Raw genomic sequence first — 57042 nt, forward strand, 5'->3', positions numbered from 1 at the left:
CTGCCGCTGATGGCACCGATGTCGATGTCCTCTTCTTCCAGCAGGCGGTCGAGGACGCCCCAGGTGAAGGCACCCTGTGCGCCACCACCTTGCAGTGCCAGATTCAGCTGCACCCGCCCAGGCGCTGCGCGCCGCATTGCTTTTGCCATGGTGGCCCCTTTGTGAAAAGGCCATCGTATGGGGCTGCTGGCGCAGGCGTGTCAGCCAAGGGCGCAATTACGGGTGTCGTGCAGCACCCACTCCACAGGGTTTGCCGCTTACTTGGCCGCCGGGGCCGGGCACCCCTCACCCATGCCCGCCATCCCCGCCAGCCGCTGCAGGCGCGAGCGGTTGTCCATACACGCCTTGTGTTCCGCTTCCCGCACCTTCTCCTGAGCCAGCTGCGCAGCGCGCGCACGTTCGGCCTGCAATTGGGCAATGCGCTCGCGGATCTGCGGCATGGCCGCCAGGGCGGCCTTTTCGCCTTCCAGGATGGCGCTGGCCCGCTGGCCGAAGTCAGCCGGGCCGATGTCCAGCACCTTGGGGCGGATGACCACGTCGGCGCGGGCCAGTTCGGCTTCGCCCAGCTTCTGGCCCATGATGGCAATCGACTGGCCCAGCGCGCCCAGCATGTTGCCCGGCGTCTGGCCCCGGGCCTTGTTGGAAATGTCCACCGCAATCACGATGTCGGCGCCCAGCTGGCGCGCCGCGTCCACCGGCACGGGGCTCACGATGCCGCCGTCCACGAAGTGGTACTTGCCGATGGTGACGGGCTGGAAGACGCCGGGCACGCTGCTCGATGCGCGCACTGCCTGCCCGGTGTTGCCGCGAGCGAACACGGTGCGCTCGCCGTCTTCGAGCCGGGTGGACACCACTGCGAAGGGCTTGGCCATCTGCTCGAGCGGCTTGCGGCCCACCTGTTCGTTCACATAGTCCTCCAGCTTCTGGCCCAGCACCAGCCCGCCTGAGGACAACTGCAGGTCGCGGATCTTGGCTTCGTCCAGCGCCACGGCCTTTTCCTGCATCTCGAACGCGTTCATGCCGCTGGCGTACAGCGCGCCCACCACGCTGCCCGCGCTGGTACCCGAGACAACGGCGGGCGCAAGGCCGTTGGCCTCGAGCATCTTGATCACGCCGATGTGGGCAAAGCCCTTGGCTGCCCCGCCGCCCAGGGCAATGCCGATCTTGATGGGGCCTCCTGCGGGGGCGCCTGCCGTGGTGGTGGATGTGGCCTGCGCAGTGGCTGCGGGCTGGGTCGGCGCTGTGCCGCCGCATGCGGCAAGACTTGCGCAAACCAGGAGCGCCAACGGGCGCAAGAAGACGTTGTCCAACCGCATATGCAGGATCCTGTTCTCAACGGAGGCGGCGAGTGTAGCGGCAGGGGCACGCCATCTGCCCATCCAATCAATCGGAACAAATTGTCACAGGCCCGTTCATCGCCGTTACCTACACTGCCACGTCCTTTTTCGGGCTGCCCTCATAACCCATCCAACATGGTCAAACCTGTCGTAGCTGTCATCCCCGGCACCATCATCGCCGGTGGTCCACTGAGCCAATCCACCATCCTGGCCGTCAACAAAGCGGCCGAAAAAACGCCTGCGCAATGGCGTCGGTTCGTGGCATACGCCTCCTTGGTCAAGGTCGGCGGCTCGCTGGCCTGGCGTGCCAACAACCCGGGCAATTTGCGTGATTCGCCGCTCAAAATCGGCAACGTCTCCGGCGCCGTGGGCGTCTTTGCGGTGTTTGCCAATATGGACGACGGCCATGCCGCGCAGCGCGCGCTGTATGTCAAGAAGTACGGGACCATGAAGGTGCGCGATGCCATCGCCAAGCTCACCCCGCCGAACGAGAACGACACCGAGCGGTATCTGCGGGAGCTGGAGAAGGCGGGCGTGGACCTGGACAAGGACGTCAACTCGCAGATCGACGTGCTGATGCCGGCTGTGGCAGCGAGTGAAGGCGTCATTGCCGGTATCGAGGTGCCACGCTCATGAAGCGCCTGGCACTTGTCGCATGTCTTGTCGCCGTCCCCGCACTGGCGCACGCGGCAGACCAGGTCGCCGTGGGTTGCCAGCGCGTGAAGCTGGTGCTCGACGAGCGGTTCACCCCGAGCGAACGCGACCGTCTGTGGGCCAGCGGCGAGGAGGCCAGCGGCGCGCCGGCTGTGTTGCAGTTGCGAGGTTGCCAAGGCGAATTGCTCGACAGCCTGACGCTGGAAGCACCCCTGGCCAAGCTGGACCGCACTGCCTTGCGCGGCGTAGGCACCCCCACCGTGCTCGTGACGGTGGACTTGACGGCGCCGGCGGGCAGCTACAGCGGACCGCTGACCAAGCCCGTTCAGGTGAAGGGCAACCGCCTGGCCTACGCGCAGGCCCGTGCTGCGGACGGCACGGTGCAGCCCATCGTGCTGGCCCAGACGGGCAAGGCAGCGTGGAAGAAGGTGCGGGTGGTGGCTGCAGACCAGTTGCTCGCGGTGCGCAGCGAGCCGCGCGATGGGGATTTCACGACCAGCTACCGCCGTTATGTCCATGGCAAGCAGGGCTGGACGGTGCGGGTCCGGTCACAGCCTGGCCTGTGGGAGTCGGACGGCGAGTTCCCTGCGCGCCGCTCGTTCCCCTGAGCGGGCGGGGCGGGCGGTGACCGGCGGGCGGTCACGGCGGGGTGGGGCGCGTTGACCGCGCCCCCGAGGCTCACTCGCCCTGCGACCCCCGGTGTGCCCAGCCCGTGGTGCGCTTTTCGACCCAGCTGAACAGCTCGTACATCACCATCGCCATGGCGCCCACCACCATCAGGCCGGCAAATGCCAGGCCCATCTGCATGGATGAGCCTGCCGAGATCAGCAGGTAGCCGATGCCCTCGTTGGCGGCCGTCATTTCCGATACGGTGGTGCCCACGAAGGCCAGCGTGATGGCGACCTTGAGCGAGCCGTAGAAGTACGGCATGGACCGCGGCAGGCCCACCTTGACCAGCACGTCCCACCGCTTGGCGCCCAGCACGCGCAGCACGTCTTCCAGCTCGGGCTCCAGCGTGGCCAGGCCCGTGGCGATGTTCACCATGATCGGGAAGAAGCTGATGAGAAACGCGGTGAGGATGGCCGGCCCCACGCCGATGCCGAACCACACCACCAGGATGGGCACGAAGGCCGCCTTGGGCAGCGCGTTGAACGCGGTCATCAGCGGGTAGACGGCGGCATACGCCAGGCGCGAGCTGCCGATGAGGAAGCCGAGCAGCACGCCCACCACGATGGCAATGCCGAAGCCCGCCATGGTGACCCAGTAGGTGCGCCAGGCATGGGCGGCGATCACGCCTCCGAACTCGACCAGCTGCGTGCCGATGGCCCAGGGGCTGGGGAAGATGAATTCCGAGACGTTGAAGGCCGAGCAGATGATCTGCCACAGCAGGACGATGGCGACGAGCAGGATCCAGGGGGACCAGCGCTCCGCAGTTTTCTTGTGCATGGTGGTGGGGGCCTTGTGGTTTCTTACTGCTGGAGGGGGGCGCCGGTTTTGCGCATTGCACCGATGTGCCCGCGCAGCTCGTGCACGATGTCGGTGAACTCCTTGGTGTAGGTGATCTCCAGGTCGCGCGGGCGGGGCAGCTCGATGTCGCGCTGCACGACGAAGCGGCCGGGGCTTTTGCTCATCACGTACACGGTGTCGGCCAGGAAGACCGACTCGCGCAGGTCGTGCGTCACCAGGATCACGTTGAATTTCTGCTCGGCCTGCAGGTCGCGCAGGATGCACCAGAGCTCCTCGCGGGTGAAGGCATCGAGCGCGCCGAAGGGCTCGTCCAGCAGCAGCATCTTGGGCTCGTGGATCAGCGCGCGGCAGATGCTGGCGCGCTGCTGCATGCCGCCCGACAGCTGCCACGGAAACTTGTCCTCGTAGCCCCCCAGGCCCACCTTCTGCAGCAGGGCGCGGGCGCGGGCCTCGTACTCCTTGCGCTTGGCCTTGAACTGGCTGCGGTGGGGCTCCACGATCTCGAGCGGCAGCAGCACGTTGTCGACCGTGGTGCGCCAGGGCAGCAGCGACGGCGCCTGGAAGGCCATGCCCGATATCTTGAGCGGCCCGGTCACAGGCTGGCCGTCGATGAGGATCTTGCCTATCGACGGCATCTTCAGGCCCGTGGCCAACTTCATGAAGGTGGACTTGCCGCAGCCCGACGGGCCGACGATGGCGATGAACTCGCCCTGCCGGATCTGCAGGTCGATGGCCTCGACGGCGAAGTGGTTCTGCGCGAGCAGCTCGTCGTTGTACGCGAGCCAGACATCGCGGAAGTCCACGAAGTAGGAGTCAGCAGCCTGCATGTGAAGAATCTGAGTAAAAATGGTCGCTACCGCTTGATAGGTAAGCGCTAGCAGCTATTGTTTTGATAGTAAGCCTGTGCCTGGTCTCCGCGCAGGCTTCCGTGGCGCACCGCGCCTTACTTCTTCGGCAGGATGTTCAGGTCGGCGGTGCTAGGGAGGAAGCTCGCGTTCCACACGTCGTCGGCGTTCACCCGGGTCTTGGTGTTGAACGCATCGGACACTTGCGACGCCATCAGCGACAGGCGGCCGGGCACGGCCTTGCCGAAGCCTTCGGCGCGTGCGTCGGGGCTGTTGATGACGGTGTCGATGGCCAGTTGCAGGCGGCGGGTTTCGAGCGGCACGTTCACGATGCCGTCACGTGCCTTCACGTGCTCGATGGAAGCGGCCGGGTTGGCGATGACTTCCTTGGCGCCCTTTGTGAAGGCGGCCAGGAAGGCCTTGATCGCGGCCGGGTTCTCCTTGATGAGCTTCGGCGACGCGATGATCACGTTGCCGTACAGCTTCACGCCGAAGTCGGCATAGGGGAGCACCACCACGTCGGCGGCCTTGGCGCCGCGGGCTTCCAGGTTCAGCAGCGAGGTGAAGGTGAAGCCGGTGATGGCGTCCACGTCGCCGCGCACCAGCATGGTCTCGCGCAGCGGTGGGTCCATGGCGGTCCACTGCACGCTGCCCACGCCGTTGGCCTTCTGGAAGATCGGGAACGCGCGGCGGCCGGCGTCGAATACCGGAGCGCCCAGCTTCTTGCCCGCCAAGTCGGCCGGCTTGGTGATGCCGCTCTTCTTGAGCGCCATGACCGAGGCGGGCGTGTTGTTGTAGACCATCATCACCGCCACGGGCTTGTTCTGCGCGTCGGGGTTGTTGGCGTGGAACTCCATCACGGCCGCCAGGTCGGCAAAGCCCATGTCGTAGGTGCCCGATGCCACGCGCTGCACGGCGCCGCCCGAGCCGTTGCCCGCGTCCACCATCACATCCAGGCCCGCGGCCTTGAAGTAGCCCTTGGCCACCGGCTGCAGGAACAGGGCTGAAGGTCCCTCGAAGCGCCAGTCGAGCTGGAACTTGATCGGCGTGGTGGCCTGTGCGTGGGCGGTGGAGAAGGTACTGGCCGTGGCCAGCAGCAGGGCGGCTTGCAGGAGGGTGCGTTTGTTCATGGAAAAGGTTCCTGTCAGAAGTCGTCGAAGGGAAGGCATGCCGGACATGCGCCGCGTGCGGGGCCGAGGGCTCGCAGCATGCCATGCTGTTTCAGTCAGCAAAAACGATGCCCGGTTTCACCGGAGCGGGGAGGGGGTGCGGGCTATTGTTCGCCAGTTTGGTGCATGCGGCTCTAGATGCTTTCCCGAAATGGTGCATGGCCGGTGGTTGCACCGCGTCGGGGCACGGCACCGTGTGCGGCACGGCACATTGGGGCAAACGCGCAGGCAGCCTGTGCGCGCCGGTGGTACAACAAAAGTCCTCATCACCAGCACAGTCCTTGGGAGGGCTTTTCATGGCGGACATCCAGGCATTCTTCGAAAACGTGCAACTACCCACCATCCCCGATGTGGCGCGCGAGCTCATCGCCACCATGAAGGACGATGACATCCCCTTTGAAAAAGTGCGCAGCGCCATCTCCAAGGACCCGGCGCTCACCGCCAAGCTGATCCGCCTGGCCAACAGTGCCCGCTTCGGCCTGCCGCGCCAGGTGGCCTCGCTGGACGACGCCATCACCATGGTCGGCCTGAACCAGGTGCGCACGCTGGCGCTGGCTTCGTGCATGTCTGGGGTGTTCAAGGACGCGCCGGGCGTGGACGCCGAGGCCTTCTGGAAGGAGAGCATGGCGATTGCGGGCTATTCGCAGTGGCTGGCGCGCACGCTGGGCTCCAACGTGCAGGAGTCGTGGCTGGCGGGCTTTCTGGTGCGGCTGGGCGAACTGATCATTGCGCAGAAGGCACCCGAGCAGATCCCGGCCATCGAGCAACTGCCCCACCATGCCGGCGGCCGCTGGGAGCGCGAGCGCACGCTGCTCGGGTTTACCGAGGCGCAGGTCACGGCCGAGCTGGCCCGGCGCTGGCGCTTTCCGGACACCATCGTGCAGGCGCTGGAGACGGCCGAGGACCCCGTCGCCACCACCCCGTTCTGCCGGCTGGGCGGCATCCTGCACGTGGCCACGCTGCTGGCCGAGATCGGGCTGGAAGAGCCCATGTCGCCGGCCGACACCATCGCCAGCCTGCCTGCCGAGATCAAGCAGGCGCTGCAGCTGGATTCGGCCTGGCTGGCAGAGCACCTGCCACCGGTGGCGGACTATGTGGATGTGTCTGTGCGCTAGAGGCTGAGAGCACCCCCTGAGTCGCTTCGCGCCTCGGTGCCACCGCCAGAGGCGGTGGCTCTTCGGGCACGTCCAAGCTTGCGCAGGCAGGCTTGGAGCCGCGGCCCTCAGCCCCTCTCTCGACTCGCTGCGCGCGTCGGGAGGGGGATGCCCCCGGTGCACGCAAGCGAAGCGCCGCCTCCGCGCCTAGGCGGCCCTTGCACGGGGGGCCTGGCTGGGGCCGCGCCAGTTTCGTGCGATGTGGGTGGCGCGCAGTGCTATGAATGACTGAAACGACAAAGGGGGCCGAAGCCCCCCTTTGTCGTTGGTGCGCTGCTGGCAGTCAGCTCTTGCGCGATGCCGCGCTGGCCACCGCCAGGGCCGTCATGTTGAACACCCGGCGCACCGTGGCCGCGGGGGTCAGGATGTAGGCGGTGGCGGCGCCGCCCATCAGGATGGGGCCCACCGTCACGCCGCCGCTGGTCGTGGTCTTGAGCACGTTGTACAGGATGTTGGCGGCATCCAGGTTGGGGCAGATCAGCAGGTTGGCCGAGTCGCTGAGCGTGGATTCCGCCATGTACACATTGCGGATGTTCGGGTCCAGCGCGGCGTCGCCGTGCAGTTCGCCGTCGCACTCGATCTCGGGGTGGGCCGCCACGAACAGGTCGCGGGCTTCGCGCATCTTGCGGGCCGAGGGGCGCTTGGACGAGCCGTAGCTCGAATGCGAGAGGAACGCCACCTTGGCGGGCAGGCCGAAGTGCTGCACCTCCTGCACCGACATCCAGGCGATGTCCGCCAGCTGCTGGGCCGTGGGGTTCTCGTTCACATAGGTATCGGCGATGAACAGCGTGCCGCGGTCGGTCATCAGCGCGTTCAGCGCCGCGTAGTCGTTCACGCCTGCCTGGCGGCCCAGGATGCTGTGGATGCGCTCCAGGTGCGTCTCGTAAGTGCCCACCAGGCCGCAGATCATCGCGTCGGCATCGCCCAGCGACACCATCAGCGAGGCGATGATGGTGTTGGAGCGGCGCACCGCAGCCTTGGCCACCTCGGGCGTCGCGCCGTTGCGCTGGTTGAGCTGGTGGTAGTGCTCCCAGTACTGGCGAAAGCGCGGGTCATCCTCGGGGTTGCAGACCTCGACGTCCTTGCCCAGCCGCATGCGCAGGCCGGCTTTCTCGATGCGCGCCGCAATGACGGCAGGGCGGCCGATGAGGATGGGGTGGGCGATCTTGTCGTCGATGGCCATTTGCGCGGCGCGCAGTGCGCGCTCGTCTTCACCGTCGGCGTAGGCCACGCGCTTTTGGCCCTCAGGCAGGGCCTTGGCCGCCGTGATCACGGGGCGCATCAGCATGCCGGTTTGATACACGAAGCGCGACAGGGCTTCCTTGTACGCTTCCATGTCTTCGATGGGGCGTGTGGCCACGCCGGACTCTGCAGCGGCCTTGGCCACGGCCGGCGCGATCTTCAAAATCAGGCGCGAGTCGAACGGCGTGGGGATCAGGTAGTCGGGGCCGAAGGTGAGTTCCTTGCCCGCATAGGCGCTGGCCACTTCCTCGCTGATGTCGGCCTTGGCCAGGTCGGCGATCTGGCGCACGCAGGCGAGCTTCATCGCCTCGGTGATCTTGGTCGCGCCGCAGTCCAGCGCGCCGCGGAAGATGTACGGGAAGCACAGGACGTTGTTGACCTGGTTCGGGTAGTCCGAGCGGCCCGTGGCGATGATGCAGTCCGGGCGGATGGCCTTGGCCAGTTCGGGGCGGATCTCCGGCTCGGGGTTGGCCAGCGCCAGGATGATGGGCTTGGGAGCCATGGTCTTGACCATCTCGGCCGTGAGCACGCCGGGTGCCGAGCAGCCCAGGAACACGTCGGCGCCGTCGACCACGTCGGCCAGCGTGCGGGCCTCGGTCTTTTGCGCATAGCGCTGCTTGGAGGCGTCGAGCCCGCCGGGGCGGCCATCCCAGATCACGCCCTTGGAGTCCACCATGAAGATGTGCTCGCGCTTGACGCCCAGGCCCACCATCACGTCCACGCAGGCAATGGCTGCGGCGCCAGCGCCGGACACGGCGATTTTGACCGCGCCGATCTCCTTGCCCACCAGCTCCAGGCCGTTGAGCAGCGCAGCGCTGGAGATGATGGCCGTGCCGTGCTGGTCGTCATGGAACACCGGGATGTTCATGCGCGCACTGAGCTGCTGCTCGATGTAGAAGCACTCGGGCGCCTTGATGTCTTCCAGGTTGATGCCGCCCAGCGTGGGCTCCATCGCCGCGATGATCTCGACCAGCTTGTCCGGGTCGCGCTCGGCCAGCTCGATGTCGAACACGTCCACGCCGGCGAACTTCTTGAACAGGCAGCCCTTGCCTTCCATCACCGGCTTGCCGGCCAGCGGGCCGATGTCGCCCAGGCCCAGCACGGCCGTGCCGTTGGTGATCACACCCACCAGGTTCCCGCGCGAGGTGTAGTCGAACGCCTTGGACGGGTCGGCCTGGATATCCAGACACGGGTAGGCCACGCCGGGCGAATACGCCAGCGACAGGTCGCGCTGGTTGGACAGGGGCTTGGTGGGGGTCACCGCAATCTTGCCCCGGGTGGGGTTGCGGTGGTATTCACGCGCGGCGTCGCGCAGCGCCTCTTCGGCGGCGGAAAGTTTCTGGGTCATACGGAAATCCTGGAAGTCTTCGGCGGAATGCAAAACAAGGGTACCCGATGGCACGGGTGGCTGGCATGGCGGTTTATGCGTATGCAGCATGAAGCCAAAACCCCCTGGCAGCCCGGCTGCAAGGGGGTCATCACGGTGCGGGCGGCAGCGCTTTCTGGCAGCGGGCGGCGGGACGCTAGTGGGCGTCGGCCTGGCGTGCGGCGTTCACAGCGGCGGAGGTGTCGCGGCTGGCGCCATTGAAGAAAACGTTCAGGGCCACGGCCGTGATCGAGGCCAGCAGGATACCGGATTCGATCAGCGGGTGGATCGCATGCGGCATCCACTGGCGAAAGCTCGGCGCGATCAGCGGGATCATGCCCACGCCGATGGACACGGCCACGATCATCGCGTTGAAACGGTTGTGCTTGAAGTCCACCCCGCCCAGAATGCGGATGCCCGTGGCCGCCACCATGCCGAACATCACCAGGCCCGCGCCGCCCAGCACCATGGTGGGCAGCGATTCGACCAGCGCCGCCATCTTGGGCAGCACGCCCAGCACGATCAGGATCACGCCGCCCGCCACGCAGACGAAGCGGCTCTTGACGCCGGTCACGGCCACCAGGCCCACGTTCTGCGAGAAGCTGGTGTACGGAAAGGTGTTGAAGATGCCGCCCAGCAGCGTGCCCAGGCCGTCGGTGCGCAGGCCGCGCGTGAGGTCGGCCTGCTCGATCTTGCGGTCCGTCATCTCGCCCAGCGCGAGGAACATGCCGGTCGACTCGATCATCACCACGATCATCACGAGCGTCATGGTCAGGATCAATATGGGGTCGAACACCGGCCCCGCGATCTCGAACGGCAGCACGAAGTCGAACCACTGCGCCTTGGCCACCTTCTCGAACGACATCAGGCCCATGGCCACCGCGATCACGGCGCCGATCACGATGCCCAGCAGCACCGAGATGTTGGCGATGAAGCCGCGTGCGAACTTGGCGATGAGCAAAATGGACACCAGCACCACCGCCGAGATGCCCACGCCCGTGAGGTCCGCGTAGCGGGGGTTGGGCACCGTGGGCACCACGGCAAAGCCCTTGGGCACGGGCGGCAGCGACGAGCCCGGCGCACCGGCGGCCGACTGCATCTCGGTCAGCCACTTGAGGTGCTCGGGGTTCACCACGCTGGGCGCGGTGGGTCCCACGGGGTTGCCGAAGATCCAGTTGATGCCCACGCGCATCAGGCTGATGCCGATGACCGCGATGATGGTGCCGGTGACCACCGGCGGAAAGAACCGCAGCATGCGGCTGACCAGTGGCGCGATCAGGATGGACACCACCCCCGCGCCGATCACCGAGCCGAAGATCAGCCCTGCGCCCGCCGTGCCGCTGGTGCTCTGCGCCATCGACACCATCGGCGCCACCGAGGCGAAGGTCACGCCCATCATCACCGGCAGGCGGATGCCGAACCATTGCGTGGCGCCCAGCGCCTGGATCAGCGTGACCAGCCCGCACACGAAGAGGTCGGCCGAGATCAGCTTGGCCACCTGGTCGGGCGTGAGGTTGAGCGCGCGCCCGACGATGAGCGGCACGGCCACCGCGCCGGCATACATCACCAGCACATGCTGCAACCCCAGCGCGGTCAGGCGCCCCAGGGGCAGGTGTTCGTCCACGGGGTGCACAGACGGTTGCATGGGAAATCTCCTTGAGGTGGGGCGCGGTGTGGGGATCTGCGTGCATGTGCGTGGCACCCATCTTTGGTGCACAACGATCCATACAAAAAGTGTATACACATTGCCGGATCCGTTGGCTACGGTAAACCCTAGGTGCGGGCGCCCGACCGGGGCCGGTGCGCAGGCAAAAGGCCGCGGCGAGGCAGGGGTTTCGGGTGGTGGAGGCAGGCGCTTTTTTACAATCGCAGCTCGCCGCTGCGCCGTGACTGCGCCACCGCTGTGGCGTCGCACCTGCTGCGCAGCCGCCGCAGCGACTGCTCCTCCCCACACGCCCGCTCCATGAACCTGCCCCCGCTCCGAACCTCCCTTGCCGCTGATGCCGCTGATGCCCGTCCACCCGCGGGCGCGCTGGCCCGCTGGCGCCTGGCGCTGGCCGTGGGCATGGTGGTGGTGGGTGCGGCCTGCATGGACGGCTATCCCCAGCAAGACGCCCCCGCGCTCGACCCGTTCACGATGACGCAGGGCCAGCGGCTGGCGCACATGAACGTGTTGGGTGGTGAAGCGCACGCCGAGCGCCGCTGGAGCTACGAGCTGTTGCCCGGCTGCGTGCTGCGCATCGACGTGGACGGCAAGGCCGGGCCGCGCCCCTCCTTCGATATCCCGCTGCTGGGGGCTGCCGTCACGCTGGCCAACGACCGGGCGGATGCCACCTTCGACGTGAACGTGGCCACGGCGCTCGCGCACAGGCAGGAAGCCGCCGTGTCGGTGCTGGAAGCGCAGAACTGGGTGCACGCCAGCGGCATGCAGCTGCTGCTGCGTGTGCTGCAAAAAGGCTGCGTGGATGCGCAGAATGCGCACCACGCGGCGCGGTCCTGACGGGGTTCTCCGGGCCTGAAAAGGCTCAGGCCAGCAAGGCCTTGACCAAATCCGTCTGGCGGTCGGGCCGCCCGGTGTCGAGCTCCAGGTTGGCTTCAATGCGCCGCAGGTGCTCCATCATGCTGGCCACGGCGGCCTCGGCATCGCCGGCGCGGCACAGCTGCAGGAAGTCTGCGTGTTCTTCCGACGAGCAGTGCGGGTCGTTGGACGAGTGGTACAGCATGGCTATCAAGGAACTGCGGGCCACCAGCTCGCGCACCAGCTCGGCCAGCGTGCGGTTGCCCGTGGCTTCGGCCAGCACCACGTGGAAGTCGCCCAGCAGCTTCTCGCGCACGCGGCCGGTGGTGGTGCTGCCCCGCAGCGCCGCGCGTTCGAAGCGGATGTGCTGCTCCAGCAACTGGTAGTCGGCGTCGCCCGCCGTGGCCACGAACAGGCGCACGACCTCGCTCTCCAGCACACGCCGCACGGCGAACACTTCGCGCGCGTCCTGCACGCTCGGGCGGCTCACGAAGGCGCCCTTGTCGGGGATGATCTCGATCAACTTGTCCTTGGACAGCATCACCAGCGCCGCGCGGATCTTGGTGCGGCTCACGGAGTAGACGCGGCCCAGCGCTTCCTCGCGCAGCCAGGTGCCGGGCGGCAGGCGCTTCTCGACGATGGCGGTGGCCAGGTCTTGTGCAATGCTTTCGGTGGATGCCAGTCGATCGTCCGCCGGGGCCAGCATGCCCTCCACGGGCTCAGGCGCGGTGTCCGGAGGGGCGGCAGTACGGGTGCTGGATCGGGCGCGGGGCATGCCCGATTGTGGCCTGGATGGGCGGTGCGGCCCATCCTCGCAGACCCCCATTCAAGCCGCGCGCGGCAGGCGCACCGCCGTGGCAGGCTGCAGCGCAAAACCCGCCAGCGCGCCCGCCATGGCCTTCGGCAGGGGCCGCGCCAGCTCGCCGTGCTTGCTGGTGGACAGGCCCAGCAGCACCAGCGATTCGACCATGGACGTGGCGGCTGCCACGCCGTCGATCACCGGCACGCCGAGCGCTTGCGAAATGTGCTCGCACAGGTCAGCCATGCCCGCGCAGCCCAGCACCAGCGTGTCGCAGCCGTCTTCGGCCAGCGCGCGGCGGCATTCGTCGGTGATGCGCTCGCGCGCGTTCGAGCCGGGCACTTCAAGCTCCAGCACCGGCAGCTCGCAGGCCCGCACGTTGGCGCAAAAGCGCTGCATGCCGTAGATCTCGGCCAGGTGCCATGCCTGGCCCATGGTGCGGGAGAGTGTGGTCACCACCGAGAACTTCGAGCCCACCATGCTGGCCATGTGCATGGCCGCCTCGGCGATGCCCACCACCGGGCCGCGCGCCAGCTCGCGTGCGGGTTTGAGGCCCGGGTCGCCGAAGCAGGCGATCACATAGCCGTCCATTCCGTCGCGCTCGCCGGCCGCGATCTCTTGCAGCAGGCCGGGCACGGCCAGTGCCTCGTCGTAGTGGCTCTCGATGGAGGCCGGGCCCATGGCAGGGCTCACCGCCAGCACCTCGGTGCCGGGCCGCGCCACGGCGCGTGCGCAGGCACCGATCTTCTCGGTCATGCTCCAGGTGGTGTTGGGGTTGATGATCTTGATGCGCACGGATTCGCTCTTTCTTTTTTTTAGTTCTTGCGGTTCAACGCCAGGTAGATGACGAAGCCCAGGCCCATGCCGATGAACCAGGCGTAGTTGGCGGCCGGCCGCAGCACGGGCACGAACACGCACAGGATGGGCACCAGGGCCGCGGGGATCAGCGTCCAGATGGCGCGCGGGTTGTAGCCCTTGCTGTACCAGTAGGCGCCGCGGCTGTTCATGGTGTAGAGGTCGTCCACCAGCACCTGTTGGCGGCGCACGTAGTAGTAGTCGGCGATCAGGATGCCGAACAGCGGGCCGATGAAGGAGCCCAGCACGTCCAGGGTGTAGTGGATCACCTCGGGGTTGTTGTACAGGTTCCAGGGGGTGATGAAGATCGAGCACACGGCGGCGATCATGCCGCCCGTGCGCCAGCTGATGTGCTGCGGCGCCACGTTGGAGAAGTCGAACGCGGGCGACACGAAGTTGGCCACGATGTTGATGCCCACGGTGGCGATCATGAAGGTCAGCGCGCCCAGCACCACCGCGGTAGTGCTGTCGATCTTGCCCACGGTGTGCACCGGGTCGGTGATCAGCTCGCCGAACACCGGCAGCGTGGCCGCCGTGGTCACCACCGTGAGCAGCGAGAAGAACACGAAGTTGACCGGCAGGCCCCAGAAGTTGCCTTTCTTCACCGCGTCAAAACTCTTGCCGTAGCGCGAGAAGTCGCCGAAGTTCAGCATCGGTCCGCTGAAGTAGCTCACCACCAGCGCAATGGCCGACAGCATCACGGGCACCGCGTCCCAACCCTGGAACTTGATGCCGCCCAGGTTCAGGTCGATGTTCTTCCAGCCCGCCTTCCACACCAGCCAGCCGCACAGCACCGCCATCACCACGTACACCGCGGGGCCCGCCCAGTCGATGAACTTGCGGATCGCCTCCATGCCGTGCCAGAACACCAGCGCCTGCAGCACCCACATCACCATGAAGGCCAGCCAGCCCAGGCTGGACAGGCCTGCAAAGCCGTGCTGCGTGACGTCCGCATACGGCGCAAGGCCCGGAAAGAAATGCAGCGTCAGCAGCAAAAACGCGCCGGACGCCAGGTAGGTCTGGATGCCGTACCACGCCACTGCGATCAGCCCGCGGATGATGGCCGGGATGTTGGCGCCCAGCACCCCGAAGGACGCACGGCAGATCACGGGGTAGGGCGTGCCGGTGACCTGGCTGGGCTTGGCCACCAGGTTGCAGAAGAACTGCACGATGACGATGCCCACCAGCAGCGCCACCAGCACCTGCCAGCTCGACAGGCCCAGTGCGAACAGGCTGCCCGCCGTGATGTAGCCGCCCACGCTGTGCACGTCGGACATCCAGAACGCGAAGATGTTGTACTGGCCCCAGGTCTGGCGTTTGAGCGGCGCCAGGTCCTCGTTGGTCAGGCGCGGGTCGTAGCCCGGCTTGATCAGGGCGTTGCCATGGTGCGGGCCGGCGGGCTCGGTGCCCGCCGTCAAGGGTGTGCTGCTGACGGCTGTGTTCACGGGTGTCTCCTCGTGTGGAAAAGGACGGGTTCCGGGCATCTGCGGCCTGGATTATTTTGTACCCTATATTTGTATACAAAAAATGGGTGCAATAAAACGCCGTTGGAGCACGAATTGACAGGGGTTTACCCGCATGCGCACGAACGCGTGCAATAAACAAAAACCGCCCGAGCCGTGGAGGCCGGGGCGGTTGCTGGGTGGGAATGGAATGGGAGGGAGAAGGAGACGCAGAGAGAGGCAGGTCAGCCGTCGGTGCTGGCCCGCGCACCGGGCAGCGGCGTGAGCGAGTCGCGCAGCCGGTCGCGCACCATGGGCTGGTCGTGGTTCAGCGCATCTTCCACATGGCCGATGTGGGCCAGCAGGCGTTCGCGCGCCAGTGCGGTGTCGCCGGCTTCCAGCGCCTCGACGATGGCTTCGTGCTCGGCGCACGACTGGCTGGCCTCGTGCCGGGATTGATAGAGCGACGCTGCCAGCGTGGTGCGTGCCGTCAGGTCGCGCAGGATGTCGCTCAGGCTGCGGTGGCCCATGCTCTCGGCCAGGCACACATGGAAGTCCGCCAGCAGGAAGGCGCGCGTGGCCGCGTCCGCACCGTCAATGGCCTGCTGCTCTTCGGCGATGTGCGCGCGCAGCCGCGGCGTGACCGACTGCAGGGGCCGCCCGGCGTCGGCCAGGATGCCCGATTCGATGATGCGCCGGGCCGAGAACGCATCGCGCGCATCGTCCACCGACGGCTCCACCACATACCAGCCGCGGCGCGGGCGCACCTCGACGAAGCCGCGCGCCTGCAGTTGCATCAGCGCTTCGCGCACCAGGGTGCGGCTCACGCCGAACAGATCGGCCAGCTCCTGTTCGCCCAGACGCTCGCCGGGGGACAGCTTCTGGGCCAGTATGGACTCGACCACCTGCTGTGCGATCTGGTTCGGGCTGATGCTCATGGATAGTGGTGGTGGTGATATGTGGCGGGCAGCGCCAGTCTAGGGGTAGGGCAGGGTAAAGGCAGCGTCAGCGCGGGAGCGCCAGGCGGGACGTCGCAGAAGATGCGGCGCGGTCGCCGTCGAGCTTGAAGCCTGCCACGGTGCGCGCCAGGTGGTGGGCCTGCTCGTTCAGCACGGACGACGCTGCGGTGGATTGTTCCACCAATGCCGCATTTTGCTGTGTCGAGCGGTCCATCTCGGCCACGGCCTGGTTGATCTGGCCGATGCCGGCGCTTTGTTCGTTCATCGATCCGTTGATCTCGCCGATGATCTGCGCCACCTGCTGGATGTCTTTGACGATCTCGCCCATGGTCTTGCCCGCGGCCTGCACGCGCTGCGTGCCGGTGGCCACGCTGGCGCCCGAGGCATCGATCAGCGTCTTGATCTCCTTGGCGGCGTGGCACTGCGGTGGGCCAGGCTGCGCACCTCGCTGGCCACCACGGCGAAGCCGCGGCCGTTCTCGCCCGCGCGGGCTGCCTCCACCGCCGCGTTCAGCGCCAGGATGTTGGTCTGGAATGCGATGGAGTCGATCACGCCGATGATCTCGCCGATCTTGGCCGAGGCGGCCGAGATCTCGTCCATCGTGCTCACCGCGCCGGCCACCACATCACCACCCCGCATCGCCGTGGCGCTGGCCGAGTCGGCCAGGCGTGTGGCCTGGGCGGCCGCCTCGGCCGACTGCTTGAGGGTGACCGTCAGTTGCGAAAGCGAGGCCGAGGTTTCCTGCAGCGCGCTGGCCGAGCCTTCGGTGCGGTTGGACAAATCCTGGTTGCCGGCCTTGATCTCGTCGGTGGCCGTCTTCATCGACTCCACGCCCTGGCGCACGTCCTGCAGGACGGTGCCGATCTTGTCCACGAAGCTGTTGAACGACATGGCGATCTGCGCCACCTCGTCGCGCCCCTGCACGGGCAGGCGGTGCGTGAGGTCGCCGCTGCCCGAGCCCACTTCATCCATCGCATCGCGCACCTGCGACAGGCGGCGGAACGACTGCGCGGTGAGCAACGCGGTGACGCCAGCCGCCGTCAGTACCAGCAGCACGATGGCGATGGCCGAGGTGCGCACCACGCTGGCGAGGCCTGCCGTGGCTTCGGCCTTGTCCAGCGCCACCACCAGCAGCCAGTCGGTGCCCTGCACGGGCAGTGCGCGCAGCAGCTTGGGCGCGCCGTTGAGTTCGGCTTCGAGCGAGTGGCTCGCGCCCTGCAGCGACGACACCACGGTGGGCGTGAGCGCGGCAGACAGCTCTGCCACCGGCTTGAGCATGCGCTTGGCGTCCGGGTGGGCCAGCACCAAGCCGTCCTTGTCGATCACGAAGCCCAGGCTGCTGGGCGTGGGGTGCACGGCGGACACCACCTCTTGCACGCCCTTGAGCGGCACCGCGCCGCTGATCGCGCCCTGCGCCGTGCCGTCCCGCAGGATGGGCGCGGCGAACGACACGAAGGGCTCGCCGGTGGAGGCATCGCCATACGGCTTGGTCACCACCAGCTTGCCGGCCTGCAGCGCGCTCTTGTACCAAGGGCGGGCGGTGGGGTCGTAGGTGGGCGGCGTGGTGCTGCTGCTCGACACCCAGGTCTTGTCCTGCCAGCCGCCCGTTGTCACCGGGAAACCGCCGGACTTGTTCATGTGCAGCACCAGGCCCTTGGGGTCGCCGGGTTCGACCACGGCGGCCGTCGCCGTCACGGCGGTGGCCTTGGCGGCGACCCATTTCTCGATGGCCAGCGTGTTGCCCGAGGCGATGGCGGCCAGGTTTTCTTCAATCGTCTGCAGTGTGGCCGACCGCACGATGGTGTAGGTGGCAGCGCCCGTGAGTGCCAAGGCTACGGTGACGGCTGCGGTGGTGATGAGCAGGATGCGGGTGCGAAGCGAGGTGATCATGGGAGTACGGCCTTTGCCGGGGTGGCGCAAAGCGGCGGTGCGGCGGTGGGGCGCTGCACGCCGCGTTCTTGGGGGCGGTGGTGCGTTTGCGGGGCTCAGCCCTTGGTGTCCTTGAACATCTCTGGCGAGACGCTGTGCTTGAACCAGTGCATGGCGTTGACCATCAGCGCCTGCGATGACCGGGCATGGGCCAGGAACTCGTCGACCCGCGCCAGCAGCCGGGGCTCGCGCTTGCGCACGCCGATGTAGCAGGGGCTTTGGCGCAGCACGGCCACCCGTTTGATGCGCTCGCGCATCGCGGCATCGGGGATGGATTCGGCCACCACGTTGCCCGCCGCAAAGGCGTCGATGCTGCGGCGCACGTACGCATCGAGCATGGGGGCGGAGCTGTCGAATGCCACGGCCGTGGCCTGCGGCGCCTGGGCCTTGAGTTCGGTTTCCTCCAGGCTGCCGCGCACCACGCCCACGCGGCGGCCCTTGAGGGCGGCGAGGTCCGCCGGGCCCGCGCTGGCATCGCCGAAGATGCCCATGTAGGTGGGCGCGTAGGCAGTAGAAAAGTCGATCTCGCGCTCGCGCTCCGCGGTCTTGCCCAGGCTGGCGATGATCAGGTCCACCCGGTCTTCGAGCAGCGCGGCCAGGCGGTCGCCGCTGGCCACGGGCTGGATCTTGAGCGTCACCCGCAGGTCGCCGGCCAGCATGCGCGCCACCGCAATGTCAAAGCCATCGACCACGCCGTTGCGCGTGAAGCCGAACGGCGGGAACTCCTGCGGTACCGCCACGCGCAGCACCCGGCTGCGCAGGATGCGGTCCAACTGGTCGGGCTCGCCCTTGCCCTGGGCGGCGGCGGGGCCCCAGCCGAAGGGAAGGGCGTACAGCCCCGCAGCGCCTGCGATAGCGCGGCGGCGGGTCAGAACGGTAGAAGAGTGCATGGGGTGGGCCGTGGTGTTGTGGGTTGTTATGGCTTGGCTTGTCGCATGCGGTCACTGCTGCTGCGGCGGCACGGCCTGGCCGTCCAGCACGGCGTGGGCGCGCTCGCGGTCGATGTCGCCTTCCCACGCGGCGATGGCCACGGTGGCCACGCAGTTGCCGATCAGGTTGCCCAGCGCACGGGCAATGCCCATGAACCAGTCCACCGACAGCACCAGCACCAGCCCGATGGCCGGAATGGCCGGAATGGCGTGCAGCGTGGCCGCCAGCACCACGATGGCCGAGCCCGGCACGCCGTGCGCGCCCTTGGAGGTGACCAGCGATATCGCCAGGATGGTCAGCAAGTCGGTCATGGTGATGGGCGTATTCGTGGCCTGGGCGATGAACACGGCCGCCAGCGTGATGTAGATCGAGAACGCGTCCAGGTTGAACGAGTAGCCCGTGGGGATCACCAGGCCCACGGTCGAGTCGCGGATGCCCATGTGCTTGAGCTTGGCCATGATCTGGGGCAGCACGCTGTCGGACGACGTGGTGGCGAACACCACGGCCAGTTCTTCGCGCAGGTAGCGCAGCAGCTTGAACAGGCTGAAGCCCGAGACCCGCATGATGAGGCCCAGCACCACCACCACGAAGATGAACACGGCCGCATAGAACAGCACCACCAGCATGCCCAGCTGCTTGAGCGAGCCGATGCCGTACTTGCCCACAGTGAACGCGATGGCACCCAGCACGCCCAGTGGCGCCAGCTTGATGATCAGGCCCATGGTCTTGAACAGCACGTGCGACAGGTCTTCGATGAGGCTGGTGATGCGCGCGCCGCGCTCGCCCAGCAGCGCCAGCGCGCAGCCGAAGATGATGGAGAACAGAAGCACCTGCAGCACGTCGCCGGTGGCGAACGCGCTCACGGCGGTGGTGGGGATGAGCTTGAGCAGAAAGTCGCTGAAGCCGCCGCCCGTGAGCTTGCTGGCGTTTTCCGCATAGGCGCCCATGGCCTTGGGGTCCAGCGCGCTCGGGTCCACATTCATGCCGACACCGGGCTCGAACCAGAACGCAAGCGCCAGGCCCAGCACCAGCGCGATGGAGGTGACCACCTCGAAGTAGATGAGCGACTTGATGCCCACCCGGCCCACCCGCTTCAAGTCACCCGTGCCGGCAATGCCATGCACCACCACGCAGAAGACGATGAGCGGAATCAGCATCTTGATGAGCTTGATGAAGCCGTCGCCCAGCGGCTTGAGCTGCACGGCCGTGTCGGGCCAGAGCAGCCCGACGGCCACACCGGCAATCAAGGCCAGGATCACCCGGCCGAACAAGGAGTTGAGGAAGCGGAGCATGGGAACCCTTTGCGGAAAAAAGGAGAAAGTGGCACTGCGATCAATCTTGCATACAAGAAATGTAGGCAAGTGTTGCGCACCAGAACATAGGGTTATCCCCCGATGGCCACGCAGCAACGGCCCTGCACCCGGGGGTGGACGGTTGAAGTTCTTTTGACTTGCACGCAGGGTATCGGCCGGCCGGGTGCCGCACAATCGCCCGCGGAGACCACCATGACCGCTGACCACAACGTGCCCGACCCCCTTCGCCAAAGCGGCGAATTCCTCGAATACCTGTACCGCGTGGCCGTGCGCCGCGCGCTGCCGCTGCACAACACCGCGGCCTTCCTGCCCGCCCCGCCCAGCCCGGAGAGCGGCGGGCGCACCCTGGTGGTGGGCGCTGGCAAGGCCGGAGGCGCCATGGCCCAGGCGGTAGAGGCGCTGTGGCCGGCCGATGCGCCCTTGTCGGGCCTGGTGGTCACGCGCTACCACCACACGCCGCCCCGGCCGGAAGGCCTGCCGCAGCGCATCGAGGTGGTCGAGGCCGCGCACCCGGTGCCCGATGCGGCGGGGCTTGAGGCCGCGCAGCGCATCCTGGCGCTCACTCAGGGTTTGACGGAAAACGACCTGGTCCTGTGCCTGATCTCGGGCGGCGGCTCGGCCCTGCTCACGCTGCCGGCTGACGGACTCACGCTCGAAGACAAGCAGCGCATCAACAAGGCGCTGCTCGAGAGCGGCGCCGCCATCGACGAGATGAACTGCGTGCGCAAGCACCTCTCGCGCATCAAGGGCGGGCGCCTGGCGGCGGCCTGCGCACCCGCGCGCGTGGTCACGCTCACCATCAGCGACGTGCCGGGCGACGACCCCTCGGTCATCGCCAGCGGCCCCACCGTGCCCGACGCCACCACCTGCGCCGACGCGCTGGCCATCCTGGCGCGCTATCACATCGACATCCCCACCAGCGTGCGTGCTGCGCTGGAGGCGGGTGACCTCGAAACCCCCAAGCCCGGCGATGCCGTGTTCGCAGGCCACGCCGTGCACATGACCGCCACGCCCCAGCAGTCGCTGGAGGCTGCTGCCGAGGCCGCGCGGGCGGCGGGCGTGCCGGCGTACATCCTGTCCGACGAGATCGAGGGCGAATCGCGCGAAGTGGGCAAGGTGCACGCTGCGCTGGCACGGGCCGTGGCCCGGCACGGTCAGCCGTTTGCGCGGCCCTGCGTGATCCTCTCGGGCGGTGAGACCACGGTCACGGTCCGCCCGCGCGCACCGGGCGCCCCCAAGGGCCGGGGCGGTCGTGCGGGCGAGTTCTGCATGGGGCTCGCGCAGGCGCTGCAGGGCCAGCCGGGCGTGTGGGCGCTGGCTGCGGACACCGACGGCATCGACGGCGTGGAAGACAACGCTGGTGCACGCGTAGCGCCCGACACCCTGGCGCGTGCCGGGGCGCAGGGCCTGCGCATTGCGGACCACCTGGACCGCAACGATGCGTATGGCTACTTCGATGCGCTGGGCGATCTGGTCATCACGGGGCCCACGCACACGAACGTGAATGACTTTCGGGCGATCCTGATTTTGTAGTGGCTGGCGCTGGCTGCGCCTGGGCTGCGGGGCGATAAGGTCCAGGGTTTGGGCTGGCGCTGTGCCTGATCATTACCCCTCTCCCCAGCCCTCTCCCGCAAGGGGAGAGGGAGCTTGAGGGGCGCCACGACGGTAAGGATGTTTGCGACCGCCGCGCCCGCCGCGATGCGCGAAGGCCGCAGCAACGACGGCTCATGGGGCCAACACCGTGCCACCACCACCGGCGTCCCTGCCTTCACCCCCTCTCCCCTCGCGGGAGAGGGCCGGGGAGAGGGGGCCTCCCCCAGGGCGCAACCTCGTCATCTCCCAGCCCTCCTTTACTTCCTCGCAGCCCCCTCACGCGGCAAAGCGTCAACCCAGTCCTTGCCAAACCGCCCCTGCAAAAAAGCGACGAACGCCTGCACCTTCTGCGGCACCAGCCGCGGTGACGGGTACACCGCATGGATCTCCTGCTCGGGCAGGCGGCAGGTCTTGAGCACCTCCACCACGCGTCCTGCCGCCAGCGACTCCACCGCCACGTAATGCGGCAGCGCCGCAATGCCCATGTGCGCGCGCGCCGCCGCCAGCAGCGCAGAGAGGTTGTTGGACCGCAGCCGCCCCGTGACAGGCACCGACACCGCCTCGCCGCTCGCATTGCGCAGCCGCCACAGGTCGTTGCCCTGCACGCTGCTGTAGATCAGCGTGGCGTGGTCCTTCAGGTCCGACGGCCGGCGCGGCGTGCCGTGGCGGCGCAGGTAGGTGGGCGATGCCACCAGCACCCAGGGGTTCATGCCCAGCGTGCGCGCACCCAGGGCCGAGTCGGCCAGCTTGCCCAGGCGGATCGCCACATCGATGCCGTGGGCCACCAGGTCGGTGTAGCGGTCCTCGAAGCTCAGGTCCAGCTGCACCTGCGGGTTCTGCGCCATGAACTCCAGCGCCAGCGGCACCACCACGCGCCGCCCGAACGCCACCGAGCTGCCCACGCGCAGTTGGCCCTGCACCTGCGTCTGGCGCACGCGCACCACGCTCTCGGCCTCGGCCACCTCGGTCACGATGGCCTTGCACTTCTCGTAGTACAGCGCGCCGGGCTCGGTCAGGCTCACGCCGCGCGTGTTGCGGTTGAGCAGCCGCACCTTGAGGTGTGCCTCCATGGCCGCCACCTGCTTGGTCACCGTGGGCTGCGTGGTGGCGAACTCGCGGGCCACCTTGGTAAAGCTGCCGGTCTCCACCACCCGCACGAACATTTGCATGGCATCGAGCCGGTCCATCGTGGTTGCCTCCTTGAAGCCTGCATGGTGCGGCATGCGCACGCCGAGGTTTATTCCTGTGTGGAATAAATTTTATGGTCTGCCGCCACCTTCCGCCGCAAAGGGTGCTTGCCTAGAGTTGCCCCATCAACCGACCACCTACCCAAGGAGATGTGCAATGCCAAGAATGAAGGCCATCGAGGCCGCCGTGAAGGTGATGGAGAAAGAGGGCGTGAGCGTCGCGTTCGGCGTGCCGGGCGCGGCCATCAACCCGCTGTATGCGGCGCTCAAGGCACATGGCGGCATCGGCCACATCCTCGCGCGCCATGTGGAGGGGGCCAGCCACATGGCCGAGGGCTACACCCGCGCCGTCGCCGGCAACATCGGCGTGTGCATCGGCACCAGCGGCCCCGCCGGCACCGACATGATCACGGGGCTGTACTCGGCCAGCGCGGACTCCATCCCCATCCTGTGCATCACCGGCCAGGCACCGCGCGCCCGCCTGCACAAGGAAGATTTCCAGGCCGTGGACATCGCCACCATTGCCAAGAGCGTGACCAAGTGGGCCACCACGGTGCTGGAGCCCGCGCAGGTGCCGCAGGCGTTCCAGCAGGCATTCCACCTCATGCGCTCGGGCCGGCCCGGGCCGGTGCTGATCGATTTGCCCATCGACGTGCAGCTGGCCGAGATCGAGTTCGACCCCGACACGTACGAACCCCTGGTGCCCTACAAGCCTGCCGCCACGCGTGCGCAGATCGAGAAGGCACTGGGCATGCTGAACGACGCAGAGCGCCCGCTGATTGTCGCGGGCGGCGGCATCATCAATGCCGATGCGTCGGACCTGCTGGTGCAGTTGGCCGAGCTGCTGGGCGTGCCGGTGATCCCCACGCTCATGGGCTGGGGCAGCATCCCCGACGACCATCCGCTCATGGCCGGCATGTGCGGCCTGCAGACCAGCCAGCGCTACGGCAATGCCAGCATGCTCGCCAGCGACTTCGTGCTGGGCATCGGCAACCGCTGGGCCAACCGGCACACGGGGTCCGTCGATGTCTACACCCGGGGCCGCAAGTTCGTGCACGTGGACATCGAGCCCACGCAGATCGGCCGCGTGTTCGCGCCGGACTTCGGCATCGTCTCCGATGCGGGCGCCGCGCTCCGGCTCTTCGTCGAGGTGGCGCGCGAATGGCAGGCCGCGGGGCGCCTGAAGGACCGCAGCGGCTGGGCCGCCGAATGCCTGGGCCGCAAGCACAGCGTGGACTACCTGCGCAAGACCCACTTCGACAGCGTGCCCATGAAGCCGCAGCGTGTGTACCAGTGCATGAACCGCGCGCTGGGCAAGGACGTGTGCTATGTCTCCACCATCGGTCTGTCGCAGATCGCGGGCGCGCAGTTTTTACACGTGTACCAGCCGCGCCACTGGATCAACTGCGGCCAGGCCGGCCCGCTGGGCTGGACGGTGCCCGCCGCCCTGGGCGTGCGCGTGGCCGACCCGGCGCGCAAGATCGTGGCGCTGTCGGGCGACTACGACTTCCAATTCATGATCGAGGAGCTGGCCGTGGGCGCGCAGTTCAAGCTGCCCTACATCCACGTGCTGGTCAACAACAGCTACCTGGGCCTGATCCGCCAGGCGCAGCGCAGCTTCAGCATCGACTACTGCGTGCAGCTCGCGTTCGACAACGTGAACATGGCCGAGGACGAAGTGGCGCGCGGCTACGGCGTGGACCACGTGAAGGTGGTCGAAGGCCTGGGCTGCAAGGCCATCCGCGTGCACCGGCCCGAGGAGTTCGCGCCCGCTCTTGCCCAGGCCGAGGCCTGGATGGCCGAGCACGCAACGCCCGTGGTCATCGAGGTGATCCTGGAGCGCGTGACCAACATCGCCATGGGCACGGAGATCGACAACGTCGTCGAGTTCGAGGAACTGGCCACGCAGGCGGCGGACGTGCCGAGTGCGCTGGCGGTGCTGGACTGACGAGGAGCCTGGTTGGCCCGCCTGTTCATCCCTCCAACCGTTCAGCCTGAGCCTGTCGAAGGCCACCCCCAAGCCCTGGCTTCGACAGGCTCAGCCCGAACGGTATGGGGTGGCGCCCCAGCTCAAAGTAATCCGCATTTTTTACCCACCTTCACGGGAGACTTCCCCATGCCCCGCTTTGCTGCCAACCTCAGCATGCTGTTCACCGAAGTGCCTTTCCTCGACCGCTTCGAGCGCGCTGCCCGCGCCGGATTCGGAGCCGTGGAATTCCTCTTCCCCTACGCCCACACTCCTGAGGAACTGCGCGCACAGATTGACGCACACCACCTGCAGATCGTGCTGCACAACCTGCCCGCCGGCGACTGGGATGCGGGCGAGCGCGGCATTGCCTGCCACCCGGACCGCATTGCCGAGTTCCGTGCGGGAGTGGCTCGCGCCATCACCTATGCGAAGGCGCTGGGCGTGCCACAACTCAACTGCCTGGCCGGCAAGGCGCCAGCGGGTGTGGACGCCGCCGTGCTGCACCGCACCCTGGTTGAAAACCTGCGCTTTGCCGCCACCGAGCTCAAAGCGGCCGGCCTGCGCCTGCTGGTCGAGCCTATCAACCCGTTCGACATCCCGGGCTTCTACCTCACCCGCACGGACCAGGCGGTGGCCATCCTGGACGAGGTGGGCGCCGACAACGCCCTCGTGCAGTACGACATCTACCACGCGCAGCGCACCGAAGGCGAGCTGGCCGCCACGCTGCAAAAGCATCTGCCGCGCATCGGCCACGTGCAGGTGGCCGACAACCCCGGCCGCCATGAGCCGGGCACGGGCGAGATCAACTACCGCTACCTGTTCGCGCACCTGGACCGTATCGGATACGAAGGCTGGGTGGGCTGCGAATACCGGCCTGCACGCACCACGGATATAGGCCTGGGGTGGCGCACGGCGCTTACCGCATGAGCCACCACCCACGGATGTACGCATCAACACAACACAAGGAGAACAAGAGCATGACCGACACCCCCCTCAAACTCGGTTTCATCGGCCTGGGCATCATGGGCGCACCCCTATGCGGCCACCTCATCGCCGCCGGCCACCAGCTGTACGTGCACACGCGCGGCCGCGTGGCGCCGCAGATCGCGGAGAGCAGCGCCACGCAGTGCACCACGGCGCGCGGCGTGGCCGAGCGGGCCGACATCATCTTTCTGATGCTGCCCGACACGCCGGATGTGGAGAAGGTGCTGTTCGGCGCCGACGGCGTGGCCCAAGGTTTGAAGGGCAGTGTGGGCAAGGTGGTGGTGGACATGAGCTCCATCTCGCCCGTGGCCACCAAGGACTTCGCGGCGCGCATCGAGGCCGTGGGCGCGCAGTACCTGGATGCCCCCGTGTCGGGCGGAGAGCTGGGCGCAAAGAACGCCACCCTGTCCATCATGGTCGGCGGCCCCGAAGCTGTGTTCGACCGCATCCGGCCGCTGTTCGAGCGCCTCGGCAAGAACATCACCCTGGTGGGCGGCAACGGCGACGGCCAGACCGCCAAGGTGGCCAACCAGATCATCGTCGCCCTGAACATCGAAGCCGTGGCCGAAGCGCTGCTCTTCGCCGCCCGCGCGGGCGCCGACCCGGCCCGCGTGCGCCAGGCGCTGCTGGGCGGCTTCGCATCGTCCAAGATTTTGGAGGTGCATGCCGAGCGCATGATCCAGCGCAGGTTCGAGCCGGGCTTTCGCATCGGGCTGCACCAGAAGGACCTGAACCTTGCGTTGTCGAGCGCTCGCACGCTGGGGGTGCCGCTGCCCAATACGGCCATGGCGCAGGAGCTGTTCAACGCCTGCGTGGCGCATGGCGGTCAGGGGTGGGACCACTCGGCGATGGTGCGGGCGTTGGAGAAGATGGCGAATTTTGAGATCGGGCAGGCATCGCCAACCTGACGCAGACGGGCATGAAAAATCCCGCCGGCCTTTCGGCGAGCGGGATTTTTCATTGAAATGGCCGCTACCGCTTGTCTATCAAGCGCTAGCAGCTATCAAATGAGTAGCAATCAATACCCCAGCGTCTTCCCATCCGGATTGCGCGGGTCCGAGTAGCCGTACAGCGCGCCGCCGCGAATCTGGATGGTCTGCGTGCGACCCATCGACGGCTTGACTGCGATGTTGTGGCCACGTTGCTTGAGCAGGGCCAGGGTGTCGGGCGAGAGGCCCTTTTCCACGCGCAGTTCATCGGGCGTCCACTGGTGGTGCACGCGGGGTGCGGCAGCGGCTTCGGCGGGGTTCATGCCGAAGTCGATGGTGTTGACCACCGTCTGCAGTACCGTGGTGATGATGCGCGCGCCGCCGGGGCTGCCGGTCACCAGGGTGGGCTTGCCGTCCTTCAGGACCAGGGTGGGCGTCATCGACGACAGGGGGCGCTTCTTGGCGGCCACGGCGTTGGCGTCGCCGCCGACCAGGCCGTAGGCGTTGGCCACGCCGGGCTTGGCCGAGAAATCGTCCATCTCGTTGTTGAGCAAAATGCCCGTGCCCTTGGCGACGATGCCGCTGCCGAAGTTGGTGTTCAGCGTGTACGTCACGGCCACAGCGTTGCCGGCCTTGTCCACCACGGAGTAGTGGGTGGTCTGGTCGCTCTCGTACGGCTGGGGCTGGCCGGGCTTGATGCTCTTGCCACTGCGTGCGGTGTTGGCGTCGATGCCCTTGGCCAGGGATTCGGCATAGCGCTTGGAGGTCAGGCCCTTCAAAGGAATCTTCACGAAGTCCGGGTCGCCCAGGTACTCGGCGCGGTCGGCGTACGCGAGCTTCATGCTCTCGGCCATGTAGTGGATGGTCTGCGCGCTGTTGGGGCCCCACTGGGCCAGGGGCAGGGGCTCCAGCATGTTCAGGATCTGCACCAGGTGCGGGCCGCCGGAGGAGGGTGGCGGCATGGTCACGATCTCATAGCCGCGGTAGGTGCCGCGCGTGGGCACGCGCTCGGCCACCTTGTATTCGCGCAGGTCCTGCAGCGTGAGGGCACCGGCGTGCGGTGCCATTTCGGCGGCGATCTTCTGGGCGATCTCGCCTTCATAGAAAGCCCGGGCGCCTTGCTGGCCGATGAGGCGCATGGACTGGGCCAGGTCTTTCTGCACCAGTGGGTCGCCCACCTTCAGCGGTTCGCCGTTCTTCCAGAAGATGGCCTGGGTGGCGGGCCAGTTGCCCATGTTCTTCTTTTCCTGCTGCAGGATCTTGGCCAGTGTTTCGCTGACCGGGAAGCCCTTGTCGGCCAGCTCGATGGCGGGCGCGATCACGCGCGACAGGGGCAGGGTGCCCCAGGTCTTGAGCGCGTGCTCCATGCCGGCCACGGTGCCGGGCACGCCCACTGCGTAGTGGGTGTACAGCGACTTGCCGTCCACCACGTTGCCCTTGGCATCGAGGTACATGTCGCGCGTGGCCTTGATGGGCGCCACTTCACGGAAGTCCAGGGCCACGCTCTTGCCGGTCTTGGCGTCGTGCACCACCATGAACCCGCCGCCGCCCAGGTTGCCCGCATTGGGCAGGGCCACGGCGAGTGCAAAGCCGATGCCTACGGCGGCATCCACTGCGTTGCCACCGGCCTTCAGGATGTCGAGGCCGATCTGCGAGGCCAGTTCCTGTTCGGTGGCGACCATGCCGTTGCGTGCCACCACGGGGTGGAACACGTCCATGTCGAAGTCGTACGCGGCGCTGGCGGCCTGGGCCGAGGCCGTTTGCTGTACGGCGGGGGCGGGTGCTGCGGTGGCAGCGGGCGGCGTGCTGCCGCAGGCGGTGAGGCTGGCCAGGGCCAGCGCGACGCTGCCGGCCAGCAGCGTTTGGCGAATGTTCATTGCAGATCTCCTTGTGTTGTTGATGGGGGGGCGCGACGAAAAACGCAAACCGGTTCAAAACAAAACGGGCGCCTCCATCGTGTGGACGCGCCCGCGACAGTGTAGGCCGGTCAACGCGCCGCCAGAAGCGATTGCGCCATGACTTTGCAGCGCGGCAATGATGCGCGTGCGGCATGACCGGGGCTTATGGATCGCTTCCCTTCACTTCAAATAAGCGAGAACCGTTCACGCTGAGCTTGTCGAAGCGCTGCGAAAGGCTTCGAAAGGCTCAGCCCGAATGGCGTGGGATGGATGAAAGGTTGGACGCACATTCGTGTCAAACCGCCAAAGCGTTCCAAACTCGGAAAGAAGAAAAACCGTTCACGCTGAGCCTGTCGAAGCGCTGCGCAAGGCTTCGACAAGCTCAGCCCGAACGGTATGGGGTGTTGAACGACGGAGCGCGAACCCGTGTGAAATCGCCAAAGCGCTCCAAGCTCGGAAAGAAGAAAAACCGTTCACGCTGAACTCGTCGAAGCGCTGCGCGAGGCTTCGACAGGCTCAGCCCGAACGGTGTGCGGTACTGAGTGATGGACGGCGAATCAGCGTGGGATCGACAAAGCGTCCCAGGCTCAGGCGAGCAGATCGCTCAGCGTGCGCGCGATGACCTTGGTGGCGCGGCGCAGGTCTTCGAGTTGCAGGCGCTCGTCGGCGCGCTTGGCGTGCGACTCGAGCACGGTGCGCGGGCCGGCGCCGTAGATCACGCCGGGGATGCCGCGCTCCACATACAGGCGCACGTCGGTGTACAGCGGCGTGCCCACGGCAGGCACGGGCTCGCCGATCACGACCTGCGCGTGCTTCTGGATGGCGTCCACCAGGGGCTGGTTGCCGGCCAGCGGCGTCATCGCGTTGGCCAGCAGCAGCCGCTTGATGTCCACGCTGATGCCGGCACGCTCGCCCGCAGCCTGCTCGATGATGCGGCGGATGGCGGCTTCCACTTCCACCGGGTTCTCTTCGGGGATCATGCGGCGGTCGAGCTTGAACATGACCTTGCCGGGCACGACGTTGGTGTTGGTGCCGCCCTCGATGCGGCCGACGTTCAGGTACGGGTGCTTGATGCCTTCGACCTTGGACGTGACCTTCTTGTACTCGTCGTTCTGCGCATACAGCGCGTTCAGGATGTGCACCGCGCCCTGCAGTGCGTCCACGCCGGTGTGGGGCACGGCGGCGTGGGCCATCTTGCCGTGCACGGTCACTTCCATCTGCAGGCAGCCGTTGTGGGCGGTGACCACTTCGTAGCTGAAACCGGCTGCGATCATCAGGTCGGGCTTCGTCAAGCCCTTCTGCAGCAGCCAGCCGGGACCGAGTTCGCCGCCGAATTCCTCGTCGTAGGTGAAATGCAGTTCCACCGCGCCCCGGGTGGGCTTGGCGACGGCTTCCAGCGCGCGCACCGCGAAGGTGAAGCTTGCAAAGTCGCTCTTGCTCACAGCGGTGGCGCGCCCGTACATGGCGCCATGAACGATCTCGGCGCCGTAGGGGTCGTGCGTCCAGCCTTCGCCAGGGGGCACCACGTCGCCGTGGGCGTTCAGGGCGATGGTCTTGCCGCCGTCGCCGTAAGGTCTGCGCACGATGAGGTTGGTGATGGACTCCATGCCATAGGCCACCACGTCGGCGGCCGGAACGGCGTGCTTTTCAGCGGCGTAGCCGAACTCGGTCAACAACTCCGCAGTGCGTTCGGCGTGGGGGGCGTTGTTGCCGGGCGGGGTGTCGGTGGGCACGCGCACCAGCGCCTGCAGGAAGCGCACTTCCTCGTCGAAGTGCTGGTCGATCCAGGCGTCCAGCGCGGCGTAGTTCTGTGGGGTGTTCGTCGTCATGGTTGTTGTTCCTCGGCAAGTTGGCGCAGGACCTGGGTGAAGGCGTCCACGGCCAGCTGGATGTCGTTGTTGGTGGTGGATTCGAGCGGGTTGTGGCTGATGCCGGAGTTCAGTCCGCGCACGAAGAGCATGGCCTGGGGCATGATTTCGTGCAGCTTCATCGCGTCGTGTCCCGCCCCGCTGGGCATGTGGAACACGGGCACGCCCAGCGTGTCCACGGCGCGCTCCCAGTGGTGCTGCCAGGCGGGTGCGCTGGGCGCGGCGGCGGCGCGCATGGATTCTTCCAGTGTGTAGCGCAGGCCGCGGCGGGCGGCGATCTTGGCAAGCTGCTCCTTCACGTCGCTCACCAGCGCGTCGCGCTGGGCGTCGGTGGGTGCGCGCAGGTCCAGGCTGAATTGGCAGCGGCCGGGCACCACGTTGATGGAGCCTGCAGGCACCTGCAGCTGGCCGATGGTGCCCACCGAGTCGCCGTCCTGTGCAGCGCGCTGCTCCACGTACAGCGCCAGTTCCGCCACGGCCACGGCCGCGTCGCGGCGGCGGTCCATGGGGGTGGTGCCCGCGTGGCTGGCGGTGCCGATCATCTCGCACAGGAAGCGCACGCTGCCGTTGATGGAAGTGACCACGCCCAGGGGCAGGTCCAACTCGTTGAGCACGGGGCCCTGCTCGATGTGCACTTCGATGAAGCCCAGGTAGTGCGCGGGGTCGCGCTGGAGCTTGGGGATGTCGTCGATGCACAGGCCAGCGTGCTGCATGGCCGCGCGCATGGTCACGCCGTCCACATCCTTCTGGTCCAGCCAGGCGGGGTTGAAGTCGCCGATGAGCGCGCCCGAGCCGAGGAAGGTGGCCTTGTAGCGCTGGCCTTCTTCTTCGGCAAAGCCCACCACCTCGATGCCGAAGGGCAGCCGCCGGCCGGCGCGGTGCAGTTCGCGCACGCAGGCCATGGGCACGAAGATGCCCAGGCGGCCATCGTACTTGCCGCCGTTGCGCACGGTGTCGTAGTGCGATCCCGTGATGAGGTAGCGCGCACCCTCGGTGGCCGGATGGTAGCGCCCCACCACGTTGCCCACGGCGTCAATCTCCACTTCGTCGAAGCCGCAGTCGCGCATCCAGTGGCTGATGCGCTGGGCGCAGGCGCGGTGCGCGTCGGTCAGATACGTGACGGTGAGCTGGCCCTTTTCTGCGAAGCCGGGGTCGGAGTGTTCGGCCAGCTTTTCCTGCCAGTCCCACACGTCGTTGCCCAGCAGGGGCTCGGCAGCGAACTTGTCGTTCAGGCGAATCTCGGCGATGCGGTGGATATTGCGCAGGGCCTCGGCCAGTTCGAACTCGGGGTGGTTGTCCAGGCGGCGCGCAAACGTGTCGATGATCTCCCGCTTGGGCAGGCCGGTGCCGCGCGGCCCGCGCACCGCCAGGATGAACGGAAAGCCGAAGCGCTGGTTGTACGCGGTGTTGAGCGCCTGGATGCGGTCAAACTCTTCGGGCGTGCACTGCGTGAGGCCCGCCTTGCTCTGCTCGTTGGTGGACTCGGCCGTGAGGTTCTGCGCCACCATGGCCTTGCCCGCCAGTTCGGGGTGGGCGCGGATGAGGGCCAACTGCGCCTCGGTGCCAGCGGTGCGCACGGCCTGGGCCATGGCGTGCTGCAGGTGGGCCAGCGAGCGGAACGGCCGCTGCGCCAGCGCCTGCTCGGCGATCCAGGGTGAGTGCTCGTACAGGCCGTCCAGCAGTTGCAGGGCCTCGGCACTGCTGGCGGCGTTGAGTTGTTCCAGGGTCAGTGCCATGCTCAGCCTGCTTTCTGTGATGGATAGGGGTGCGCCTGTTTCCAGTGGCGCGCGATGTCGATGCGGCGGCACACCCACACGTCGCTGTGCTGCTGGATGTGGTCCAGGAATCGCTGCAGCGCCGTGATGCGGCCGGGGCGGCCGAGCAGGCGGCAGTGCATGCCGATGCTCATCATCTTGGGCGCGTTGTCGCCGGCCGGGTCGCCTTCGGCGTACAGCGCGTCGAACGTGTCCTTCATGTACTGGTAGAAAGGGTCCGCGTGCGAGTAGCCCTGCGGCAGCGCAAAGCGCATGTCGTTGCAGTCCAGTGTGTACGGCACGATGAGCTGGGGCACGGTGGCTCCATTGCTCTTTTTCACGTCCATCCAGAACGGCAGGTCGTCGCCGTAGTAGTCGCTGTCGTACTCGAAGCCACCGAAGTCGGCCACGAGGCGACGGGTGTTGGGGCTGTCGCGGCCGGTGTACCAGCCCAGGGCCCTGTGTCCGGTCATGCGCTGGATGATTTCCATGGCCTCGGCCATGTGGGCACGCTCGACTTCTTCAGGGATGTGCTGGTAGTGGATCCACTTGAGGCCGTGGCAGGCGATCTCGTGACCCAGTTGCACGAAGGCCTGGGTCAGCTCGGGGTGGCGCTGCAGCGCGCTGGAGACGCCGAACACGGTGAGCGGCAGCTTGCGCTTTTCGAACTCGCGCAGGATGCGCCACACGCCGGCCCGCGAGCCGTATTCGTAGATGCCTTCCATGCTCATGTGCCGCTCGGGGTAGCTCGCGGGGTTGAACATTTCGGACAGGAACTGCTCGCTGCCCGCATCGCCGTGCAGCACGGCGTTCTCGCCGCCTTCTTCGTAGTTGAGCACGAACTGCACGGCGATGCGCGCACCGCCCGGCCACTGCGCGTGGGGCGGGGTCTTGCCGTAGCCGATGAGGTCGCGGGGGTAGGGCTGGGTGGAGTCGTAGATCATGGGCGTCGGGGATTCAAGGGGTCATGTCACGGACGGGAATGTCACGCGCTGAGCGCGGCGGCCAGGTCGCTGGCCGGGCGCTTGCGGTCGAAAGTGAGGCTGGCTTCCACATGTTCCAGGTGGGCCTGCATGAGGGAGACGGCCAGGGCTTCGTCGCGCGCGGCCAGGGCCGCCACGATGTCGCCATGCTCCTCGTGGGAATGCTCGGCGGCGCTGGCCGACTGGTACATCAGCGTGATGAGCGCGCAGCGCGAGATCAGGTCGCCCAGCATCTGCGCCAGCACCTCGTTGCCCATGAGCTCGGCCATGCGCACGTGGAAGTCGCCCAGCAGCTCGGTGCGGCTGCTCGCATCGGCCGTGCCCATGACAGCCTTCTCGCTGGCGACGTGGGCGCGCAGCGCCTTGATCTTGGCGGGGGTCACGCTCTGCACGAAGGCGCGCGTCATCTCGGTCTCGAGCATGCGGCGCACGGCGAACACCTGGCGGGCTTCTTCCACCGACGGGGTGGACACGAACGCGCCGCGCGCGGGCTCCAGCGTGACCAGCCGGTTCTGCGCCAGCTGGAACAGCGCCTGGCGCACCAGCGTGCGCGACACGCCGAAGTGGTCGGCCAGTTTCTGCTCGGCCAGCTTGGTGCCCGGCTGCAGGCGGTGCTCCACGATGGCGCGGGTCAGCGCCTCGACAATCGCACTGGTGGATGAGGATTCCATGGCTGCATGATAGGTGGATTGGATAAAAGTGTATACACTTTTGGTCTACAGGTCGCGCTGTTCCGGCCTGCTTTCTTCAGGAGAATCCCCAATGGGCTTGAGCACACACGTTCTGGACACGATGCACGGCTGCCCCGCCGCCGGCATGGAAGTGGCGCTGTACTCCACGGACGGCGACGACAACGCCACGCTGATCAAGCGCCTGGTGCTGAACCACGACGGCCGCACCGATGCGCCGCTGTTCGACAACGCCAGCCTGCGCACCGGCACCTACCGGCTGCGTTTCGACGTGGCGGGGTACTTCAAGGCGCAGGGCGTGCAGCTGCCCGAGCCCAATTTTCTGAACCAGGTGAGCCTGGACTTCGGCATTGCGCACACCGACCAGCACTACCACGTGCCGCTGCTGGTAAGCCCGTGGAGCTATTCGACGTACCGAGGATCTTGAGTGCTATGAGATAGATAGCGAGTGGCGCTTGTCATATGCGGGCTTCAGGCCAAAATAACCTGAAACCCAATACAGTCAAGCGCGAGACGCTATCTTTTTAAAGCTGTCCTTCGGTCAGGGTGTCCAGCTGGAACTTGCCGCTCTTGTCCCACAGCCAGGTCTCGGTGTAGGTGACCTTGCCCAGGCGGGTGGGCGCCGGGAAGGGCGCTGCGGCGCGCACGGTGCGCTCGATCTCCTTGATCACCTCGGGCGCGTGGCGCGGGGCGCGCAGCCAGTTCAGGCGGTTGACCTTGCCGGTGCGGTCGATGTCCACTTCCAGCACGCCGATGGCATACAGCTGCGGTGGCAGCTTGCCCTTGAAGATGCGTTCGCTGTTGAGTCCGTACAGGTGGGTGGCGCCGTCCTGGCGGTAGGCTTTGGGCGTGGCGGCAGCCGATGCGCGGGCCGAGCCTGCGGCGGCGGGCACGGGGCCTTTCACGGCCGGGGTTTCCGGGGCTGCCGGCGAGCGGCTTTCCGGCTCGGGCGTCGGGGTGGGCTCGGGGCCTGAACGGCAGGCTGCGACCAGGGCCGCGCCGGCGGCCATGATGCCTGCCAGCAGCCAGTGGCTGCGCTTGCCGTTGGGGCCTGGGGGCGGGGTGTTGGACATGGTGGGGTGGCTCGTGGTGGGTGGCCGAAGGCGCTCGCCGTTCAGGCGGCGCCGCCGGGCCTGATGTAAGTACGAAAAGGACGATGGCGGTGGAACACTTGCGTTTGTTGCTGGAAGGCCTTGCGGCCGCGCCTGCCTGCCTGGTCAGGGTGGAGTCTACCCAAGGGTCCGTGCCGCGTGAACCCGGCGCCTGGATGGCCGTGTTCGCCGATGGGATCGTGGGCACCATCGGCGGCGGGCACCTGGAGCACCAGGCCATGGCCGAGGCGCGCCGACGCCTGGCGGGGGTACCGTCGCCGCCGGGTGACGGTCCGATGCGCTTTGCGCTCGGCCCGGCCCTGGGCCAGTGCTGCGGCGGGGTGGTGCACCTGGCGTTCGAGCTGCTGACCGCAGGCGACGCGCCCACGCTCGCCGAGCGCCTGGCGCCCCGGCTACATCCGGTGGCGCTGTTCGGCGGCGGGCACGTGGGCCACGCGCTGGCGCGGGTGCTGGCGCCGCTGCCGTTTGCACTCACCTGGATCGACAGCCGCGACGGAATCTTTCCGCAGCCCGCACCCGACGGCGTGGCCTGCGAGCATTCGGACCCGGTGCAGATGGCGGTGCCGGGGCTGGCGCCGGGCACGCGCGTGCTGATCATGAGCTTCAGCCACGCCGAAGACCTGGACGTGGTGGCCGCCTGCCTGCGCCGCCAGCGGGAGCGGCAGGATCTGCCGTTCATCGGCCTCATCGGCAGCAAGACCAAGTGGGCGACATTCTCCAACCGCCTGCATGGACGCGGCTTTGCGCAGGAGGAGCTGGCGCAGGTGACCTGCCCGATCGGCGTGCCGGGCATTGGGGGCAAGGAGCCCGAGGTGATTGCGGTGGCGGTGGCTGCGCAGTTGCTGCAGACGCTGGGTTGAATTTTCCGGAAGACGGAGCGGCGTTAGTGCGGCCCTTCGACAAGCTCAGGGTGAACGGTTTGGGGGGGTGATGAGGCTCCGTATTTCATGCTCAGCACTCCACTCCCCGCATTCCCCTGGTCTGTGTCCCAAACTCCGTTCGGACGGAGCTTGTCGAAGTCGGTGCACGGTCTGAGTGCAGCCCTTCGACAGGCTGAGCGCGAACGGTTTTGGGGCGTTGAGAACAGGGGTTCGCGCATCTGCACTCTCACCGTTCGGACTAAGCTTGTCGAAGTCAGGGCGCTGCGTGGGCGAGCAGTCCGCCGCCACGTGATCTCGCCTTCACCCCTTCTCCATCACTCCGCTGTCGCCCCCGACTTCTTCACCAGTGCCGCCCAGCGCGGTATCTCCTTGGCCATGTGGTCGCGCAGTTCTTCGGGCGTGCTGCCCACGATCTCCATCGCCAACTGGTCGGTCAGCTTGGCTTTCACGTCGGGCTGCTTCAGGGCCTTGACGATCTCGGCATGCAGCCGCTGGATGATGGGCCGCGGCGTTCCCTTCGGGACGTAAATCGCCTGCCAGGACGACATCTCGAAGCCCGCGATGCCCGACTCGATCATGGTCGGCAGCTCGGGCGCCAGGGTGATGCGCTGGCCCGTGGTCACGGCCAGCAGCTTGAGCTTGCCAGCCTTGACCAGCGGCAGCGCGGCGGTGAGCTGGTCGAACATGAAGGGCACCTCGCCCGCGGCCACGTCCGTCATGGCGGGGGGCGTGCCCTTGTAGGGCACGTGGGTGAGCGGCACGCCGATCAGGTCGGCCAGCATCTCGCCCGCCAGGTGGGTCGATGTGCCCGCGCCGGACGACGCGAACATGCGCTTGCTCGGGTCCTTCTTGAGCAGCGCGATCAGGTCGGCCACCGAGTTCACGCCCAGCTGGGCGTTGACGATGAGCACGTTGGGCAGGCGCGCGACCAGCGTCACGGGCTCGAAGTCCTTCAGGGGGTCGTACGGCAGCTTCTTGTACAGGCTGGCGTTGATGGCGTGCGTGCTGATAGTGCCGCCGAACAGCGTGTAGCCGTCGGGCGCGGCCTTGGCCACGTAGGCCGCGCCGATGCCGCCGGCCTGGCCGGGCTTGTTCTCGACCACAACGGATTGCTTCAGGCTCTCCTGCAGCTTGTGGGCCACAGTGCGGCCCACGATGTCGGTGGAGCCGCCTGCAGTGAACGGCACCACGTAGGTGATGGGCTTGGCGGCGGGCCAGTCCTGGGCGTGGGCGTGCGGCGTGCCCAGCAGGGCGAACAGGGAGAAAAGGGCCAGCAGCGGTGCTGTGGCGCGGTGGATGGATGGCATGGTTTTGTCTCCGGGTGGTGGTGTTGAAGGCCGGGCGCCCTGGCGTTTTTCGCTCTGGGTGGGCTGCCTGGGTGGCTCAGACGGTGAACAAGTTTTCAGCGCCCTTGTGCGGCGCGCCAGGTGGCGAAGTCGGTGCGCGCCTGTTCGTCGGTGGGCGGGTACAGGCCGATGATGGAGCGGCCACCCAGCACCTGCTCCTGCACGAAGTCCTCGAACACGGTCATCTCGGTGGCCTCGGCGGCGACCTCGTCGGCCAGGTGGGCGGGGATCACGATCACGCCTTCGGCGTCGCCCACGATCACGTCACCGGGGAACACCGGGGCATCGCCGCAGCCGATGGGGCCGTTGATCTCGATGGCCTCGTGCAGCGTGAGGTTGGTGGGCGCGCTCGGGCGTGCGTGGTAGGCGGGCATGCTGTATTGGGCGATGTCCGGGCTGTCGCGAAAGCCGCCGTCGGTGACCACGCCCGCCACGCCGCGCTGCATGAGCCGCGCCACCAGGATGCCGCCGGCCGATGCCGCCCGTGCGTCCTTGCGGCTGTCGATGACCAGCACCGCGCCCACGGGGCATTGCTCCACGGCCACGCGCTGCGGGTGGTCGCGGTTCTGGAACACGCCAATGGGGTTGCGGTCCTCCCGCGCCGGCATGTAGCGCAGGGTGAAGGCCTCGCCCACCATGTTGGGCAGGCCCGGGTTCAGGGGCAGCACGCCCTGGATGAACTGGTTGCGCAGGCCGCGCTTGAAGAGTGCGGTGCACAGCGTGGCGGTGCTGACCTTCATCAGCAGCGCGCGGGTGGCGGGGGTCATGGGCATCAGCTCCGTTCAGAAAATGTCGGGTTCGGGAACCGCCTTGCCGAAGGTGGTCTCCAGGAAGTCGAAGTCGCAACCTTCGTCGGCCTGCAGGATGTGCCGGCCGAACATCCAGCCGTAGCCGCGCTCGTAGCGCGGGGGCGGCGGCGTCCAGGCGCTGCGGCGTGTGGCGAGTTCGTCGTCGGTGATCTCCAGGTGGATGGTGCGGGCGGGCACGTCCACCGTGATGCGGTCGCCGGTGCGCACCAGCGCCAGCGGGCCGCCCACGGCCGCCTCGGGCGAGCAGTGCAGCAGGCAGCCGCCATAGCTGGTGCCGCTCATGCGGGCGTCGGACAGGCGCAGCATGTCCGTCACGCCTTGCTTGAGCAGCTTGGTGGGGATGGGCAGCATGCCCCATTCCGGCATGCCGGCCCCGCGCGGGCCGGCGTTGCGCAGCACCAGGATGTCGTCGCCCGTGACGTCGAGGTCCGGGTCGTCCACCGCCTTCTTGAGCGAGGGGTAGTCGTCGAACACCAGCGCCCGGCCCGTGTGGCGCAGCAGGTGCGGCGCGCAGGCGCTGGGCTTGATGACCACGCCGTCGGGCGCCAGGTTGCCGCGCAGCACGGCCAGCGCGCCTTCGGCGTAGATGGGGTTGTCGATGGGGCGGATCACATCGTCGTGGTAGACCTCGGCGCCCGCGATGTTCTCGCCCAGGGTCTTGCCGTTGACGGTGAGCGCATCGGTGTGCAGGTGGCCGCGGATGCGCTCCAGCAGGCCGCGCAGGCCGCCTGCGTAGAAGAAGTCTTCCATCAGGTAGGCGTCGCCGCTCGGGCGGATGTTGGCGATCACCGGCACGCGCCGGCTGGCCGCGTCGAAGTCGGACAGGTCCACCGGGTGCCCCGCGCGGCGCGACATGGCGATGAGGTGGATGATGGCGTTGGTCGAGCAGCCCATGGCCATCGCGCAGGCGATGCCGTTCTCGAAGTGGGCGCGGGTGAGCATCTTCGCGGGCGTGAGGTCGTCCCACACCATCTCGACGATGCGGCGGCCGCACTCGGCGCTCATGCGCACATGGTTGGCGTCGGCCGCTGGAATGCTGGACGCGCCGGGCAGCGCCAGGCCCACGGCCTCGGCAATGCCCATCATGGTGGCGGCCGTGCCCATGGTCATGCAGGTGCCGTGGCTGCGTGCGATGCCGGCTTCCATCTCGCTCCAGGCCTGATCGGACAGGCGGCCTGCGCGGCGCTCGTCCCAGTACTTGAAGGCGTCCGAGCCCGAGCCCAGCACCTTGCCGCGCCAGTTGCCGCGCAGCATGGGGCCGGCCGGCAGGTAGATGAAGGGCAGGCCCATGCTGAGCGCGCCCATGGTCAGGCCCGGCGTGGTCTTGTCGCAGCCGCCCATCAGCACGGCGCCATCGACCGGGTGGCTGCGCAGCAGCTCTTCGGTTTCCATCGCCAGGAAGTTGCGGTACAGCATGGTGGTGGGCTTGACCATGCTCTCGCTCAGCGAGATGGCCGGCAGCTCCAGCGGAAAGCCACCCGCCTGCAGGATGCCGCGCTTGACGTCGTCCACCCGCTGCTTGAAGTGCGAGTGGCACTGGTTGGCGTCGCTCCAGGTGTTGATGATGGCGATGACGGGCTTGCCCATCCAGTCGTCGTACCCGTAGCCCATCTGCAAGACGCGCGAGCGGTGGCCGAAGGAGCGGAAGTCGTCAGCAGCGAACCAGCGGGCGCTGCGCAAGGAATCTGGGGTGCGTCGGGTCATCGTGGTGCATTAAAACACTAATATATCACTCGCGCAATGCGAGAATCTTCCGATGTCTTTGACCCGCAAAATCAAGCTGGACCGCTCGCGCCTGGCCGCCCCCCAGGTGCTGGAAACGCTGCGCCATGCCATCCTGTCGCTGGAGCTTGCGCCGGGCGCGGTGCTGGTGCGCAGCGAGCTGGCCCAGCAGTTCGGCGTGAGCCAGACGCCCGTGCGCGAAGCGCTCTTGCGGTTGGAGGAAGAAGGGCTGGTGGACGTGTTCCCCCAGCACGCCACGCTGGTCTCGCGCATCGACGTGGCGGCGGCGCGCGAGGCGCATTTCCTGCGGCGCTCCATCGAACTGGAAATCCTGCACCAGCTGGCCAGCGACGCGCCGCCGGGCCTGCTGGCGCAGCTGGAGGCGCAGATCGCGCTGCAGGCGTCGCTGGCTGCGGCGCAACGCTACGGCGACTTTGTCGATGCCGACCGGCGCTTTCACCAGCTCATGTACGAGGCCGCGGCGGTGCCGGGGCTGTGGGTACTGGTGGAGAGGTCGTCCGGTCATGTGGATCGCCTCCGCCGCCTGCACCTGCCCACGGCGGGCAAGACCGAGGCCATTCTGGCGGACCACCGTGCCATCGTCGCGGCATTGGGCCAGGGCGACGCTGCGCGCGCCCAGCAGGCCGCGCGGTACCACCTGTCGGGCACGTTGAGTGCGGTCGAGGCCATCTGCGCACAGTACCCGGACTACATTGCGGTAGACCGCTGACCTGCCACCTGCCGCTATCCTCGGGACAACCCGGGGGTTTGCATGCTGGCTTCCAAGGCGGAAAGTGCATACACTTCGTGTCCACAAACAGTGGTCGCAGCGGTGCCCCGGCATGCCAATTGCATGCCAAGGTGCGCGACCTCCTGGAACGTGTTGGCGATCTATCCATTGTGGAAGATCACCAGCCCGTTCTATCTTGCTCAGAGCGCCCGCAGTGGTGAGCAGGTTGCACACAGGCGGCGCGCCCTGCGCCGCCAAAGTTGATTGAGAGATTTCCATGGAAAGCTACTTTCTCGACTGGGCCAACCTGCTGCTGCGCTGGGTCCATGTCATCACCGCCATCGCCTGGATCGGCTCGTCGTTCTACTTCGTCTTTCTGGACAGCAGCCTCACGCCGCCCGAGGATGAAGACCTTAAGAAGCAGGGCGTCTCCGGCGAGCTCTGGGCCGTGCACGGCGGCGGGTTCTACCACCCGGTCAAGTTCGCCGTCTCGCCGCCCAAGCTGCCCGGCCACCTGCACTGGTTCTTCTGGGAAAGCTACAGCACCTGGATCAGCGGTTTTGCGCTGTTCACGGTGTCATACCTGTACAGCGCCAGCACCTACCTCATCGACAAGTCGCGCATGGACTGGGCCCCCGCCACGGCCATCGTGGTGGCGCTGGCGTTCTTCGTCGTGTTCTGGCTCCTGTACGACGCGATCTGCCGCATCTTCGGCCAGAAGAAGAACGGCGACGCCATCGTGGGCGCGCTGGTGTTCGGGCTGGTGTGCATCGCATCGTGGCTGGCGTGCCACTGGTTTGCAGGGCGCGCCGCCTTCCTGCTGGTGGGCGCGATGATCGCCACCGCGATGAGCGCCAACGTGTTCTTCTGGATCATCCCCGGCCAGCGCACCGTCATCCGCCAGATCCGCACCGGCCAGGACGTGGACCCCATCCACGGCAAGCGCGGCAAGCAGCGCAGCGTGCACAACACGTACTTCACGCTGCCGGTGCTGTTTGCGATGCTGAGCAACCACTACAGCTTTACCTGGAGCCACCCGCAGAACTGGCTGGTGCTGATCCTGATGATGTTTGCCGGCGCCGCCATCCGCCAGTTCTTCGTGGCACGCCACGGCTACAAGCTGGGGCGCAACGGCAACCCGCTGCCGTACGCGCTGGTGGGGGTGGTGGTCATCCTGGGCGTGATCGCGTGGATGCGGCCTGCGCCGGTGGTGGCGACTGCGGCGCCTGCAGCGTCGACAGCGCCTGCTGCCGGGGCTGCTACTGCAGCGGGATCTGCTCCTGTTTCAGTAGCTGCTGGCGCAAGCACAGCAAGCGGTATCGGCCAAAATGACTATGCAACGCTGCAACCCGTGCTGGCCCAGCGCTGCTACATGTGCCACGGCGAGCAGGTGCAGATGAAGAACCTGCGGCTGGACGCGCCTGCGAGCGTCAAGCAGCACGCCCAAGCGATCTACCAGCAGGTGGTGGTGCAGAAGTTGATGCCGATGAACAATGCGACCGGCATGACGGATGCGGAGCGGGCGCTGGTCAAGCGGTGGTTCGAGGCTGGGGCGGTGACGGGGCCATGAATTCAGTGGGGTACGTGGGCCCACTTGCAAGAGCCGGCCATGACCAATTAGTCGCCGCAACCACCGAAGACACCTGCAGATTGTTTGGTCGCAGGAAGACAGCTGTATGTCCGAACTGACCTTGTTCGATCCTTACCTTCAGCGCTGGAAGGCGGAGCCAGACGGCCAACCATTCGCGACCCATGCGGGTCACCTGATGCCGGTTCGCCTCGCGGAGCACCCGGACGGCCGCCTCGCGATGATCAAGATCGCCCGGCATATCGATGAGCGGATTGGCGCGCTGGTGATGTGTTGGTGGGACGGCCATGGCGCGGCGCGTGTCTATGCATGCGATGAGCAGGCGGGCGCGCTGCTGATGGAGCGCGCTGCCGGCCCGGGTCATCTTTTGACAATGGCTGCCAATGGCCAGGATGACGCCGCCACAAAAATTGTTTGCGACACCATCGGCCAGCTGCATGCAAAGCGCCCCTCGCCGCCGCCTGAGGAACTACTGTCTCTCTCCTGTTTCTTCGAATCGCTGGCGCCGATGGCGCAGCGCGAAGGCGGCCTGATGGCCGAATGTGCGGTAGTCGCCAACAGGTTGCTGGACTCACAGCACGAGCAGGTGGTGCTGCATGGTGATGCGCATCACAGCAACATCCTCGATTTCGGTGAGCGCGGCTGGCTTGCCATCGATCCCAAGCGCGTGACTGGCGAGCGCTCCTATGACTATGTGAACGTACTGTGCAACCCTGACTTGAAGACCTGCACCGACCCCACGCGTTTTGCGCGGCAGCTCGACATCGTGCTCAATACAGCTAGTCTGGACAGGCGCCGCTTGCTGCAATGGGTCATGGCGCATGCGGCGTTGTCGGCCGCCTGGTTTTTGGAGGACGGAGAGCGCGACGAGGCCGACAAGGAGCTGGCTGTAGCGGATCTGGCTCGCCACGCCTTGGGTTGATCTTTGCCAAGTCGGCCCGGGCCTAAACCAGGACCTGTGCTCGTAGAAGGCCTTTCAGGGGCCTTGCAATCGATGGGCTCGCTGCTGGATGCCGTCTCGCGCCACTGGCGAACTTTCTCATATCCGGGGTCTGGCTCAACCCGCTTCGTTACGCTGCCAACACATCCTGTAGCGCGCGGCCCAAGGCTGAGTTAGCTGTTGTGCCGTGCAGCACCACACCGCTGGCTGACTGCTTCGCCTCATGCTTGGCTACAGCCGCCAGATTAGCCACCTCTTCCGCATGCCGAAACCGCCCCGGCATGATCCGCACCGCGCCGATCGACAGCGTGGTGCACGGAAAGAACCGCTGCACCCCATGCCGGTCCTCGGCCCCGATGCCGCCCGCCTTGCGCGCCGCGTCGTCGAACAGCGTGAGTGCCTCGCGCGCAAATTCATCCACGATGTTCTTGCAGCGCTGCAGCCAGTTGCTGCTCTGGAACACCAGCATGAAATCGTCCCCGCCCACATGCCCCACGAAGTCGCGCCGTGCGTCGCAGTGGGCCGTGGCCAGGCGGGCGACCAGTCGGATCATCTGGTCGCCGCGCCAGTAGCCGTAGTGGTCGTTGAAGGGCTTGAAGTTGTTCAGGTCCGCGTAGCAGGCGACGAACTCGGTGCCCGCGTCCAGCAGGCGCTGCATGTGCAGGCTGATGGGGATGTTGCCGGGCAGGAAGGTCAGCGGGTTGGCGTGGCGTGCGGCTTCGATGCGGGTCTCGGTCACGGCGCGCACCAGCTGGTCGCCGGTGCCCAGGCCCAGATACCGGCCGTTGTCGGTCACGATGTAGCCGTCGCTCAGGTAACGCTGGTCCTGCGATGTGAGGATGCCCACCAGCTGGTCCACGTCGCAGTCTAGCTCCACCACGCGGGGCGATGGGTTGGCGAAGGCCAGGCACGACTTGCGCCCGTGCACCTCGCGGAAGTACAGCGTGGCGTAGTGGTTCATGAACTGCTGGCGGTTGATGAGTGCCACCGGCCGTGTCCCGTCCACCACCGCCAGCGCATGCAGTTCGGTGCGTTCGTGGAACAGGGCCGCCACCGCGTCGTTGCTGGTCGCGGGCGATGCCGTGGGCGCCTGCACCACCAGCAGGCTGCGCAGCACGCCGGGGCGCGCGGTCTGCCCCAGGTGCGGCAGCACGGCCACGCGCCGGTCCTGCATCACCTCCAGCGCGGGGCCTTCCACGGCAACGCGCGGGGCGGGGGCCGGACGTCCCAGCAGCCAGCCCTGGCCGTAGGGGATGTCCAGGTCGCGCAGCGCGCGCAGGTCGTCGCGGGTCTCGATGCCTTCGGCGATCAACGTGGTGCCGAACACGTCCGCAATGCCCTTGATGGCCTGCAGCATCTGCAGGTTCTCGGGGTGGTCGCTGATGTCGTGGATGAAGTACTTGTCGATCTTCACGAAGTCGGGTTTGACCTCGGACCACAGGCGCAGGCTGGAGCGGCCGTCGCCGAAGTCATCGAGCGCCATGCGGGCGCCGCAGGCGTGCACGGCCTTGATGGCCTGGCGCAGCTGCGGCATGTCGCTCACGCGTTCGTGCTCGGTGATCTCCAGCACCAGCATGCGGGCGCTCATGCCGAAGCTGCGTACCACCTCGCCCAGCCGCTCGGCACCCAACAGCGCCACGCCGTGCACCAGCGCATCGGCGCTGATGTTGACGAACAAACGCCCGGGTGCACCCAAGGCGCCCCATTGTTCGAGCGCCGTGAAGACGCACAGCAGCTCGAAGTCGCGCAGGATGCCTTCGCGCTGGGCCTGTGCCAGCAGCGCGTCGGGCGTGTGCAGCGGCGTGCCCTCGGGGCCGCGGATCAGTGCCTCGTGGGCATACACGGCGCCTTCGCGCAGGTCGGCCAGCGGCTGGAAGACACAGTGCAGGTGGCCGCCTTGCTGCATGAGCGCGGCCACGGGCCCGGTGCCGTCGCGCAAAGTGCACGAGAGCAGCCCCTTCATTGCCGCCAGCCGGCCCTCCTTCATGTTCTGCATCGCGTTGGTTACCTTGAGCTAAGTGCGAAAGATACCGGCGGTGTGTGACAGGTTAGTTACAAGCTGTCACGAATCTGCTGCAAGCTGTCCGTAGGGGCGGGCGCGCGTTGGCGCGGCGCTGCGGTGTGTGTTGCAGTGTGTGGGTTTGCAGCCACCACGGCCCGGCGCGGGCCGCGGCGTGGTGTGGCTTTGATCTGTCTCAATGCCGGCAGCCTGCCCGCGCGGCACAGTCGGTTCCATGCTGCCCTCTACCTATTTCTCACTGCCCGCCGCCACCGAGGTGATTGCCGCCGGTGAGGTGCTGCGCAGGCGCAACGAGGTGCTGACGTCGGTGATGCACCTTGAAAGCGGCCGTGTGCTGCGCGGTGTGCTCGACGACGGATTTTTGCGCCACCAGTTGGGAGCGGTGGAGGGGCCGTTCTGGCTGGACGCTGCGTCTGCGCTGCTGGGGATGCCGTTCCCGGTGGACATGGTGGCCGACACCCGCCTGCAGGTGCGTCGTCTGCCCATCGAGGAGTTCCAGCGCAGCCTGTCCGACATGCCTGCAGGCGCGCGCGGCCTGCTGCTGGACATGGCCCAGGGCTACCGCCAGCAGTCCGAGCTGGCCGTGAGCCGCCTGGCGCAGGACGCCGAATCGCGCTGCGCGCAGTGGCTGCTGAAACATGCGCAGCCTGACCATAGCGGCGCGATGCAGGTCACGCTGCACCTGCGCAAGCGCCTGATCGCCGCGCAACTGGGTATTGCCCCCGAAACCTTCTCGCGCGTACTGCGCCACCTGCGCGAGCTGGGCCTGGTGCACGGCACCGGCAACGTGCTCAACCTGCCGCATCCGCGGGCTCTTCAAACGATGGCCGGGTGCTGACCGGGCGCCAGTGCAAGTTTGCAGGGCGGCTTGCTGATGCGCGCGCCGTAACGTCCGCCCCCCGTCGCACAGGCACGCCCCAGGCCAGCGCACCCGTGGATCTGGCTCCGCCAGTCCACCGGGTGCGTCCCCCTCCGGGGGAAGCCGCGCAGCGGCTCAGGGGGGCTTCAAAGTCAGGGTTTTTCCCCGGCCTGACTGAGGGTTCCACCCAAGCCCGCAGGGGCAGGGGCTGCGTATATTCGTTGGCAAAAGTCCGGTTTCACCCGACACGCCCATGCCCAACGCTACCCATCTGCGTCGCGCTCCCTCCTCGGAGTGTCCATGACGCCCCCGGACCACCCCGCGCTCCCACCAGATGCGCCGGGCTGGTTCGTGCCCGGTTCGCTGGTGCTGCGGCTGGTGCTGGTGGCGGTGCTGGCGGTCGCGCTGTCCGGCGCGGTGGCGGCCTGGCTGGTTACCCGTGCCTCGGGGCAAGAGGCCATGCGCCGCGTGGTGGCCCAGCAGACCGACGAGGTGGAAGTCGTGGCGCGCCTGCTGGCCAGCAAGATCGAGCAAAGCCAGAAGGTGCTGCGCACCGTGTCGGCAGGCATCACGCCCGGCATGCTCGAATCGCCATCCACCCTGGAATGGCTGCTGCAGCAGGGGCTGCCCGCGGTGCAGTTTTTCGACGCCATGCAGGTTGCCCGCGCCAACGGCGAGCTGCGCATGAACCTGCGCGGGGGGCGGCTTGAGAAGGCCGCCGACCTGGACCCTGCCGAGCGCGATGCCCTGCGCCGCACGCTGGTCGACGGCAAACCTCTGGTTTCTGAACTCATCGCGGCCCGCACCAGCGATGCGCGGGTGATGTTCACCATGCCGCTGCACCGCGAGGACGGTTCTGTGCTGGGCGTGGTGGCGGGAGCGCTGCGCCTGCAATCCCAAGGCCTGCTGCCGCCGTCGATGACACTGCCGGCGCGCGACGGCTCGCGGCTCATCGTCTTCACACGCGACGGCACCATCCTGTCGCACACCGATCCCGCGCGCATCCTGGGCAAGGTGCAGGACGAGACCGGCCTGGCGCCTGTATACACCCGCTGGCTGAACCAGGCGCAACCCGTGGCGGGGCGCGGGGCCACGCACCAGGAGTCCGGGCACATCGTCAGCATGGCGGGCATGCCCTTGCCGCAGTGGATCGTGGCGCGGGTGAGCCCGTCACAGTCGCTGCTGGCCCCATTGCAAGGCGCGCAGCGCGAAGCCTGGTGGCTGGCGGCAGCCAGCATGGCGCTGTGCATGCTGCTCGTGGCCATTGCCATGGTCTGGATGGCCCAGCCCCTGGCCCACCTTCGGCACAGCGCACGCCAGATGCTGCGCCGCGACGTGCGGCAGCCGCTGCCCCAGGCGCCCGACATCGACTGGCCGCGCGCGGGCGGCGAGGTGGGCGAGCTGGTGCAGGTGTTCCAGGGTCTGGCCCAGCAGGGCAGCCGCGAGCAGATCCACAAAGCCACGCTCGATGGGCAGTTCCAGGCAGTGCTGGACAACGCATCGGTGGGCATCGTCATCTCGCGCCACGGCATCCTCGAGGTGGTGGGGCGCCAGGCCTGCGTGATGCTGGGCTACAGCGCCGGCGAACTGCAGGGCCGTCCCGCGCGCGCGCTGTATGCGAGCGACGCCGAGTACAGCCGCATCGGTGACCGTGTGCAGGCCGAATTTGCGTCGCATGGGGTGTTCGACGGCGACGTGTGTTTCATGCGCAAGGACGGCAGCCCCGTGTGGGCGCGCGTGCAGGGCCGCGGCGTGCAGCCCGACGAAATGGCCGGCGGCACGGTGTGGATTCTGGAAGACATCACCGCCGCACGCGAGGCCCAGGCCCAGCACGCGTGGGAGCGCACCCACGACGGGCTCACGCAGCTGTACAACCGCACCGCGTTCGACGAGCGCCTGGGCCTGCTGCTGGCCGAGCGCTCCGCACGCCCGCGCGAGCCGCAGGCCAGCGGCGGCGAGGCCCCGGGCGATGGCGTGGTGCTGTTCCTGGACCTGGATCATTTCACCGTGGTGAACGACATCGCCGGCCACGACGCCGGCGACGACGTGCTGCGCCACGTGGCCCGCCTGCTGGAGTCGCAAGTGCGCCAGGTGGGCTGGGCTGCGCGCCTGGGTGGCGACGAGTTCGCCGTGGTTCTGCCCGGCTGCGCCCTGGCCCGCGGCCAGGCCGTGGCAGAGCAGTTGCGCGCGTCCGTGCAGGCCTGGGAGCCCGCCTACCAGGGCCGGAGCTTCACGCTCGGGGTGAGCATCGGGCTGGTGGTGCTCGATGCCAGCCTGCAGGACGTGCCATCGGTGCTGTACGCCGCCGACATGGCCTGCTACGACGCCAAGCGCGCAGGACGCAATAGGGTGGAGATCCGGCACGCAAACGAGGCAACGGCGTCGTCGAGGATGGCGCTGGGGCCGGCCTGAGCTTTGGGCTGGGAGCATTTACCCAGCGCCCGGGCTCGGTTCATGAACAAGGTTGCACGCGCATGCTTTTGGCAGACGCCGCGCCACGACGTGCTGCGGAGAGTCTCACTGGCATTGACCGAGGCGCGCGGGGCGCAAGCAGTTATTTTCAGGAGTATTCAGGGTCGAGTCGCACCGAGCCGCTGTACGCCTTCCTCGATCACGGCCAGCCCCAGTGTGCGGTTTGTGAGCGTGTAGGCGAAGGTGTAGCGGTGGTTCGCAGCGAGTGTGCTGTGTCCACCAGGGTAGGCGCCATCGTTCACGTGGATGATCTGGCGCCGGGCCAGCTGGATGCGCGTCTTGCGATAGTGCGCGGCAGGCTGTGCCGGCAAGGCGTGCCAGCGGCTTGTCTGGCCCGGGGCCAGGGGGCCCAGTTCCACGGCGGTACCGTGGGTGGGCAGGCCTTGCCAGACTTGCTGGAAGGGCTCACGGGAGTCGTTGCGGATGCGCACCCACACGCGTGCGCCGCCCTGGGCGCGGCCTGGGTCGGCCAGCAGTGCTCGGCGCGCAGTAGGCCGCTCATTCATTCTTCAGGCTTTGCAGGTCGTTGCTCAGGTCGCACACGCGGGCGCGGCGGCGCTCCAGGGCGGCCCCGCCAATGTTCAGTGCGGCCGAACTGCCTTGGTCGGCATGCATCGCGACGTCCCATTGGCCCTGGGCGGTGTCAAAAGCCAGCCATGCCCGCTGCGCCGCACGCAGCGCATCACGCCGGGCAGGGCCTGCGGCTTTGAGTGTCTGGGTGTAGATGCGGTTGAGCTCCTTGTCCCACGCCGCATAGGCGGCGGACTGGGCGTCGTGCAGGTCGACGGTAACGCCACCGCTGCGCGCGGAGGCAGCACCAAGTGCCTTGTCGATGGGGTGGGCGGTGGGCTGGCCGCAGAAGTGCTCGGCTGCGTGGGCGGCGCCGGAGGTGATGAGTAGGGCGAGGGTGATGGTGTGCAGGGTGCGGAGCATGGTGGGTTGGGAAAGGTTGTCGCTTTTCATATAGCCCAGGCGTTGGTGCCCGCATTGCGGGATGCGGCGGCACTCGTTCATGCACCCACCCACAGCAGCACCATGAACGTGGCCAGCACGGCCATGACGGTATAGACCGCTACGGCGCCCGTGCCGGCTGCAGCGATGCTGGCCAGGTCCGACCAGCCGCGCTCCAGCCCCCACTGCGCCATGTGCCGGGCCAGGAACAGGCCCGCGATCCAGATGAGCGCCAGCAACAGTGCCATCGTGCCCAGCAGGCGGGCGCCCTGTGTTGAGTTGAGGCCGTTGCTGCCCAGCAGCACGGTGAACATGAAGAACAGCGCGGGCAGCAGGTTGGCGGCGCCGGTGAGCACCATGGCCAGGGTGGTGGTGCGCATGCCGGTTGTCACTCCGTGACCGCGTAGCTCAGCAGGTCCAGCGACTGCGTGTCCTTGGGGTTCCACGACAGGCCGGCCGCGCGCGCGATCACGGTGTAGGTCTTGCCCTGCTCGAGTTTGCCGCCCGGCATCAGCGCCTCGGTGCGTGGATCGATGTAGAGCATGGTGGTCAGGCCTTCGGCGCTGCGCATGAGCACGGCTTTTGCGCCGGACTTCAACTTTGCCTCGTTCACCCAGGCGCTTTTGACGCCCGTGGGCGGTGCCAGGTTTTCCACAGTGCCCGACAGGCGGGTGATCTTGCGCCAGGTCTTGCTTTGCTTGGGGTCCGTCACCTTGCCGTTCTCGGCGGCATCGGTTTTTTGCAGGTCACCCAGCGAGCTGTAGGCGATGGTCCAGTCCGAATGGCTGGTGTCGCGGCGGATGTGGTCGGCCGCGAGCATCAGGTTTTCCGTCCAGTTGCCGCACGCGTTCTTCTTTTTGCACAGGGTCCAGGCAGTCTTGATCCAGCGGTCGAGCTGGGCAGCCTTGTCCTGGCTGCCCATGTCCAGTGCCACGCCCGCGCCCAGCACGGCCGCGGCCTGGCCCTGCTCCGGGGCGACCACCAGCACGGCGCCGTTGCCCACGTCGAGCTTGCCCACGCGCAGCTGGCGCATCATGGCCTGGGCGTATTCCTCGGCGGTCTTGCCGTTCAGGTCCTTCACCAGCAGGGTGACGATCTCCACGCCGGTCTTCTGTGCATGGTCGTGCATCTGCTTTTCGAACTGTGCGCGGATCGCAGGGTCGAGGATGCCGAACTCGTCGTAGATGAACTGGACCCCCTTGGAGGGCAGGGCGTTGGCGTCTGCCTTGGGCAGGACCTGGGCCACGGCTGCCGTGGCGGCGGGTGCCGGTGCGGGCGCTGCCGTAATGGCAAGGGCATTGGCGGATGCAGGGGCGGGCTTGGCGACTGGCGTCTGTGCTGGGGTGGCTGCGGTCGCTGCAGGCGCAGGAGTGGCCGCTGGCGCGGGCGCCTGGGCCACGGCGACCGACTTGCCGCCTTGGGTGCCGCCGTGGCATGCGGCGCCACCGCCCTGCAGCTCGCAGGCTTCCGTCCAGCCTGCGGCAATGGCGGCCAGGCGCTTGCGGCGGCCGGGGTGAGTCTCGCCGTCCTTCTCGGGGATCAGCGTGGCGATGGCGTTCTGAGCGTCCTTGAGCGGTGCGCCCATCTTGTACAGCACGAAGCCGCTGAACTTGTCCGATTCCAGCTCGATGGGCGGCTGGCTGCCGCCGGGCACGATCGTGTGCCCCGACAGGTGGTGTCCGATCTCGTGCGCCATGATGCTCACGGGCGCCCAGTTGTTGGCCTTGGTGGCACGGATCACGTCGCCCATGAAGGACGGGTTGTAGGCGATCACGCGGCGCGGCACCTTGTCGGGGCCCTGCATGATGACGGCTGCCGCGTTGGGCACCTGGCCTTCCACCACCACGAAGTTGGCGGGCAGACCGGTGTATTTCATGATCTCGGCCACCACCTGCTTGCCGGTGCCGCCCCCCTTGGACAGGTCGGGCGGCGAAAACGCCACCGGGCTGCCGTCGTACGAGCAGGCCTGCAGCGTGGCGGCCAGCTCCGCTACGAGCTGTGCCTTGGTGGGCTTGGGGCCTGCGGTGGCGGCGGCCTTTTGCGCCAGCGCGACGCCCGCGCAGGCCAGTCCCAGCAAGGCGGCGCAGGCGATGGCGACGGGGCGGATGTTGGCGGTGGGGATGTGATTCATGCGGTCAGGCTCCTGGGTCTGGGATATGTATGGATAAGGAGAGGGATGGAAATTCAGGGCTGGACGAGGGCCGCCACGCGCAGCACGCGCTGGGCCAGTTCGGTCTGGCCGCGGGTGCCGGTCTTGGCATACAGGCTGGCCAGCTGGGTGCGCACCGTGGGCATCTTCACGCCCTGGTTGTCGGCCATCTCGCGCGGGGTCATGCCCTGGAGCAGCAGCGGCAGCAGGGCGCCTTCAGCGGGCGTGAGGCCGTAGAGCGCGCTGCACACGGGCATCGCGGCCTGGGTGTCCTGCACGGTCTCCGGCACCAGAACGAACTGCACCAGCGGGTCTTGCAGTGCCGCTCCGGGCTGGCCGCGCAGGGGCGTGGCCAGGGCCACCTGCGCGTGGTGGTGTGGGGTCTGCAGGCGTGCGGACACCGGTGTGCGTGTGCTCAGGCACGCCGAGAGCAGCGGCGGCAAGGCCGCGTGGACCTGGGCGAGCTGCAGTGGCTGGCGCGCATGCCAGCCCGTGGCATGGCGCAGCAGCACGCGGCAGTCGTCCTGCACGCCCATCCAGCGGCGAGCGTGGTCGTTCAGGTAGCGCACCGTGCCGTGGGGGTTCACGTGCAGCAGGCCCAGCGGCAACTGGTCCAGCGTGCGCTCCAGCGCGGCGGTGTGGCGCTCGGCCAGCCGCAGGCGGCGCTGGGCGCGCATGAGGCTGCGCACCCAGGGCGTGACGGCGCGCAGCTGGGCGAACTGGGCGGGGGTGAACTCGGGTTGGCCCAGTTCGTTGTACAGCGCCAGCACGTGCATGCCGCACTCGGGCGAGGCTTCGACGATGCTGTTGACCATGGCGTCGATGCCCAGGGGCCGCAGATAGTCGGCGTAGAACGCGCTTTTCTTCAGCGCGCTGGTGGCCACCAGCTGCTGGCTGAGGGAGCCGCCGCGTGCCAGCGCCTGCTCGTGCTGTCGCTCCAGCGCGTCGCTCCAGGCGTCCTTCACCTGGATGAGGTCGGCGTAGCGCTGCAGAAAGTCGTCGGGCATGCCCCACTGGCTGGCCGCGAGCGGGTCGCCCTCGCCGGGCAGCGGGCAAAACAGCACGAGCTTGTGGCTGCCCAGGGCTTCGCCCAGGTGGCGCAGCAGGCGCGGCGCCATGTCGGGCTCGCCCAGGGCTTCCAGGCTCTCGGCCATCAGGGTCTCGAACCCTGCAATCCCGAGCTGTTGCCCATGCCAATCCTTGCTGCTCAATGCGCGCTCCCCGGTTGTGTCGATGAATGCGCCGGATGGTAGGAGCGGCAGGCTCGCAGTCACATCATTCAGGTGAATGATGTGGCGGACTTTTCACACATTTCGTGGAATTTTGAGGCGCGTTGTGGCGGAGGTGTGTGCCGAACCTCAACCGCCGGCGCGACCGCGCACGCTCCAGGGACCCTCTGCACGAATCATCGCGCCGTGGGCATCAGCGGTCTCGGGCGGCCTGCGGCGTTGCCAATACTCGCAATAGCTACGGCTATTGCTGCGTTTTGCGCCTTGCACGCCATCCCGATCCGCAGCGCACACTTGGCAGCTCGATTCGTGCAGAGGATCCCTAGAGCCCCATCTGCCACAGCACGACCTCGACCACGCCGCGGGCATACAGCGCCGTCGCCTGCCACTTGAGCACGGCGAACAGCGCGCCGGCCAGCAGCAGACGCACCGCGTCGCGCCGCACATCGAGCAGGTAGAACTGCCGCAGGGCCAGCATGAACGCCAAAGCCTGCAGTGCGGTCATGTACCAGGGAGACCACTGCTTGTGCCACTTGAGCAGGGCCGGGGAATGCGCCAGCACCAGGGGCAACTGGTTGGCCATCTGCAGCGCGATGAACACCGACTGGCAGTACAGCGCCAGGGTCAGCAGTTCGGTGGCGTTATAGCCCAGCCGGCGTCGAAAGAGCAACCAGGCGCTTGCGAATGCGGCCACCGCGCCCAGCGAGAACGACCACTTCGAGTAGGCGCTCACCAGCGCATACATGCTGGCGGCGGCCTCGCTCGGGAATTCGGGCTTGAGGTAATCGGTATGGCCCAGCACGATCAGCAGCAGGCCGATGGCCAGGCACAGCAGCGTGAGCGGGTGCGGGTGGTCCTTGCGCTGCCCGAGCACGTATTCGCGCGCCAGCGTGCCTGGCTGCGGCAGCACGCGCAGGGCGTGGCGGATCACCTCCCATTCAAACCACCGAAACCGGGCCCATGCCTCCTTGCGCACTGTCGCCGCTCCCATGCGGCCGGCCTTCTTTTGCCCGCACTGCGCGCAGTAGGGGCCGGTGAGGAGGGCGGTGCAGTTCAGGCACTGCGGGGTGTCGAAAATCGCGTCGGTGGTGGGGGAGGTCACGGGTGGTGCATCAAGGCAAGGGCTGCGCATCGTAGGGCGGCGAGCCCGTGCTTGGCATCGTTCAGGTGAATGATGTGAAAGGCCCCGACGCTTACCCGTGTGCCCGTCGCATCGATGTCTTGATGCCCGCCGGCAGAACCATGGAATGCTCCTTTTTTGATAGCTGCTGGCGCCTGCTGGGTGCGCGCCGGCAGGTGGGAATGACCTTAAATTCTCTTGTGGCGCAGCGCTCCCAGGCCCAGGGCTGCGGCCACCAGCGCCATGAGGATCAGCGCCCATTCGCTCAGCGTGGGGATGGACGCCGCGCCAGCGGTGGGCGCTGCGGTGACCCGCAGATTGCAGTTGGCAGTGGGTGGGTTGGCCGGCCGAGGCCCTACCTGGTAGAGCCAGGTATTGGGCTGGAGCGGGTCGTCGGGCAGGCGCAACTGCCCGCCACAGTTGCCGCTGACGGTGTCCCCCGCTGCGGAAGGCGGCGGCGTGACCGCGCAGACTTGCTGGCTGGAGGGGATCGGATAGTCGGTGCAGGAGATGGTGAACTGGCCTGCTGGCTGGCTGATCGGGTTGATGACGGCCCATTGCGCTTGCGCGGCAAGGGGCGCTGCCAGCGCAAGGCTGGCAAGGGCGAGGCGGAACAATGGGCGATGGAAGTTCATGAGGCGGCTGGATGAAAAGTAACGGTCACACACGGCCGCAGCCCGGTTTGACTGCAGCGTGGCGGGACTGTAAAACGCCTGTGTCCGCCGCCCATCCGCCAGGTGAAGGAGTCGGTGCTGCGCCGCAACATCATTCACATGGACGATGACGCCCGCAGCGGATGTGCCTAGCATCCGCCCCTTTTCACAAGGACTTCCCCTTGCACCCTGCCTTGGGCAATCTGATGGGTTCGGTGGCCGACGGCGAGCGTTTCAGCGAGGCGCTCTCGGGCTACGCCGCGAGCTTTCGTGCCGACCTGCTGGGCGGTGCCTTCCTGGCCAGCGGGCTGGACCAACTGGCGCAATGGGGCGCGCAGTTTGCCGTGCATCCCGAGGTGGACTACTGGCTGCAGTCGCCGTCGAGCGACGGCGCTCCCGCGCTGCTGGCCATGGGCGTCACGCCCGAAGCCGCACAGCGCTACGCCACGCACTACCGGCTGAGCGACCCGCTTTGGGACGACGCCATGGCGCGGCGTGCGCGCATGGGGCTGTCGGGTGTCTGGGTGGCCACCGATGCACCGCTGGAGGCCACGCGGGGCTTTCGCCGCACCGAGATCTACAACGACTTCTTGCGCGAGTACGGCATCGGCACGCGCATGTTCGGGGGCAGCCAGGGCGCGTCGAGTCCGGTGGGCAATCTGTTCATGTCGATGTTCCGCCAGGGCGACGACGAGGGCTTCTCGCGCGAGGAGGTGGCCCGCTTCGAGGCGGAATTCGCCACCGTGCAGCGCGCTGCCTACCTGCACCGAGAGATGGTGGCGCTGCGTGCACGCACGCGCGGCATGGAGGCGCTGATGGAGCAGATGCCGATGGGCATCCTGTTCTTCGACACCGCAGGCCGGCTGCTGCACGCCAATGCCCGGGTGCGCGCGCTCTGGGCTGGGGCAGGGCAAGGCGGCTTGCTGCAAACGCTGCAGCGCGGCCCGCTCTTGGCAAGCACGGCCGACCCGACCCTGCGCGCCCTGTTCGTGCAGTCGCTGCAGGGGCACAGCGGCTGTGTGGAGCTCGACGGCGGTCTGTTGCTGGTCGCGTTGTCGATCAGCGACCTGGCATCGCTCGGCATGCTGCAGCAGGCGCCGGGCGTGGCCTGGGTGGTGATGCAGCGCAGCCTGGGCTGCGAGGCAGCGGTAGCGCTGGCGCGCCAGGCGTATCGCCTGAGCCCGGCAGAGGCGGACCTGCTGCAGGCGCTGATGCGCGGGCAGACGCCGCAGGACTTTGCCGATGCACGCGGAGTGCGCATCACCACCGTGCGCACGCAGCTCAGTGCGCTTTTGTTCAAGACCCGCACGGTGCGCCAACAGGACCTGGTGGCGCTGGTGGCGCGCCTGATGCTGCTGGCGCCGGGTGGGCAGCCGCTGGCCTGAAGTGGCCTGACGTCACTGAGGCGCCGTCCTGTGGCGGTGGACAGAGGTGGCGGACCACAGATCACCCGCCCCGTTTCATGTTGCACTGCACTGCATAATGCGCGCACGCGGCCCGGCAGGCCCCGGGAGCCCTGGCTTCCAGAGGCCGGGGCCAACGTCATTCGCCAGACAGGAGACAACCAGCCATGGCCCAGAACGTGCTCGCCGTATACCCCGGAACCTTCGACCCCATCACCCTGGGGCATGAAGACGTGGTGCGCAGGGCCACCCAGTTGTTCGAGCGCGTGATCGTCGCCGTGGCGGCGGGACACCACAAGAAGACCCTGTTCTCGCTGGAAGAGCGCATCGACATGGTCCAGGAAGCCGTCAAGAACTACCCGCAGGTGCAGGTGGAAGCCTTCTCGGGCCTGCTGCGCGACTTCGTGGTGGCGCGCGGCGGCAAGGCCATGGTGCGCGGCCTGCGGGCGGTGACCGACTTCGACTACGAGTTCCAGCTCGCCGGCATGAACCGCAGCCTGATGCCCCAGGTCGAGACCGTGTTCCTCACGCCGAGCGACAAGTACCAGTTCATCAGCAGCACCTTCGTGCGCGAGATCGCGGTGCTGGGTGGTGAGGTGGTCAAGTTCGTGTCGCCGTCCGTGCAGGAGCGCCTGGCGGTGAAGGTGCGCAGCCTGACGCCGCCCTGATCGCTGGCCACAATCGCCTCTGCCGCTTGCCTGTGGAAGACCTTTTGCTATCTAAACCGTAGCAATCGGATTTGGCCAGGCGCCAGGTCTGATCTGTCCATGGGGCTCTATGTACGGCCTTGCATCCCGGTTGCTGGATTGCTGTGGTGCCGTGCTCAGTCCATGCCCTAGGCGATCTGCGTCAGCTGCTTCGCAAGCACTTTGGACTGGTGCCGCAGGGCGTCGAGCATGGGCTCGAGCTCGGGCTGCGGTGGCCGGTACAGCGGGCGCAGCGCCGTCACGCTGAACGGGATCGAGAACCCGAGCCGTCGCACCACCAGTCGGTCGCTGGCTTCGGCCAGGGCCGTCAGCGGGTTCACGATGGCCATGCCCAGGCCGTGCTGCACCATGGCGCAGACGGCGGCAGCGCTGTGGGTTTCCACGCGCTGGCTGCGGGTGATGCCTGCTTCGGCAAAGCGCGCGTCGATCTGGCGGCGGTAGGGGTCGTCGGGTGAAAGGCTCACGAACGGCTGGCCGGCGAAGTCCTCCAGCTGCAGGACCGCCTGGTGCGCCAGCGC

The 57042-nt window shown here is 67.4% G+C and carries 49 protein-coding genes and 1 pseudogene (2 of these 50 running past the window's edge); 17 read left to right on the plus strand and 33 right to left on the minus strand.

The features are described 5' to 3' along the window. Positions 1-149 carry the beginning of a patatin-like phospholipase family protein gene (locus tag ACSQ3N_RS06475; protein WP_082516673.1) on the minus strand. 910 nt of this gene lie to the left of the window's left edge, so only the first 149 of its 1059 coding nucleotides appear in the window; its start codon is at positions 147-149; its stop codon lies beyond the left edge, outside the window. Positions 150-257: 108 nt separating this feature from the next. Further along, positions 258-1316, minus strand: a complete 1059-nt coding sequence (locus ACSQ3N_RS06480; protein ID WP_056161513.1) for a patatin-like phospholipase family protein — start codon at positions 1314-1316, stop codon at positions 258-260. Between the two features lie 156 nt (positions 1317-1472). Here ACSQ3N_RS06480 and ACSQ3N_RS06485 point away from each other — a divergent pair, with 156 nt between their 5' ends. Beyond that, positions 1473-1973, plus strand: a complete 501-nt coding sequence (locus ACSQ3N_RS06485) for a hypothetical protein (RefSeq protein ID WP_056161514.1) — start codon at positions 1473-1475, stop codon at positions 1971-1973. After that, positions 1970-2599 carry a hypothetical protein gene (locus ACSQ3N_RS06490; RefSeq protein WP_056161516.1) on the plus strand — a complete coding sequence of 210 codons (630 nt, stop codon included), beginning with the start codon at positions 1970-1972 and terminating at the stop codon, positions 2597-2599. The genes ACSQ3N_RS06485 and ACSQ3N_RS06490 overlap by 4 nt, the downstream gene beginning before the upstream one ends. A 70-nt stretch (positions 2600-2669) precedes the next feature. Here the strand turns inward: ACSQ3N_RS06490 and ACSQ3N_RS06495 are convergent, their stop codons facing one another. From ACSQ3N_RS06495 to ACSQ3N_RS06505, 3 genes are all read right to left on the minus strand, one after another. Next, the gene (locus ACSQ3N_RS06495) at positions 2670-3437 is read right to left on the minus strand and encodes an ABC transporter permease (RefSeq protein ID WP_056161518.1); all 768 of its coding nucleotides are present in this window, start codon (positions 3435-3437) and stop codon (positions 2670-2672) included. Positions 3438-3460: 23 nt separating this feature from the next. After that, positions 3461-4285, minus strand: a complete 825-nt coding sequence (locus ACSQ3N_RS06500) for an ABC transporter ATP-binding protein (protein ID WP_436145887.1) — start codon at positions 4283-4285, stop codon at positions 3461-3463. A 116-nt stretch (positions 4286-4401) separates the two neighbouring features. Beyond that, complete coding sequence (locus ACSQ3N_RS06505) at positions 4402-5433, minus strand: ABC transporter substrate-binding protein (protein ID WP_436125729.1); 1032 nt, start codon at positions 5431-5433, stop codon at positions 4402-4404. A 335-nt stretch (positions 5434-5768) separates the two neighbouring features. Here ACSQ3N_RS06505 and ACSQ3N_RS06510 point away from each other — a divergent pair, with 335 nt between their 5' ends. Further along, a complete protein-coding gene (locus ACSQ3N_RS06510) occupies positions 5769-6587 on the plus strand; it encodes an HDOD domain-containing protein (protein ID WP_436145888.1) in 819 nt (272 codons plus the stop codon). Positions 6588-6909: 322 nt separating this feature from the next. Here ACSQ3N_RS06510 and ACSQ3N_RS06515 read toward each other — a convergent pair whose 3' ends face one another. Together ACSQ3N_RS06515 and ACSQ3N_RS06520 are read right to left on the minus strand one after the other, a co-directional pair. After that, positions 6910-9216, minus strand: a complete 2307-nt coding sequence (locus ACSQ3N_RS06515) for an NADP-dependent malic enzyme (protein WP_056161526.1) — start codon at positions 9214-9216, stop codon at positions 6910-6912. Between the two features lie 175 nt (positions 9217-9391). After that, a complete protein-coding gene (locus ACSQ3N_RS06520) occupies positions 9392-10879 on the minus strand; it encodes a nucleobase:cation symporter-2 family protein (protein ID WP_056161528.1) in 1488 nt (495 codons plus the stop codon). A gap of 318 nt (positions 10880-11197) precedes the next feature. Between ACSQ3N_RS06520 and ACSQ3N_RS06525 the strand changes: the two genes are divergently transcribed. Next, positions 11198-11734 (plus strand): hypothetical protein, encoded by a 537-nt coding sequence (locus tag ACSQ3N_RS06525; RefSeq protein WP_156371825.1) that lies wholly within the window; start codon positions 11198-11200, stop codon positions 11732-11734. Positions 11735-11759: 25 nt separating this feature from the next. Here the strand turns inward: ACSQ3N_RS06525 and ACSQ3N_RS06530 are convergent, their stop codons facing one another. The 7 genes and pseudogenes from ACSQ3N_RS06530 to ACSQ3N_RS06560 form a co-directional block, all read right to left on the minus strand. Beyond that, a complete protein-coding gene (locus ACSQ3N_RS06530) occupies positions 11760-12527 on the minus strand; it encodes a GntR family transcriptional regulator (protein ID WP_436145889.1) in 768 nt (255 codons plus the stop codon). 51 nt (positions 12528-12578) lie between these two features. After that, a complete protein-coding gene (locus ACSQ3N_RS06535) occupies positions 12579-13346 on the minus strand; it encodes an aspartate/glutamate racemase family protein (protein ID WP_436145890.1) in 768 nt (255 codons plus the stop codon). A gap of 20 nt (positions 13347-13366) precedes the next feature. Then, positions 13367-14851: an NCS1 family nucleobase:cation symporter-1 gene (locus ACSQ3N_RS06540; RefSeq protein ID WP_436125724.1), complete on the minus strand. Its 1485-nt coding sequence runs from the start codon at positions 14849-14851 to the stop codon at positions 13367-13369. 242 nt (positions 14852-15093) lie between these two features. Continuing rightward, the gene (locus tag ACSQ3N_RS06545) at positions 15094-15786 is read right to left on the minus strand and encodes a GntR family transcriptional regulator (RefSeq protein WP_436125723.1); all 693 of its coding nucleotides are present in this window, start codon (positions 15784-15786) and stop codon (positions 15094-15096) included. Between the two features lie 67 nt (positions 15787-15853). Continuing rightward, positions 15854-17697, minus strand: a pseudogene (locus ACSQ3N_RS06550) (methyl-accepting chemotaxis protein). Positions 17698-17792: 95 nt separating this feature from the next. Then, positions 17793-18626 (minus strand): transporter substrate-binding domain-containing protein, encoded by an 834-nt coding sequence (locus ACSQ3N_RS06555; protein WP_436145891.1) that lies wholly within the window; start codon positions 18624-18626, stop codon positions 17793-17795. Positions 18627-18677: 51 nt separating this feature from the next. Beyond that, positions 18678-19958 (minus strand): C4-dicarboxylate transporter DctA, encoded by a 1281-nt coding sequence (locus ACSQ3N_RS06560; RefSeq protein WP_056161543.1) that lies wholly within the window; start codon positions 19956-19958, stop codon positions 18678-18680. Between the two features lie 213 nt (positions 19959-20171). On the opposite strand from ACSQ3N_RS06560, the gene ACSQ3N_RS06565 reads away from it, so the two are divergent. Further along, positions 20172-21512, plus strand: a complete 1341-nt coding sequence (locus ACSQ3N_RS06565; protein ID WP_056161544.1) for a glycerate kinase type-2 family protein — start codon at positions 20172-20174, stop codon at positions 21510-21512. Between the two features lie 317 nt (positions 21513-21829). Here the strand turns inward: ACSQ3N_RS06565 and ACSQ3N_RS06570 are convergent, their stop codons facing one another. Continuing rightward, positions 21830-22759: a LysR family transcriptional regulator gene (locus tag ACSQ3N_RS06570; RefSeq protein WP_056162492.1), complete on the minus strand. Its 930-nt coding sequence runs from the start codon at positions 22757-22759 to the stop codon at positions 21830-21832. 157 nt (positions 22760-22916) lie between these two features. Between ACSQ3N_RS06570 and gcl the strand changes: the two genes are divergently transcribed. The 3 genes from gcl (at position 22917) to glxR (ending at position 26620) form a co-directional block, all read left to right on the plus strand. Next, on the plus strand, positions 22917-24707 hold the full coding sequence (gcl, locus tag ACSQ3N_RS06575; protein WP_436145892.1) for a glyoxylate carboligase: 1791 nt from the start codon (positions 22917-22919) through the stop codon (positions 24705-24707). 168 nt (positions 24708-24875) lie between these two features. Then, complete coding sequence (gene hyi, locus ACSQ3N_RS06580) at positions 24876-25655, plus strand: hydroxypyruvate isomerase (protein ID WP_436145893.1); 780 nt, start codon at positions 24876-24878, stop codon at positions 25653-25655. A 50-nt stretch (positions 25656-25705) separates the two neighbouring features. After that, positions 25706-26620, plus strand: a complete 915-nt coding sequence (glxR, locus tag ACSQ3N_RS06585; RefSeq protein WP_436145894.1) for a 2-hydroxy-3-oxopropionate reductase — start codon at positions 25706-25708, stop codon at positions 26618-26620. A 110-nt stretch (positions 26621-26730) separates the two neighbouring features. On the opposite strand, the gene ggt is transcribed toward glxR, so the two are convergent. The 5 genes from ggt to ACSQ3N_RS06610 form a co-directional block, all read right to left on the minus strand. Next, positions 26731-28518 (minus strand): gamma-glutamyltransferase, encoded by a 1788-nt coding sequence (gene ggt / locus ACSQ3N_RS06590; protein ID WP_436145895.1) that lies wholly within the window; start codon positions 28516-28518, stop codon positions 26731-26733. Positions 28519-29126: 608 nt separating this feature from the next. Next, complete coding sequence (locus ACSQ3N_RS06595; RefSeq protein ID WP_436145896.1) at positions 29127-30368, minus strand: M20 family metallopeptidase; 1242 nt, start codon at positions 30366-30368, stop codon at positions 29127-29129. Beyond that, positions 30365-32143 (minus strand): 2-oxo-4-hydroxy-4-carboxy-5-ureidoimidazoline decarboxylase, encoded by a 1779-nt coding sequence (gene uraD, locus ACSQ3N_RS06600; protein ID WP_436145897.1) that lies wholly within the window; start codon positions 32141-32143, stop codon positions 30365-30367. Before uraD ends, ACSQ3N_RS06595 begins: the two co-directional genes overlap by 4 nt. A 2-nt stretch (positions 32144-32145) precedes the next feature. Beyond that, positions 32146-33105, minus strand: coding sequence for an allantoinase PuuE (puuE, locus tag ACSQ3N_RS06605; protein ID WP_436145898.1), 960 nt, complete (start codon positions 33103-33105; stop codon positions 32146-32148). A 41-nt stretch (positions 33106-33146) separates the two neighbouring features. After that, a complete protein-coding gene (locus ACSQ3N_RS06610) occupies positions 33147-33815 on the minus strand; it encodes a GntR family transcriptional regulator (RefSeq protein ID WP_436145899.1) in 669 nt (222 codons plus the stop codon). Positions 33816-33906: 91 nt separating this feature from the next. Here ACSQ3N_RS06610 and uraH point away from each other — a divergent pair, with 91 nt between their 5' ends. Continuing rightward, a complete protein-coding gene (gene uraH / locus ACSQ3N_RS06615; RefSeq protein ID WP_436145900.1) occupies positions 33907-34260 on the plus strand; it encodes a hydroxyisourate hydrolase in 354 nt (117 codons plus the stop codon). Between the two features lie 97 nt (positions 34261-34357). On the opposite strand, the gene ACSQ3N_RS06620 is transcribed toward uraH, so the two are convergent. Continuing rightward, complete coding sequence (locus ACSQ3N_RS06620) at positions 34358-34843, minus strand: hypothetical protein (protein ID WP_436147928.1); 486 nt, start codon at positions 34841-34843, stop codon at positions 34358-34360. 146 nt (positions 34844-34989) lie between these two features. On the opposite strand from ACSQ3N_RS06620, the gene xdhC reads away from it, so the two are divergent. Further along, positions 34990-35805, plus strand: coding sequence for a xanthine dehydrogenase accessory protein XdhC (xdhC, locus tag ACSQ3N_RS06625; RefSeq protein ID WP_436145901.1), 816 nt, complete (start codon positions 34990-34992; stop codon positions 35803-35805). 335 nt (positions 35806-36140) lie between these two features. Here xdhC and ACSQ3N_RS06630 read toward each other — a convergent pair whose 3' ends face one another. The 3 genes from ACSQ3N_RS06630 to araD form a co-directional block, all read right to left on the minus strand. Further along, on the minus strand, positions 36141-37133 hold the full coding sequence (locus ACSQ3N_RS06630) for a Bug family tripartite tricarboxylate transporter substrate binding protein (RefSeq protein WP_436145902.1): 993 nt from the start codon (positions 37131-37133) through the stop codon (positions 36141-36143). A 95-nt stretch (positions 37134-37228) separates the two neighbouring features. Next, complete coding sequence (locus ACSQ3N_RS06635) at positions 37229-37939, minus strand: ribonuclease activity regulator RraA (RefSeq protein ID WP_056162503.1); 711 nt, start codon at positions 37937-37939, stop codon at positions 37229-37231. A gap of 15 nt (positions 37940-37954) precedes the next feature. After that, positions 37955-39685 (minus strand): L-arabinonate dehydratase, encoded by a 1731-nt coding sequence (gene araD, locus ACSQ3N_RS06640; protein WP_436145903.1) that lies wholly within the window; start codon positions 39683-39685, stop codon positions 37955-37957. A 52-nt stretch (positions 39686-39737) separates the two neighbouring features. Here araD and ACSQ3N_RS06645 point away from each other — a divergent pair, with 52 nt between their 5' ends. The 3 genes from ACSQ3N_RS06645 to ACSQ3N_RS06655 all read left to right on the plus strand — a co-directional run bounded on the left by ACSQ3N_RS06645 (position 39738) and on the right by ACSQ3N_RS06655 (position 42943). Continuing rightward, the gene (locus ACSQ3N_RS06645; protein ID WP_436145904.1) at positions 39738-40433 is read left to right on the plus strand and encodes a GntR family transcriptional regulator; all 696 of its coding nucleotides are present in this window, start codon (positions 39738-39740) and stop codon (positions 40431-40433) included. Between the two features lie 277 nt (positions 40434-40710). Then, a complete protein-coding gene (locus ACSQ3N_RS06650) occupies positions 40711-42003 on the plus strand; it encodes a urate hydroxylase PuuD (RefSeq protein WP_436125703.1) in 1293 nt (430 codons plus the stop codon). A gap of 106 nt (positions 42004-42109) precedes the next feature. Continuing rightward, on the plus strand, positions 42110-42943 hold the full coding sequence (locus ACSQ3N_RS06655) for an aminoglycoside phosphotransferase family protein (protein ID WP_056161573.1): 834 nt from the start codon (positions 42110-42112) through the stop codon (positions 42941-42943). A gap of 148 nt (positions 42944-43091) precedes the next feature. Here ACSQ3N_RS06655 and ACSQ3N_RS06660 read toward each other — a convergent pair whose 3' ends face one another. Continuing rightward, positions 43092-44957: an EAL domain-containing protein gene (locus tag ACSQ3N_RS06660; protein ID WP_436145905.1), complete on the minus strand. Its 1866-nt coding sequence runs from the start codon at positions 44955-44957 to the stop codon at positions 43092-43094. Positions 44958-45195: 238 nt separating this feature from the next. Here ACSQ3N_RS06660 and ACSQ3N_RS06665 point away from each other — a divergent pair, with 238 nt between their 5' ends. Together ACSQ3N_RS06665 and ACSQ3N_RS06670 are read left to right on the plus strand one after the other, a co-directional pair. Beyond that, positions 45196-45819, plus strand: coding sequence for a Crp/Fnr family transcriptional regulator (locus tag ACSQ3N_RS06665; RefSeq protein WP_056162506.1), 624 nt, complete (start codon positions 45196-45198; stop codon positions 45817-45819). Between the two features lie 321 nt (positions 45820-46140). Next, the gene (locus tag ACSQ3N_RS06670) at positions 46141-48252 is read left to right on the plus strand and encodes a sensor domain-containing diguanylate cyclase (RefSeq protein WP_056161577.1); all 2112 of its coding nucleotides are present in this window, start codon (positions 46141-46143) and stop codon (positions 48250-48252) included. A 158-nt stretch (positions 48253-48410) separates the two neighbouring features. Here the strand turns inward: ACSQ3N_RS06670 and ACSQ3N_RS06675 are convergent, their stop codons facing one another. The 7 genes from ACSQ3N_RS06675 to ACSQ3N_RS06705 form a co-directional block, all read right to left on the minus strand. After that, positions 48411-48818: a hypothetical protein gene (locus ACSQ3N_RS06675; RefSeq protein WP_056161579.1), complete on the minus strand. Its 408-nt coding sequence runs from the start codon at positions 48816-48818 to the stop codon at positions 48411-48413. Then, positions 48811-49245 (minus strand): lysozyme inhibitor LprI family protein, encoded by a 435-nt coding sequence (locus ACSQ3N_RS06680; RefSeq protein WP_156371827.1) that lies wholly within the window; start codon positions 49243-49245, stop codon positions 48811-48813. The genes ACSQ3N_RS06675 and ACSQ3N_RS06680 overlap by 8 nt, the downstream gene beginning before the upstream one ends. 77 nt (positions 49246-49322) lie before the next feature. Further along, positions 49323-49643, minus strand: a complete 321-nt coding sequence (locus ACSQ3N_RS06685; protein ID WP_056161583.1) for a hypothetical protein — start codon at positions 49641-49643, stop codon at positions 49323-49325. Positions 49644-49651: 8 nt separating this feature from the next. Beyond that, positions 49652-51394 carry a TPM domain-containing protein gene (locus ACSQ3N_RS06690; RefSeq protein WP_056161585.1) on the minus strand — a complete coding sequence of 581 codons (1743 nt, stop codon included), beginning with the start codon at positions 51392-51394 and terminating at the stop codon, positions 49652-49654. Between the two features lie 53 nt (positions 51395-51447). Then, positions 51448-52623, minus strand: coding sequence for a helix-turn-helix transcriptional regulator (locus ACSQ3N_RS06695; protein ID WP_436145906.1), 1176 nt, complete (start codon positions 52621-52623; stop codon positions 51448-51450). A gap of 340 nt (positions 52624-52963) precedes the next feature. Then, positions 52964-53743 (minus strand): hypothetical protein, encoded by a 780-nt coding sequence (locus tag ACSQ3N_RS06700; protein ID WP_436145907.1) that lies wholly within the window; start codon positions 53741-53743, stop codon positions 52964-52966. A gap of 206 nt (positions 53744-53949) precedes the next feature. Continuing rightward, positions 53950-54396: an IPTL-CTERM sorting domain-containing protein gene (locus tag ACSQ3N_RS06705; RefSeq protein WP_436145908.1), complete on the minus strand. Its 447-nt coding sequence runs from the start codon at positions 54394-54396 to the stop codon at positions 53950-53952. Positions 54397-54596: 200 nt separating this feature from the next. Here ACSQ3N_RS06705 and ACSQ3N_RS06710 point away from each other — a divergent pair, with 200 nt between their 5' ends. Both ACSQ3N_RS06710 and coaD read left to right on the plus strand, forming a co-directional pair. Beyond that, complete coding sequence (locus ACSQ3N_RS06710; RefSeq protein ID WP_436145909.1) at positions 54597-55799, plus strand: helix-turn-helix transcriptional regulator; 1203 nt, start codon at positions 54597-54599, stop codon at positions 55797-55799. Positions 55800-55984: 185 nt separating this feature from the next. Next, complete coding sequence (coaD, locus tag ACSQ3N_RS06715; protein ID WP_056161593.1) at positions 55985-56485, plus strand: pantetheine-phosphate adenylyltransferase; 501 nt, start codon at positions 55985-55987, stop codon at positions 56483-56485. Positions 56486-56652: 167 nt separating this feature from the next. Here coaD and ACSQ3N_RS06720 read toward each other — a convergent pair whose 3' ends face one another. Further along, positions 56653-57042, minus strand: partial view of a LysR family transcriptional regulator gene (locus tag ACSQ3N_RS06720; protein WP_436145910.1) — the 3' end only. The gene runs 567 nt beyond the window's last position; the window shows 390 of its 957 coding nt (coding positions 568-957); its start codon lies off the right edge, out of view; its stop codon occupies positions 56653-56655.

This window comes from Acidovorax sp. LjRoot194 (assembly GCF_964253015.1).
GTDB lineage: Bacteria > Pseudomonadota > Gammaproteobacteria > Burkholderiales > Burkholderiaceae_C > Acidovorax.

Coding starts and splice junctions, on each gene's coding strand:
- coaD (WP_056161593.1), top strand. CDS start 55,985: ATGGCCCAGAACGTGCTCGCCGTATACCCCGGAACCTTCGACCCCATC.
- ACSQ3N_RS06510 (WP_436145888.1), top strand. CDS start 5,769: ATGGCGGACATCCAGGCATTCTTCGAAAACGTGCAACTACCCACCATC.
- ACSQ3N_RS06660 (WP_436145905.1), bottom strand. CDS start 44,957: ATGCAGAACATGAAGGAGGGCCGGCTGGCGGCAATGAAGGGGCTGCTC.
- hyi (WP_436145893.1), top strand. CDS start 24,876: ATGCCCCGCTTTGCTGCCAACCTCAGCATGCTGTTCACCGAAGTGCCT.
- ACSQ3N_RS06620 (WP_436147928.1), bottom strand. CDS start 34,843: ATGGCCGCCGGCGCGGCCCTGGTCGCAGCCTGCCGTTCAGGCCCCGAG.
- ACSQ3N_RS06530 (WP_436145889.1), bottom strand. CDS start 12,527: ATGCCCCGCGCCCGATCCAGCACCCGTACTGCCGCCCCTCCGGACACC.
- gcl (WP_436145892.1), top strand. CDS start 22,917: ATGCCAAGAATGAAGGCCATCGAGGCCGCCGTGAAGGTGATGGAGAAA.
- ACSQ3N_RS06690 (WP_056161585.1), bottom strand. CDS start 51,394: ATGAATCACATCCCCACCGCCAACATCCGCCCCGTCGCCATCGCCTGC.
- ACSQ3N_RS06645 (WP_436145904.1), top strand. CDS start 39,738: ATGTCTTTGACCCGCAAAATCAAGCTGGACCGCTCGCGCCTGGCCGCC.
- ACSQ3N_RS06525 (WP_156371825.1), top strand. CDS start 11,198: ATGAACCTGCCCCCGCTCCGAACCTCCCTTGCCGCTGATGCCGCTGAT.
- ACSQ3N_RS06675 (WP_056161579.1), bottom strand. CDS start 48,818: ATGAATGAGCGGCCTACTGCGCGCCGAGCACTGCTGGCCGACCCAGGC.
- ACSQ3N_RS06630 (WP_436145902.1), bottom strand. CDS start 37,133: ATGCCATCCATCCACCGCGCCACAGCACCGCTGCTGGCCCTTTTCTCC.
- ACSQ3N_RS06480 (WP_056161513.1), bottom strand. CDS start 1,316: ATGCGGTTGGACAACGTCTTCTTGCGCCCGTTGGCGCTCCTGGTTTGC.
- ACSQ3N_RS06505 (WP_436125729.1), bottom strand. CDS start 5,433: ATGAACAAACGCACCCTCCTGCAAGCCGCCCTGCTGCTGGCCACGGCC.
- ACSQ3N_RS06665 (WP_056162506.1), top strand. CDS start 45,196: ATGCTGCCCTCTACCTATTTCTCACTGCCCGCCGCCACCGAGGTGATT.
- puuE (WP_436145898.1), bottom strand. CDS start 33,105: ATGATCTACGACTCCACCCAGCCCTACCCCCGCGACCTCATCGGCTAC.
- ACSQ3N_RS06610 (WP_436145899.1), bottom strand. CDS start 33,815: ATGGAATCCTCATCCACCAGTGCGATTGTCGAGGCGCTGACCCGCGCC.
- uraH (WP_436145900.1), top strand. CDS start 33,907: ATGGGCTTGAGCACACACGTTCTGGACACGATGCACGGCTGCCCCGCC.
- ACSQ3N_RS06595 (WP_436145896.1), bottom strand. CDS start 30,368: ATGACGACGAACACCCCACAGAACTACGCCGCGCTGGACGCCTGGATC.
- ggt (WP_436145895.1), bottom strand. CDS start 28,518: ATGAACATTCGCCAAACGCTGCTGGCCGGCAGCGTCGCGCTGGCCCTG.
- ACSQ3N_RS06670 (WP_056161577.1), top strand. CDS start 46,141: ATGACGCCCCCGGACCACCCCGCGCTCCCACCAGATGCGCCGGGCTGG.
- ACSQ3N_RS06685 (WP_056161583.1), bottom strand. CDS start 49,643: ATGCGCACCACCACCCTGGCCATGGTGCTCACCGGCGCCGCCAACCTG.
- glxR (WP_436145894.1), top strand. CDS start 25,706: ATGACCGACACCCCCCTCAAACTCGGTTTCATCGGCCTGGGCATCATG.
- ACSQ3N_RS06560 (WP_056161543.1), bottom strand. CDS start 19,958: ATGCTCCGCTTCCTCAACTCCTTGTTCGGCCGGGTGATCCTGGCCTTG.
- araD (WP_436145903.1), bottom strand. CDS start 39,685: ATGACCCGACGCACCCCAGATTCCTTGCGCAGCGCCCGCTGGTTCGCT.
- ACSQ3N_RS06655 (WP_056161573.1), top strand. CDS start 42,110: ATGTCCGAACTGACCTTGTTCGATCCTTACCTTCAGCGCTGGAAGGCG.
- xdhC (WP_436145901.1), top strand. CDS start 34,990: ATGGCGGTGGAACACTTGCGTTTGTTGCTGGAAGGCCTTGCGGCCGCG.
- ACSQ3N_RS06500 (WP_436145887.1), bottom strand. CDS start 4,285: ATGCAGGCTGCTGACTCCTACTTCGTGGACTTCCGCGATGTCTGGCTC.
- ACSQ3N_RS06515 (WP_056161526.1), bottom strand. CDS start 9,216: ATGACCCAGAAACTTTCCGCCGCCGAAGAGGCGCTGCGCGACGCCGCG.
- ACSQ3N_RS06680 (WP_156371827.1), bottom strand. CDS start 49,245: ATGCTCCGCACCCTGCACACCATCACCCTCGCCCTACTCATCACCTCC.
- ACSQ3N_RS06485 (WP_056161514.1), top strand. CDS start 1,473: ATGGTCAAACCTGTCGTAGCTGTCATCCCCGGCACCATCATCGCCGGT.
- ACSQ3N_RS06570 (WP_056162492.1), bottom strand. CDS start 22,759: ATGGACCGGCTCGATGCCATGCAAATGTTCGTGCGGGTGGTGGAGACC.
- ACSQ3N_RS06545 (WP_436125723.1), bottom strand. CDS start 15,786: ATGAGCATCAGCCCGAACCAGATCGCACAGCAGGTGGTCGAGTCCATA.
- ACSQ3N_RS06490 (WP_056161516.1), top strand. CDS start 1,970: ATGAAGCGCCTGGCACTTGTCGCATGTCTTGTCGCCGTCCCCGCACTG.
- uraD (WP_436145897.1), bottom strand. CDS start 32,143: ATGGCACTGACCCTGGAACAACTCAACGCCGCCAGCAGTGCCGAGGCC.
- ACSQ3N_RS06555 (WP_436145891.1), bottom strand. CDS start 18,626: ATGCACTCTTCTACCGTTCTGACCCGCCGCCGCGCTATCGCAGGCGCT.
- ACSQ3N_RS06705 (WP_436145908.1), bottom strand. CDS start 54,396: ATGAACTTCCATCGCCCATTGTTCCGCCTCGCCCTTGCCAGCCTTGCG.
- ACSQ3N_RS06635 (WP_056162503.1), bottom strand. CDS start 37,939: ATGACCCCCGCCACCCGCGCGCTGCTGATGAAGGTCAGCACCGCCACG.
- ACSQ3N_RS06520 (WP_056161528.1), bottom strand. CDS start 10,879: ATGCAACCGTCTGTGCACCCCGTGGACGAACACCTGCCCCTGGGGCGC.
- ACSQ3N_RS06495 (WP_056161518.1), bottom strand. CDS start 3,437: ATGCACAAGAAAACTGCGGAGCGCTGGTCCCCCTGGATCCTGCTCGTC.
- ACSQ3N_RS06565 (WP_056161544.1), top strand. CDS start 20,172: ATGACCGCTGACCACAACGTGCCCGACCCCCTTCGCCAAAGCGGCGAA.
- ACSQ3N_RS06650 (WP_436125703.1), top strand. CDS start 40,711: ATGGAAAGCTACTTTCTCGACTGGGCCAACCTGCTGCTGCGCTGGGTC.